We start from the raw sequence: 56,681 nt of genomic DNA on the forward strand, positions 1-56,681 counted from the left end.
ACTAGGAGCCGGTCGTCTTCACGCCTTTCCCTCGATGATCAGTCGAGAACTTTACCTTCTGTGAAGACAAAGTCGAGATACAAGGAGCCGGCTTGCTGGCGAAGGCGGCGTGTCAGGCGACATCTCTTTTTCTGGCCTACCGTGTTCGCCAGCAAGCCGGCTCCTACAAGACCGTCTGAGAGTCCGCCGATGCATCCAGCCATCCAGCAAACCTTCAACCCACTGGCGCCTCTGGTAGACTTCGGCGCCTTGAAACTCAGGGGCTTCCCATGACCGACCCGATTCGTCTTACCCAATACAGCCATGGCGCCGGCTGCGGCTGCAAGATCTCGCCCAAGGTGCTTGAAACCATTCTCGCCGGCAGCGGCGCGCAGAACCTCGACCCGCGCCTGTGGGTCGGCAATGCCTCGCGCGATGACGCGGCTGTCTATGCCATCGACGACGAAAAGGGCGTCGTGTCCACCACCGACTTCTTCATGCCCATCGTCGATGACCCGTTCGACTTCGGCCGCATCGCCGCGACCAACGCCATCAGCGACATTTACGCCATGGGCGGCGATCCACTGATGGCCATCGCCATTCTCGGCTGGCCGGTCAACGTGCTGGCCCCGGAAATCGCCCGGGAAGTCATCCGTGGCGGGCGTGCCGTGTGCGACGCGGCGGGTATTCCGCTGGCGGGCGGTCACTCCATCGACGCGCCCGAGCCGATCTTCGGTCTGGCCGTCACGGGGCTGGTAGAGAAGCGCTTCATGAAGCGCAACGACACCGCCACCGTGGGCTGCAAACTGTTCCTGACCAAGCCCCTGGGCATCGGCATCCTCACCACGGCCGAGAAGAAAGGCCTGCTGCGCGAAGAAGACATTGGCCTGGCCCGTGACGTGATGTGCACGCTGAACAAGCCCGGCAGCCGTTTCTCCCGATTGGCCGGCGTTACTGCAATGACCGACGTAACCGGCTTCGGCTTGCTCGGGCACCTGGTTGAAATGGCCGACGGCAGTGGCGTGACTGCACGCCTGAACGCGGCCGCCGTGCCGCGTCTGGGCAGCGTCGATTTTTACATCGAGCAGGATTGCATCCCCGGAGGCACCCACCGCAATTACGACAGCTATGGCGAGCGCATTGGCGCGTTGACCGATGCCCAAAAACTGCTGCTGTGCGATCCGCAAACCAGCGGCGGCCTGTTGGTTGCCGTGGAGCCCGCTGAAGAAGTGGCGTTCCTGGCCATGGCCGACGAACTGGGCCTGAGCCTTGCGCCGATCGGCGAACTGATCGAGCGACAGCCACTCGCGGTCGAGGTGTTCTGATGCGCGACAACAGCGCCGACCTGCGCGAGATTTTCCTCAACGACGTGCCAATGATGGACGTGCGCGCGCCAGTGGAATTCACCAAGGGCGCGTTCCCCGGCGTGATCAATCTGCCGCTGATGAATGACGTCGAGCGGCAAAAGGTCGGCACCAGCTACAAGCAGGACGGTCAACAGGCCGCCATCGAACTGGGCCACACCCTGGTGGCGGGCGACTTGAAACAGGCGCGGATCGACGCGTGGGCTAATTTTGCGCGCAACCATCCCGAGGGCTTTCTGTATTGCTTTCGCGGCGGGCTGCGTTCGCAGATCACCCAGCAATGGCTCAAGAGCGAGGCGGGCATCGAGTACCCCCGGGTTATCGGTGGTTACAAGGCGATGCGCAGCTTTTTGATCGAGGTGACCGAGCAGGCCGTGGCCGAGTGCGATTTCGTGCTGATCGGTGGCCTGACCGGCAGCGGCAAGACCGAGGTGCTGCAGCAGCTCGACAATGGGCTCGATCTGGAAGGGCATGCCAACCATCGCGGTTCGAGCTTTGGCAAACACGCAACGCCGCAGCCGGGGCAGATCGATTTCGAGAACGTCCTCGCTGTCGACATTCTCAAGAAGCGCGCCCGGGACGTGAATCAGTTCGTGGTCGAGGATGAGGGGCGGATCGTCGGCAGTCGTGCGGTGCCCCTTGAGTTGTACCGGATCATGCAGGACGCGCCGCTGGTGTGGCTGGAGGACAGTTTCGACAGCCGGGTCGAGCGGATTCTGAAGGATTATGTGACTGATCTGTGTGCGGAGTTCATCGCCGTGCAGGGCGTTGAAACGGGTTTTGTGGCGTACGCCGAGCGGCTGAAGCACAGTCTGGCCAGTATCGTTCGACGGTTGGGCGGTGAGCGTTATCAGCGGCTGGCGGCGATCATGGACAGTGCCTTGGCCGAGCAGGCGCGCAGTGGGGCGGTGGATGAGCATCGGGGCTGGATCAGCGGGATGTTGAGCGAGTATTACGATCCGATGTATGCATTTCAGCGGGACAGCAAGAACCCCCGGATCGAGTTTGCAGGGGATCAGCGGGCTGTTGTGGAGTATTTAAAACAGCGGAGCAGATCAAGAGCCTCGGCCTAACGGCCTCGCGTTTCGCCTTCGGCGAGTTACTTGATAAAGCCCCAAGTAACCAAGGGCTTGTGCTCCTGGTTGGGCCCCTCGTTCCTCGGGGTCCCTTCACTCCGGCCCCGCTCCGTGGGCCCGCGCCGAACGGACATCCATGTCCTGACGGCGCTTTCGCCGCATCCATGCGGCTCGGCCCACTGCGCGAGACCTGCGTTCAGCCTGCACCCAAGTCGCGATTGGCGGTGTCTGGGCATTTTGCGCATGAAGATCAAAAGAAGATCAAAAGCTTCCCGGCTGAAGCCGGTCCCACAGGGTGTGCGCGGTGCTTTTAGTGGGACCGGCTTTAGCCGGGAAGAGGGCAGTACGGGCGCCGCGAATTGATCGTTCCCACGCTCCGCGTGGAAATGCATCCCGTGACGCTCCGCGTCACTTTCCCCATCCTGGAATGCGCCTCGTCTGCGGGACGCGGTACTTTCAGTGGGACCGGCTTTAGCCGGGAATGGACGCGGAGCGTCCTGGGAAGCATGGCCACGCAGCGCGAGGGCATGTTCATAAGCGTATTCGCTTAACAACCGTCGCGACGTAAATGCGCCCCATGGCCCAGCGTTTTGTTTGATCAGGTTTCGCTGGCCGCCTGTTCCGCCAGCGCTGGCATCAAAACCGCCGTTGTTCCGGTGAAAATCGCCGAGAAGCTCGGAATAGAGCCATCCTGTAGAAAAAGAATGTATTTATTTTCAGACACAAATCGCAACACCTGATCGCCCAGTCCTTCTACGCCTTAGGCGATACAACCGGGCACATTGTCGCACCCGGATTGAAATCCTGCGGTTGAGCTTAATCGTTTCATCTGTCATAAAAGGCTGGCTACGGGCTCGAAAATCTAGAAAAAACATAGATTAATGGGTCGACGATAGCTGCTGTCACGTCCGACCACCGCGCGCTACCCATCAAGCCAGTTTTGCTCGCTGCCCGAAGCGTAAATCTGTGCAACATCAACTGCCTTTCAACCTCATCGAGGCCATTCATTCGGCGCGACCAAACGCCGTGCATCAAAAAGGACCGGAAAATTGAGCGATCAATCCACTCCGAACACTCCACTCTCACGATTCTGCGAAAAAGTCGGCATTCCCTATCCCATGTTCTGGGGGTTTGTCGGCCTGTTGATCTTCATGATCGGCGATGGCGTAGAACTCGGATACCTCTCGCCCTTCCTCAGTGATCGCGGCATGCCCGGCGACGAAATCGCCATGATCTTCACCCTCTACGGCGTCACGGTCGGGATTTCATCGTGGCTCGCCGGCGCGCTTTCCAATATCTGGGGCCCGAAACGGGTGATGTTCCTGGGCTTGATCATCTGGAGCGTGTTTGAAGTGCTCTTCCTGATCTACGGTCTGCAGGAATTGAGCTACTCGATGATTCTGCTGACCTACGGCCTGCGCGGTTTCGGTTATCCGCTGTTCGCCTACGGCTTTCTGGTCTGGATTGCCGCTTCCACGCCTTCCCGCAAAATGGGCATGGCTGTGGGCTGGTTCTGGGTGGCTTACGCCGCGGGCCTGCCGATGCTGGGTTCCCTGGTGGCGAGCGCCGCGATCCCGCTGATTGGCGCACTGCAAACCTTCTGGCTGTCCTTTGCTCTGGTGGTCATAGGCGGTGTGATTGGTTTGGTCGGCATGCGTGAAGCCCACGGCATGCGTCGGCTCGCCCCCGAAGGCGAGCGGCCGATGGTGTCGATGGCCAAGAACATCACCATCATGTGGACCCGTCCGAAAGTCTCGCTGGCCGCTCTCGTCCGGGTGATCAACACCTCGTCGATGTTCGGTTTTCTGGTGGTCATGCCCGGGTTCTTCATGCACACCGTCGGCTTCACGCTGGAAGAGTGGTTACGCCTGCTGACCATCGTCTTCGTGTTCAACATCATCGGTAATCTGAGCTCTAGCGTGATCAGCACCAAGATTGGTTATCGCAATACGATCCTGTGGTTTGGCGCGGTGGGCAGCACGATCAGCACGCCGTTGTTCTTCTTTATGCCGCAAGCGTTCCCCCACGACTTCCTGATCGCTTCGATCTTCGGTGCGTTCTACGGCCTGACGTTGGCGTGCTTTGTGCCGCTGTCGGCGCTCGCACCGGCGTTGGCGCCCAACAACAAAGCTGCGGCGCTGTCGGTGCTGAGCCTGGGTGCTGGCGCGTCGACATGGGTGGGCCCGGCCGTGGTGGCAATCTTTAATGAAAGCTACGGCATTGAAGGCGTGGTCTGGGCATTCTGCGGCCTTTACGCACTGAGCGCTGTGCTGACCGCATTCCTGAAAGACCCGGAGCCGGTGCATGACCCGATCCTGATCAAGATCAAGCGCCGAATCAAAGTGTTCGCGCCGCGTCTGGATTATCGCTGGGCCCATGCCGAAGACCCGAACAAAGAGGTGAGCTGATTCCGGTGGTCGAGCGGCGTGTCAGTCATGAAGTCGACTGTCACGCCGCGCACCCATCCACCCGGACATGGGTGATTAAGCGATCAATCAGCCACGGCCGGCGGCTGCTCTTTAGTCAGCCCGTCATTGATCAACACCATGCTCTGCGGTGCAGACAGCGCGATGCCCATTTCACGCAGGCGCCCGAGCACGGTGAACAACAGATCGCTTCGGGCATTGCCCACCGAGCGCGGGCTGTTCACGTAACCGCTGGCGCTGATGATCAGGCCCGTGTTGGTCAGGTCTTTGAAAGTGACCGAGGGCGCGGGCGTATCGAGCACGGCTTCGTGCTCGGTAAACGCCTGCAACAGCAGTTCGCGAATCTGCAAGACATCCGTTTCCAGCGGCAGCGTCAGGGAAATCCCGACCACGCCCAGCGCGTTGCCCATGGTCACGTTGCGCACGTTCTGGGTAATGAACTGTGAGTTCGGCACGATCACCGTGGAGCGGTCGGACATCTGGATTTCGGTGGCACGCACGTTGATCCGGCGAATATCGCCCTCGACCCCCGCCAGGCTCACCCAGTCTCCGACTTTGACCGGCCGTTCGGTCAACAGAATCAGACCGGAGATGAAGTTCTGCACGATCGCTTGCAGACCAAACCCGATCCCCACCGACAGGGCGCTCACTACCCAGGTGAGGTTGGTCAGGCTGATGTGCAGCGTCGACATCACCACCGCAATCACCAGCACAAACCCGATGTAGCCGATCAGGGTCACCAGAGACGCCTGCATGCCGGCGTCCATGTTGGTTTCCGGCAGCAGGCGTTCGCCGAACCATTCCTTGAGCACGCGCACGCCCAGCATGCCGAGTACCAGGCAACCCAGTGCCATCAGGATGTCGCTTGGAACGATGTTCAGGGCGCCCAGGGATTTGTCGGTGACTTCCATCCGGGTGAAGCTTTCGAGCAACTCGCCCGGGCTTGAACCAGACGGCAGGAAGGCCAGCAGCACGGCGGCCAGCAGCAGCAAACTGCGGCCAACGCCCGCCAGAATGGTGCTCGCCTGGGCCTGATGGCGCGGGGACAGGCCGAGTGCCGACCCCAGTGCCATGCCGCCTGGTTGCTTGGGCGACAGGAGGGTTTCGCAGACGTCGCCGAAGAAAGCCACCAGCAGGTAGGCGGTCGAGGCCACCACGCTCATCCACAGCAGCTTGACCGCGAGAAAGTAGGCGAGGGTCAGGTAGCCGCTCAGCAAGGCGAGCAAACTCAGGCCGACCCAGACGGCGACGACGAACGGAATCAGCCCGGCAAGGCCGCCCGGACGCTCGATTGCAAAGCGGCGGCGGGTGCGGCGATAACGCACCAGACCGAAGAAAAACACCAGCGAAACCGCCAGCGCCGTCAGGCCGTTGACCGCGACGGTCAGCGCCAGGCTGCTGGCGATCACGCTGTTGATCCGCTCCTGGGTGCCGATGATCATCAGCGCCAGGGCCAGCACAGGCGGAAAGCGGCCCATGGCCGTGGCGATTTCGTCCGGAATACCAGGCAGGCGCCACGAGGGGTGCGGCAGCATCAACAGCGCGCGACCCAGGCCGACGATGAAGGCGCAGAAGGTGATCAGCGTCTGCAGTTGGTCGAGGAGATTGACTACGTCGTTGCTCAGCACTGCATGGCTGGTGATGCCCCAGCGCAGCAGGGAGGTGGCAGTGGTGATGGTGAGCACCGTCGCAAGTCCGACGGCCAATGCCAGGGCGCTGCGGCGCAGACGACCTTCGGGCAACCAGCGGACCATCAGGCGGATCAGCAGGCTCTCCAGCAGGCGACGCACCACCACCCAGATCAGCAGCGCGCCGATCACCACGCTGGCAAACAGCATGCGGTTGCCGGGGGCGAGGGCGCTGGTGAACACGCTTTGTACGTCGCCCAGCAGGCCATTCATGCGCCTGAGGTCGTCATCGGTCGGGCGAATCAGGGTCGACCAGAAGGCCGAACTGAGGGGGCTGGCGGTGCGGGTGCTGATCTGGGAATCGAAAAGGCTGCGGCGCAGGCTGAAGATCTGCGTGGCGAGATCCCGTGCCGACTGACTCAAGGTATTGGTCTGGCGCTCGTCGCTGACCAGCGCGTTTTTCTGGGCGGTCAATGCCTTTCGCTGGCTGGTCAGGGTGGGGGCTTCGTCCGGTTGCACCGGGCCAAGGATGTTCAGTTGATCGTTCAGGTGCTCGATATCGACCGCCTGTTTGGCAATCAGATCATCGGCTTGTTTCTGCACCTGCAACGCGGCCTGGCGCAGGCTTGAGAGCAGGTCGTCGTTGGCGCTCACGGTGACTTTCTGCCGGATCTGGTCGAGCTGTTCGCTCAGGTCATCCAGGCTTGGCGCCTCGACTTCCGGCGTTGCGTCACTCTGGCTCGCGGCCTGCGGTGCGGTTTGTGGCGCGACCTGCGCCGCCGCGGCCTGTGCGAAAGCGGGCAGGGTGACGCACAGTAACAGCGCGAGCAGCCCAGCGTAGAAACGGTTCAACGTAGCGTGTTGCATTCGGGTTCCTTTGGGGCGTCAACCGGTTGTGCGATCTGATCGTCTGGCGCAGGTATCGAACGGGAGGCGGGGACTCTCGACCATTCGTGCGCGCGGGGGCGGATCATAGCAAGTATTGGGTCAGAAACGACTCTCAAGCGATTTAGCGGCCCACTGGATATCCGCGATCAGCAGGACCGGCTTCAGCCGGGAAGAGGTCCGTATGAGCATCATCGGATTTGCGGCGTGGCACCCGACGCCTTCCCGGCTAAAGCCAGTCCCACAATGAGGTTTCAGCGCCAATCCCACCGAGTGCACACACTGCTTTTAGTGGGACCGGCTTCAGCCGGGAAGTGGCCCTTTCGAGCACCACAGCTAACCGATACCCACTGTCCCGTCAGGTCATGTGATATTCACACGTTGCGGCACATGATCACGTTTGGTTGAAACGCCACGGCCCGCGCTCGACGGGTCTCCCCACGTCAATGAGGTAGCTCGATGTCGACACACAACGCTCCGGTGGATCTCGCCCACCGCCCCCGTCTCGCCGATCTTCAGCCCATCATCGCCGATCCGTCAGCTCATGCCACCGCGCTGCGATCAACCCCCCAGGGACGGGTCACACCGGCGTCGCAACTGGAAGGTCGGTCAGGCTACAGCGGCGATTTCCTCGGGGATTTCGTCGTGCCATGGCCGACGACATCAACGCCGGATGACGTGTTTCCCGTGGGCACTCCGGGCCATCGTCTGGACTACACCCACTTCTCCATCAGCATGTCCCGCAGTCGACGCATCGCGCGGTACGTCGGGGTGAACATCGAGGGTGGCAGCAGCGTCGAGATCGTGCGGACTCAGGACACCTGGGCCTACGACGGTCGCCTGCCGGTCGAGGCGCAGATCGGCGACGATCTGTACCGTGACAACCTGCTGGATCGCGGCCATCTGGTTCGCCGGCAGGACCCCAACTGGGGCGCCGAGGCGCAGACCGCCAATCTGGACACCTTCCATTTCACCAACTGCTCGCCGCAGATGTCCGCCTTCAACCAGAAAACCTGGCTGGAGCTCGAAGACTTCATCCTGGAAAACACCCGCCGCTGGAAAGAGCGCGCCACGGTTTTTACCGGACCGGTCCTGCGCAGTGACGACCCGCTGTACCGGGGCGTGCAGATACCCCGAGCCTTCTGGAAAGTCGTCGCATTCCTTGGCGATGACGGCAAGCCTTCGGCCAGCGCGTACGTGATCGACCAGACCCGCGAGCTGGGCAAGCTGGAGCTGGTGTTTGGCGCACTGAGGACGTATCGACGCAGCGTCACTCAGATTGAGGCGCTCACCGGCATCAGCTTCGGTGAGCTGGCGCGGTATGACGGGTTTTCCAATGAAGAGCAGATCACCGGCACCCGGATCGAGGCGCTGATTCAGCGGCCGGAGGATATTCGGCTGTAGCATTGTCCTGCGATACCGCTGCCAAGGGGCCTCTTTTTCTACGACTAGGCCCTTCCGTGCAACTTCTCCAGAAAGCGGCCCGGCTTCAGGTGCCTCGCGTCAGCTGGGTGCCGGGCATGTCCATTTGCACATACGCAATCACACTCACCATGACGATGCAGAACAGCCACTGCAGACGGCTGAGCCCGGCGATCCGGTAGATCGCCTGCAGCGGCTTGCGCCAGCGATATTGGCGATCCACTGGCACTGCACTTTTGGGTTGCAGTCTGCCGATCAGGCCAGTGATGACGTAGGTGGCCACCCCCAGAAGTCCCAGCCATTTCCAGAGCACAAAGGCCAGGGCCAGCACCGGTACGCCGTTGCGGATCACCAGATAACGCCGATTCCGCGTCAGTGTGTGGCGTGCGCACCATGCGCTGAAGCGTTGATCCTCTTCGTAGAAGTACTCCGTGAATCTGACCCAGTGCTCATACAGCTTCTTGCCCATGTACGTGAGTAGCAGCCCTGTCACCAAGATGAGCGGCGACATGACCGCCAAGAGCAGGAGAGGGGCGGGGACGTCGAGTATGCCATTCAGTGCGAGAGTTATAGTCAGAACAATGCCCGCCCGCTGCGTGACGTGGGGCGGACTTTCCGGACCCACCAGTGCTTTCCAGAACCACGGATTGTGGTCCGGGAACCTTCGTGCCCAGTCGGGAAACCGCTTCGTGAAATCCTCGGATAATTGTTCGCAAGCCTGCCAGTCTGCCTCGGTGAAGGTCGCGACGCGTGCCTGAAGGCGTTCCGCAGCCGAACCCGTCAGGAACAGCGCAGCGGCATTGGCCCGAGGGTTGGGATGCTCCTCGCCCTCGCCCTCGCGCACCCGTGCACGCAGTTCATCCACCCATTTCTTCTCTTCGCAGCGCGCGAGTAGCGCGTGCCATTGCTCATCGACGATGGGAACAACCGCTGACTCAGTGTCCCAGGCGAACAGCTGGCGGATCCTCTGAAACAACGCGGGGGACCAGTGCTTGTGTTCGAGAAAAAGATCGAGCACCTGCACGTGCAGCGTCTGGCGACGCGCCAAATCGCCCAGCCACCCTTGTCGACTGTGGTGCTCAAGGCATCCGATGAAGCGTGTTTCTTCGCCGGCGGTCATGTATTGCTCCAGCCGGCGGTACAACCCTATGGAGAGCAGATGGCCAAGGCGCTCCTGATCGGCTTCCCGCGGGCGAATCTGCTGCCATGGTGTCAACCACTGGCGGGTTTCAAGGCCCCAATGCAACAGGTGCGGGTGCGCCTCCGGCGCCTGTACGCACCGCATGAACAGCAGGGTCTCGACGGTCGATTCAATGCCCAGCGCGATCGCCTCATTCCAGCATTGATCAACGGCGTCGTCGTCAAACGTCTCGAGCAGCTCGGCGGCCTGTTCCTGAGCGGAAGGCACCACTGGCTGCGTGACCGGCGCAGGCCTTTGCACCAGAGGCGCTGCCGAAGTCTGTACAAACGAAGCGTCACCGCCAACGCCATCGTCGCCGTCGCGCGCCAGTCGCAATGCGCGCTCGTAGGCCTCACGCAATCGTTGAAATGCCACCGGGTCTTCGTCCGGGCGGGTAACCTTCAGCAGCTTGGCGTATTGGCGTTTAACACTGCGCTCGTCGGAGCGGGCAGGGAGGTCGAGAATCTTCCAGCAATCGACAGTCGCGTCCATGGGTCAGTGCCAGCCCCCGCGTTCCAGCTGGCCAAGTCGCTCGTTCAGCTCTGTGCGCGTTTGCCGGATGATGCGCTCGTCCTGACTGTCGAGGGCGCGCTGAAACTGGCCTGCCCAATCACCGATCAGTTCGCGGCGTTCTCCCAGGCTCTCCTGATACAAATGCTCCAGCCTCGCCATCAGCAGCGTGTTGACCTGCTGGTCGCGGGGATGGACCTTGAGCGCGGCGAGTGCTTGCAGACGCTCGGCAATTTCCTTGGGACTGAGCACGCCGGGGTTGTTTTCGATGACCAGCGCGAACTGCTCGGCGGTTTTGGGAATAGTGACCTGACACTCGAGAATGCCGTTGTTGTCGTAGGTGAAGCGGACGTCGAGATCGACGTTGCCCTTGTTGTGCGGCGGAAGGGGAATCTCCAGTTCACCCAACGGAATGTTATCGCGCACCAGACGGCTTTCACCCTGGAAGATACACACCTTCACAGCGGCCTGGCCTTCCTCGGCGGAGCAAACGGTCTTCACCCGGCTGACCGGTACGGTGGTGTTGCGCTCGATGATCGGCAGATAGTGTCCACTCTCACGGTGCTGGCCGTGCTGTTGTGAGACCTCAATACCCAGGGTGTAGGAGCAGACGTCCGTCAGCACCACTTCCTCCAGCGCCGCGTCCCGGGACTTCAAGGCTGCCTGAATCGCTGCTCCGTGGGCCACGGCTTCGTCGGGGTTAAGCTGAATGGAAGGGAAGCGCCCGAACATGCCCGCCGCCAGTTTGCGCACCAGCGGCATACGCGTGGTGCCGCCCACCATCAGGATTTCGTCGAGATCGCCGATCTGCAGCCTGGCATCGCGCATGGCCCGTTCGACCGGGTTGCGGAGCCGTTCGAGCAACGGCGCATACAGCGCGGCCATGTCCTCCTGGGTGAAGGTTTGCTGCCACTGCTGGCCGTCCACCCGCAGCACGAACTCGTCGCTGCGGACCTGGCCCAGGGCGATGCGCAGGCGTTGGGCCTCGCGGTGCAGCGCGTGAGCGATGGATTCGGGGGCGGGGAAGCCTGGCTGCCCGGCCTGGGTGCGAACGAAGGCCTCGGCCAGCAGCCGGTCGAAATCTTCGCCACCCAGGAAGTTGTCCCCCGCACTGGCGCGGACCTCCATCACGCCCTCGAACAGCTCAAGGATCGACACGTCAAACGTGCCGCCCCCCAGGTCAAACACCAGAAACGAACATTCCTTGCCGTGTTGCGGCAAGCCGAACGCCAGCGCGGCGGCAGTGGGCTCGTTGATCAGCTTGTCGACCTTGAGGCCGGCCAGTTCCCCCGCGATGCGCGTGGCTTTTCGCTGGGCGTCGCTGAAGTAGGCCGGGACGCTGATGACGGCTTCAACGACGGTTTCGCCATAGGCACGCTCGACGTCTTCCTTGAGACTTCTGAGTACCAGCGCAGAAAGTTCTTCAGGACGGAATACGTGGTTGCCGAGGGCCGTCTGGTGAGCGCTGCCCATGTGGCGTTTGAACAACGCGGTGGTCAGAGAAGGGTGGGTGTGCAGGCGTTCGCGAGCCGCTTGACCGACCAGAATCCGGCCCTCGTCGTCCAGTCCGACTACGGACGGCGTGAGTAACTGGCCCAGCGCGTTCGGCACCAGCATGCTGGCATCGTCTTTCCAGACCGCGACCAGGCTGTTGGTCGTGCCAAGGTCAATCCCGACAATCATGGGCGAGTTCCTGTGTGCGTCCTGGTTTTCATTGACGTTGTCTTCCCTGAGGCCGGAGGTTGTGTGCGCGAGTTTGAGGATAACCGGCGCGCAGGGTTCAAGTGCTCATTCGGACCCGTTGCGCCAACTGCGTAACATTTCGCAAAAATACAAAATAATGGGATCCAAAGGGAATTTAATTCTCCGCAAGCTATCTAGCATGACGGTTAAAGCGGGTTTCATCTGCGTCAGCGTTGCTCATCCGGCACGCGATACGCCCGGGTTTTGCGCCTGGATCGAAGTGGAAACCCCAGCACCTGAAGCACACCGTCTGCGCCACCGCTTTATTCACTCACTGGAGATCCTCCGACAATGACCGTCTCATTCAGCCGCCACTGGCTACTCGCCCTCGCACTGCCGCTGCTACTGACCGCCTGTGGCAGCAGCGAGCCTGACCAGCGCGCCGCGTTCAAGCAGTTCCTGCAGACCCGCATCATCGACAAGCCGGGCGTCCACGTGCCCAAGCTGACACCTGAAGAATCGAAGTCTTTCGGCGATTACACCCAGCACTACGCCGTGATCACCGACTTCAACAGCGGGATGGACGCCAGCGTCAAACCCCTGAACGGTTTCGTGCAGAAAGGCGCGTTCCATTCATTGAGCGACGTGATCGAGCGCCGCGATGATCTCAAGACGGTGCAAACCGGCGTCAATGACTTGATCGCGCAGCTCAAGCAAGAGTTGGCAAAAGCCGACGCAGCCCATGCCCAGCTCAAACAGCCTGACGATCTGAAAACGGTGTACGACAGCGCCTATGATCGCACCGTCACGGTACCGGCCAACACGTTTCTGACCGTGATGCCGCAGGTCAACGGCACCTTCGAATCGGGCCTCAAAGTGGCCGACTACGTCGACGCTCACAAGGCGCAGATCCAGATCAATGGCTCGGTGATTCAAGTGACCGACCCCAAGGTGCAGGCTGAATTGAACACGCTGCTGCAGGAGCTGAATGCAAAAGCCAAGGCGGTTCAGGAAGCACAGACACGCATGCAGGCCGTCATGTTGGGCCGCTGAATCCCGACCTGATACAGGCACCGGGGATTTCTCAGCCCTCGATGTCATAAATCACGCAAAGGTCGTCTGGCCTTTGCTCAAGGATGTATGCGCGCGCCAGGGATGGCACTCGGCGGCGCAGTGAAGAGAGCCGCCACATGAACGTGAAAAAGCTGAAACTGATCGCTGTACTGGTCTTATTCCCGCTGGCGCTGAATCTGGTCGGTGTCTGGCAGCTGCAACGCAGCACCGACGACCGCGCCGAGTACGTCGCCTATCAAGCCGACCTCGCTGAATTTCGCCCGGAACTGCAAGCCATCGCCGACAAGAGCGGTTCACGACCGGTGATGGTCGACGTCGGCGACGGCGAGAAAATGGAAGTGAAGATGGCGTTGTCCCGCGTCACTGAGATGCAGGACGAGCTGGACACCTTGCTGCCGCTGACCAACGTCATGGTCTGGCTGGCAAGAGGCACCATCATCCTCGGTTTGCTGGCTGCCCTGGTCGGCGGGCTCGGCTTGCTTGCCCTCACCTGGGCAGGCCGGCGGGCCATGCAATCACGGGAGCAACTGCTGCACAGCTTCACCCGCGTGACCCGGCTGCTGCCCTTCGTTCTGGTCGGCCACGTGGTGGTCATGGGGGCAGCGATTGCCGCCATCGTCGCGTTCGAAGCGTTGGGCGCCTGGCATGTCGGGCGGCTGTCGGCAGGCGAAATGAAGTTCATGTTCTTTGCCATGGTCCTGGTCGCCGGTTGCCTGTACTCGATCTGGCAGATGGGCACGCAATTGCGCGTCATGCTCAACATGTTCCAGCCCACGCCGATGGACGTGATGGGGGAGGCGGTCAGCGCCGAACAGGCGCCGGTGCTCTGGGCGTACGTCAATGATCTGGCCCGGAAACTGGGCGCGTTGCCGCCCGATCACATCGTGCTGGGCATGGCCGCCGGCTTTTACGTCACCTCCGGGGACATCACCCTCGCGCCGGCCAACACCACTTTGACGGGGCGCACCCTGCATGTGCCGCTGGTGTACCTGGGCATCCTCGATGAAGCCGAGACCACCGCAGTCATCGGCCACGAGCTGGGGCATTTCGCGGGCGCGGATACCGAGTTCAGCATGCGCTTCGTGCCGATTTACCACGGCATCGAGCGCAGCCTGGTGGTGATCGGCCAGACCCTGGTCGACAGCGAATGGCTGCAGCGAGCGACCCTCCACCCGGCGTTCATGCTGGGTGCCTGGTTCATGGAAAGCTTCGACCACGCAGTGATGCACTGGAGCCGTGTGCGCGAGCTGGAAGCCGATGCCGCCGGTGCGCAGCTGGCGGGCAACCTGGCGGCCGCGTCGGCGCTGGTGCGCATTTCCGCCATTGACCCGATGCTTCAGGATCGCCTGGCCACCCATATCGCCCAAGCCACCCATCTGACGCCGGAGCAGAGCGCCGTCCAGGATCTGCCCACGTCACTTCTGCATGAGATGGCTGCGTTGCCGCTGACCCTGCCGGAAGATGAAATGGCCACGCAGCTGCCGCATCCGTCAGACACGCATCCTTCGAACGGCGAGCGGGTAGCGTCCCTCAAGGTGTCGATCGACGACGCCGTGCGCACGGGCACGCGGGCGCTGGATGCCGCAGTGGCCTGCGCTGCCATGGACCGCTATTTCGCTCAGCCCGAGGTGTTGCGCAGTCGCCTGACCCAGGACTACCTGACCCATCATGTTCAGCAGGACGCTGCCATCGTGGAGGCGTTGCGCACTCACGCCGGCAACGTAACCGGCGACGTGGCACTGCACGAAGGGGCGCGCTTGCGGGGACAGATCCTGCTCGGGTTCAGTGGCCTGTCGGCGCTGGCGGGGCTGGCTCTGCTGCTTGCCCCACTGCTGTTTTCGGGGTTTGCAGGGCATGATCCGCAGCCGTTCTTTGTCGGTGGCGGCGTCGCTCTGCTCATCACGCTGTGCACGTTGCCCTTTGGATTGCGCTTCTTCAGACGCGCCCACAAAACTGCGCTGCTGCTGACGCCGGATCACTTTGTGTTCGCCAACCTCAAAGCGCCTCTGCCGATTCGCGACATCGCCGATTTCAGCCTTCACGTCGGCAATGTGCTCATGCTGACTGTTCTGCTTGAACACGACGCGCCGCTGCCCGAGCTGACCCCACGTTCGTTTTTCTCGCCTGATGCGGTGCTCAACAAGAAGAAACGCTGGTTGATGTTGCCCCTCTCCCAGTTCTGCCGCGATGACAAAAAGCTCAAGCTCCCCGAGCTTGCCGAACTGATCGGGAGCTACGTCAACGCGGGTGCAGCGCGGCATTTGCTGCAGCAGCGGTTTGAGCAGGGTGGGGAGGTCAGTGCCGGATAAATCGGAGGGTGAGTGGTGTGACCGAAACCACCTGTAGGAGCGTGGCTTGTCCCGCGATCTGGCGCGCAGCGGCAGTTAATCAGGCGACTGTGTTGTGTCAGTCCACATGCGATCGTCAGTTTGTACGGCTGGTTCGCAGCCGATCGCGGGGCAAGCCGCCCTTCTGCAACGGCAGGCGTACGTCAACCCACGCTGCCATTGCCCCGAGTTCATTTGCCCTCCGCTCGTCACATGGGCCGTCTGATGGCCCACCTTTCACACAGCGTGCCCATACTGCCCCCCGTCTCTTCATTCAAAACGGAGCATGTGATGACACTGCAATTCAATGTCCGGGATTTCGGCGCGGTCGGTGATGGACATACGTCTGACACCGCAGCCATTCAGGCCGCCATCGATGCGGCGGCCAAAGCCGGCGGCGGCGACGTTTACATTCCTGCCGGCACCTGGACCCTGACCCCGGGCGACAAGCCTGCCGATGGCGCGCTGATGCTCAAAAGCAATGTGTTCATCAAAGGCGAGGGCATGGGCACCACGGTGCTCAAGCTGGCAGACGGCACCGACCAGGCGGTCACTGGCATCATCCGCTCCGCCAGCGGCGAGGCGACCCACGATTTCGGCGTGAGCAATCTTACCCTCGACGGCAATCGAGACAACACCAGCGGCAAGGTGGATGGCTGGTACAACGGCTTCCTGCCAGGGCAGCCGGGTCAGGACAGCAATGTCACGCTCTCCGGGGTCGAGATCCGTGATTGCTCGGGCTACGGCTTCGACCCCCACGAACGCACGGCGAACATGCTCATTGAAAACAGCGTGTCCCATGGCAACGGGCTGGACGGCTTCGTTGCCGACTACCTGATCGACAGCACGTTTCGCAACAACCTGGCCTACGACAATGACCGCCACGGTTTCAATATCGTCACGACCACCCACGACCTGGCGCTGCTGAACAATGTCTCCCACGACAATGGCGGCGGCGGCATCGTCGTCCAGCGCGGCAGCGAAAACATTCCTTCGCCGTACCACATCACCATTGAAGGTGGCGAGGTGTACGGCAATGCGGCTGAAGGCGTGTTGGTGAAGCTGTCCAATGGCGTTGATATCAGCGGCGTGGACATTCACCACAACGGCACGTCCGGCGTGCGTGTCTATGGCAGCACGGACGTTGAGGTTCGCGGCAATCTGATTCACGAAAACGCGCAGAAAGCCGGCATCCCGGAAGTCCTGATCCAGCCGTTCGACGATCGCGGCGGCGTCTCCGGGAAACTTCATCCGGCTGACCACAACACCTTCGCGGACAACATCATCACGGGCGGCGACAAGAGCACCTTCGGGGTGGCAGAGGAGAGCGGGCAGTCCGGCAGCAACTCGGTGTACGGCAACACCTTCGCGCACCTGCAGGACACCGTATCGCTGGAGGGTGCGGGTGACCACGTCGGGACCAACCCCTTACTGAATGCCATCGACGGCGGCAATGGCAGCGATGCCATGGTCGGAACGGCCAAGGCTGACTCGATCAATGGCAAGGACGGGGCAGACACCCTGAACGGCGGATCGGGGGCGGACCTGCTCTGGGGCGGCGCCGGCCATGATCGACTGCTGGGCGGCAGCGGCAACGACACCCTGATCGGCGGCGCCGATGCCGACGTGCTGTTCGGCGGCGCAGGGTCGGATCTGTTCCGGTTTGCTTCGGTGTCCGACAGCTACCGAACATCGACTGCCAGCCATGCAGACCGCATCGGCGATTTCGATGCCGCCCACGACACCCTCGACGTCTCGGGCCTCGGCTATACCGGGTTTGGCGACGGCCATGACGGCACGTTGAAGTTCACCAGCAACGCCGAGCACACCCGGGTCTACCTGAAAGACCTCGACGCCGACGTGCAAGGGCATCGCTTCGAACTGGTGCTGGACGGTGATTTCAATGCCGCTCTCCCTTCAAAATCCATGGTATTTGCCGACGCCCCGACGTCGCTGGCCAGCTCATCAGCCGCAGCGGATGCCGTGTCAGTGGAGCTGATAGGCGTGGCTCAGGATCATCCGGAGGTTGGACTCGTTTGACGTAACGGCAGGCCCGTCCTTGCCCGTGCGCGAGCCCGGAACAGTGGACCGAGGGATGCACGCGCCGTGGGGCAACACTCACGGCGTGATCCCATGTAATTCCCGCCCCCATTCCCGCACCGACTTTTGCATCCTTGCGACCTTCCCGCTAAAGTCGACCTCCGGGCGTCTGCTGCGCCTGCGGTCCGCGCGAAGGGGTTTCCCAAGGCAAGCGTTTTCCCGATCATTCATTCCAGCTCCCGGCTTGTCGGCGGACCGAGCCCTGTAAGGAGTTGGCATGCCTGCCACAAATGCATCCCGTCAACACGGTCTGCTCGATGTACCTGCGTTGCGCAAGCACGCAAAACGTCTTCTCAAAGCCCTCAAAGATAACGAAGCGGAAGACACCCGGGCGCAACTGCGCGCGATGTGCCTGCCGGGCCCCGACTATCGGCTCGCCGACACCCAATGGCTGGTGGCGCGCGAGGCGGGGTTCGCCAGTTGGCCCAAGCTAATCGCCCATGCCGACGCCGTGGCATTTGCCGCTCGCCATCCGGATTTCGCGGCGACGGGTGAAGCAAAGGTTCAGCACTGGCGCTGTGGCAACGACATCGAGCGCAGCCTGCGGGTTGCCGGCTTCTCGGGTTCTTTTCATATGTTCGACGACCCCATGGTCATGGGCCCGATACCGGCGCTGCCCGACGACGACTATTGGGCGGTTCGCTCCGCGTTTGCCCAACAGGCCTTTGGCTTGTCAGCCCGTGATGCCGAGCAGCGCCAGGCGGTTCAGCGTGACGCATTGGCCCGTCTGAATGCCGACAGTGAACTGGTGCTCTGGTGCGAGGGCGATGCCTACGATCAACTGTTTCTGGTTCGCTTGCTGGCGAGTCTACCCAGCGTGCCGCGCAGGCTGGAGCTGATCGAGATCAATCGCGTGCCCGGCGTCGAGCGATTCATCGGCATCGGGCAACTGGCCCCGGACGTGCTCGCCTGGCTCTGGCCCCAGCGGCGCGCTATCGGTGAGGATGCCCTGGCACTGGCCCGGCAGGTATGGGCCGCCTACACCGCGCCCGAGCCAAGTCGTTGGGCCGGGCTCGCGGCGCAACACCATCCTGCGCTGCCGCTGCTCGGCCCCGCGTTGGCGAGGCAGCTGCAAGAACTGCCCGGTGCCGAGGATGGTTTGGGCCTGACCCAGCGACTGACCCTGCGCATTCTCGCGGAGAAGGGTGAAATGGCTGCGGGCAAGGTGTTCGGTCATTTGATGGTGAATTATGAGCCGCTTCCGTATCTGGGCGACATGATGTTTCACGCGCTGCTGAGGCCTCTCGTCGATGCGCCGCAACCGTTGCTGTACGAACAACCGGGCAGCGAATGGCCCAAACGGCTTGTCCGGCTGACGGCCCTGGGCGAGCGCGTCGTGCGCGGGGAGTTGAACGCGCTCGACCTCGGGCCCGCGGAGCGTTGGGTAGGCGGCGTGCAGATTGTTGCGGACAGTTCGCCTTGGGTGGTCAACGAAAAAGGACAGGTGTGGCGCCGCTGACTATGCCGGAAACGTCAACGACTTCTCCATGATGATTGTCCGCTCTTCGCCGTGGTATTCATCGCGAATGACAGAGTAGCCAAGCAACCTGTAAAAGCCCTCGGCCGTGATGGAAGAGGGCACACGCAACTGACTGACGCCGTGGATGGCTGCGGCTGACTCAACCGCCGCCATCAACGCGCGCCCGGCGCCTTGGCCCTGGTGTGCCGGCGCGACGAATACGCTGCGGATCGTGGCCTGATCGAGGCTCGCCGTGGCAATGATATCTTCGCCGTGGGTCGCCACGTACACCTGCCGCTGCGCCAGCAAGCGCAGGATCGCCGCCGGGGAAAAGCTCAGCTCGACCTGGGCGATGATGACGGCGGAATAGTCCTGGCGATTGGACTCGCGCAGGGCGGCCACGATGACGCGGCTGATCGCGGTGGCGTCGTCGTCTGTTGCCTTGCGGATCAGGTAGTTCATAGGGCTGTGCTCCTTGCGTCCGGGCGCGGCTATCTGAATACCGGGTGAGCAGCGCCCACCGATATTCCCCTTTCATTTACTGGGCGCTTTCATCTTGCGGCCGTTGCTGCGCCTGCTGACCAAGCAGCATATGTGTGACCTGCTCAATGTAGTCGAACACCTCGGGCTGGACCGAATATTGGTACTGCTTGCGACGGTTATTGGAAACTTTCCCATTGTTCGTCAGGCACATCATCACGAGTTTGGCCAAATCGCTGCCGCGCACGTCATAGACCTCATTTACCGTCCGCACGACCTTGTCATAGTTTTCAAGAAAGATTGTCTCTTCCCGAAGTTCCACTTCTAACGCACGCTTCGCCATTTCCAGGGTGAACCGTACCGCTGAAGTGGCATCCCAGAAGCGATAGATCGAGGGATCACCCGTGAATTCGAACGAGTACTGACCCTGATCGATCCACCGTACATCCCAGAACTCACGCGCCGGGCGAGAGAAGGACTGCAGCGTCTCCAGATACAGGCGTTCCTCGCGTTTCATGGCGACAGATACCGGCAGCAGCAAACCATTTTCCAGCGCGCCGGCGCGGCACAGGGTGTGGTGGATCAAAAAACGGGAGAGGCGACCATTGCCGTCCATGAACGGATGAAGAAAGACGAAACCGAACGAGATGATTCCAGCCGCGATGAGGGGGTCGATCCGCGCGGGCGCGTCGTTGCCCAAGGCCATCAGCTCCTCCATTAACTCACGACAGAGATCTGGCCCTGGCGGAACATAGGTGACCCCTGCGGCGCCCTGTAGCCCATTCGCCAGATGGTTCTGCTCATGCCGAAACGCGCCCGCCATGTCAAAAGGGTTAGAGATCGTTGCGTTCTGGAGATGAACCAGATACTCCTCGTCCAGTGGAATACCCTCGTGGGCCTGCCGGAGCAGCTGGATAAATTTGCGCGCCTTTTCCTCGCTAGGCGACTCTTTCTCAATCGCAAATGAATCCTGCGTTTCGTGAAGGTAAGCCCAGTTGATCGCTCGATCCATCATTCCGGTCGGGAGGCTCTGCATGAAGTGCTGAGCGCGTGCCAGGATGTCATAGTCCAGAAGTGCGACGATCTCCGGCGTACGCTCAACAGTCGCGCAGTAGGCGATTGTCCCAATACCGTTAAACTCTACCCGCCAGCGAGAATTGCGCTCTCCAGGCATCGTTACGTACAGAGCCGGATCGAACAGTGGTACAAAAGCACCTCGCACTGGAGAGTGCTGGATCAGTTCCTCTCCGGTGAAGGCTTCGCGTAGAAAACAGGCTTTGCGCAGGTAGATGCCGTTGGGCGCTTTTTCCAACTCCGCTTCCATGCTCGATGCCGGGATCTGCGGCAGTGCCTGGGCCAGGATGGTGAGATTGATGCCTTCGTGCTTGAGCGCGAACAGCAAATGCCCCAGCAGGTCATCTGGCTCAGGCGCACTACTTAACGGTACCGCCAGTATTTCGCCAATGCGCTTGATCCTTGTGACTGGCTGAATCCTGGCGGGGCGAGTCAAAGGGAAAGCGCTAAGCCTTAGCGACTCCTGCAATAGGGCATATCCAACTAAATTCATCGCGCAATTCCTTGATTCTCGGCCAATGCCATGCAGATTTTCTTCAGTGCGCCAGGAAAATCTTGAGTTCGACCGATTATCCCGATTTTTTCTTAACTTGATAGATCCCGTTTTTGACTCGCGACGGCCTCGCCGCACCCGTATCCCTGAGGATCCTGCCAGCATCCCGAGCCGGGGAGAAGCCGAACCTCCGGGCTTATCACGACTCAATTGCATGGCGCTGTCCGGCGCCGCAAAACGTCTGTGCAAAACATCCATAGGATAAGATGCCGACCCACTCGTCCCGGCTTGGTATGACCCATGAATCCCAGCATTCTCCACGCTCTGGCCGCCGCTTCGTTGTTCGGTGCCAGCACGCCGCTTGCCAAACTTCTCGGGCTCGACGTGCCCCCTGTGTTGCTCGCAGGCTTGCTCTACCTGGGAAGTGGTCCGGGTCTGACCCTTGTCCGATAGGTGCGTGACCGTGGCTGGAAAAACGCCGGTCCTGATGGGTGTTGGCGTGTGGCTTCACCTCACCGAACGTCACGGACATGAGCATCAGCACGTGCCAATGACCCACGCACACCGGCATGTTCACGATGAGCACCACCAGCACGACCATGCTTTCGAGTGGAGCGGGACCGGCGCACACAGCCATGTTCACGACCATGTGCAGGTGCGCCACAGTCACCCTCACTTTCCGGATATCCATCACCGGCATACCCATTAACGGCGTCGGATGAAGGGAGGGCGCACTTGGCCCCTGCGGTCACGCCGCCGACAGATGCTCATACAGAATCGTCGCGCCAACCAGCATCAGCACGATGCCGCCGATGATTTCAGCGCGTTTGCCCACCACGGTCCCCAGCACGCGGCCCAGCATCACGCCGATGGTGACCATCACCGTTGTCGCGACACCAATGGCCGCGGCAGCCACCAGGATATTCACGTTGACGAAGGCCAGGCCAACCCCCACCGCCAGCGCATCGATGCTGGTGGCGAAGGCGGTCACGGCCAATATCAGGAAGGAGTGCTGGTTGGGCTTTTCTTCTTCGGCCTCTTCGTGCTTGAGGCCGTTGTAAATCATGTGCACGCCGAGGATCAGAAGGAGCGTGAAGGCGATCCAGTGATCCCAGTTCTGGACGTAGGACGTGGCGGCCTGGCCGATCAGCCAGCCGATCAGGGGCGTGATGCCTTCGATGACGCCAAAGATAAGACCGGTGCGCAGCGCTTCTATCAGACGAGGCTTGTGGAGGCTCGCGCCTTTACCGATGGCCGCTGCGAAAGCGTCCGTGGACATGGCCAAAGCGAGAAGAATGAGGGAAATCGGGTTCACGGTTATGTTCCAGTCGGGCTGTGAGTCAACGACGCAACCACACGCCCGACTTTAGGCATGGATGCATCGTTGGTCTCGCCAACCCGAAGGTGTTCGTGCCACGGCAGGCCGCCGAGAATGTTGACACGAACGCTCTGTGACACGGGGTCCAGAGCAGGCTACTCCCCAACAAGGGCCGCCACTATAACGCGTGAATGTAAAAAAAATGTCGGCGCATCGTGTGTTGTTCAGCGAATCAGCTTTCGGATTAGCCCGCTTCCGACGTCGCAATACAGCCCAGGATTCTCAAGTACAGGCTCACTGTCGTACCCGACCCGGGTGCCGTTTCGATGCGCGCGTCACCGCCCGATTTGATCGCGAAATCCTTGACCTGAGCCAGCCCCAGCCCTGTGCCTTCGCCTGTCGCTTTGGTGGTGAAGAACGGCTCGAACACCTGGCGCGCGATCTCGGCCGTCATGCCAGGGCCGTTGTCATTGACGCTGACCACAAGGTAGTCGCCCTGTTGCAGCGACAGATCATCCTCCACATGCACCCAGCGGGTGGACACACGAACCTGGCCGGAACCCTTCAGCGCATCACGGGCATTGCTGAGCAGGTTCATCACGACCGCGTGGAGTTGGGCTTCGACACAGAGGACGCCCCAGCCCCATTCCGCCAGATCGAAGTCAAGATCGATGCCTTCGCTCATCGAATGGCGCATCAGCGGCTGCGCGGCGTGAAGGCGTGCCGTCACATCGATGCAGATCAGTTCAGGCCCGTCACCGCGCACGCTGGACATCAAATAACTGATGAGCTGCCGGCCTTGCTCAACGGCTTGCAGGCCGGTCTCGGCGAAACGCTCGACATCCACTGGCCGCCGGGAACGCAGGCGGGTCAACTGAAACGCGGCGCTGACGCTTTGCAGCAAATTGTTGAAGTCATGGGCAATGCTGGCGGTGAGCATGCCCAGCGACGAAATGCAGCGTGCGTTCTGCAACAGGGGCGCGACTTCACCCGGGTTTTGCTCGGCTTGTTTGAATTGTTCCTGAAAGCGCGCCAGTTGCTGGGCACGTTGCTTGCTGAGCAACCGGGCTTCCAGCAGCGCTGCGGCCTGCCGGGCCAACGCCTGCAAGGCAAGTGACTGGCGTTCGCTCAATTGCCGGGATTGAGTATCGATCACGCAGACGGTGCCCAAGGCGACGCCGCTGTCCGTGACAATCGGCGCGCCTGCGTAGAAACGAATGTAGGGCGGGCCGAGCACCAGGGGGCTGTAGGCAAAGCGAGGGTCGAGGGCCGCGTCTTCGATGACGAGCACCTGCGCGGGATCGAGAATCGCATGGCCGCAGAAGGCCAGGTCCCGGTGGGTTTCCTGCACCCCGAGGCCCACACAGGCCTTGAACCACTGGCGATCCCGATCAACCAGCGACACCAGCGCAATGGGCGCATCGCACAGCGTCGTGGCCAGCAGAACAATGTCGTCGAATGCCTTCTCGCTGGCTGAGTCCAGCACATCCAAGTGTTCGAGCGACAGGGCGCGCTCTTCCTCGTTGAAAGGAAATGGGGCGGGATGGTGGGCCATCGATAAACCGGTGCTAGAGAAAGTGGTTCGGCATCATGCGCTGTGCCCCGTCCCATCGCAAGGGCAGAGGCCTGTAGAATCCGCGGCGCGTCATTGACCCGGCACGTCCACAGAACTCCATGTTTTGGCGGCGCGGCCGTTATGGTCAGGCAGTCATGGTGACTGCACCGGTTTTAAAACTCATGGATCAAGGAGAGACTGTGTTGAACAAAGGGATCAAGGCTGTAACGCTGGGGATGTTGGTCACCGCACTGGTGCTGCCGCTGGTGGCGTGTGACAAAAAGAACACGACGCAACGCAAGCCCGAACCACAGGCCGCCGCCAGGGTTGTTGAAGAGGACCCTGACGCGCAACTGAGCACCAAATTGGGCGCCTATGTGGATTGCTTCAATGCCGCTGATGGTTCGGTACGCGAGAGTGCCGACCGATATGTCAGCTGGATTGACGATCTGGACGCCGGACCGACAGGCAAGGAGCTCAAGGTCAAGCGGCTGACCCAAGTGTCTCCCGCCGACCTGGACACCTGCACCAAGGCCGTCACACAAGCATCAACAGCGAAGCCGGCGCTGCCAGCGCTGGATGCTGCGGCCACCCAGTACCTTGCTGACCTGACCACTCTGTCGCCCCTCGTGGCGCAAGCCTACGTCTATTACGACCATGAGGATTACAAGGACGATCGCTTCGCCAAGGCCAAGAAAATGCACCAGCCACTCATGATGGCTTTCGGTCGATTCATTCTCTCCAGTGACACATTCGGCGCCGAACTGAGCAAGGAAAACGACGCGCTGTCTGCCGCGCAAATCGTCGAAATCGAAAAAAACGAAGGGCGCCACAGCGCGTTCTACCATTTGGCGTTGATCAGGCAGGCCAAGATGTTGACCGGTCAGCTCAGTCTTGAATCCTTCGACGTCGTTGAGGTCTCGAAGGCGATCGACGCTTACAGTGCGCTGCTGGATGAGTCAGTCAAGGCGACCGCCGGCGAGCCCGACTTGTCCATCAACTGGTCGAGCTTCCAGAGCCAGGCCGAAACATTTTTGAAGGAGTGCAAGGATCGCATGCGCCGGGTGCGTGATCGCGTGCCTTACAGCGAGATCGACCAGATGAGGTTGAACGGAAGCTGGCCCTCAGGTGTTGAGGGTTCACCGATGCGGCTCGTCAAGTCATACAACGATCTGGTCGACCAGGGAAACAGACTCAGGTAAGCCTTAAAACGGAGGGAATGCGCTTTAGCCGTTCCCCACGTCCACAGCATTCACATTGCTTAAATATTGCTGTGACAAAGTTTCATGTCGCTTGATCAAGCATCCAGCAGAAACAGACAGCTGACCCAGGGATTTCGGGCGGTTGGCCGGTTCTGTCAAAGGACTCATGAAATGAATGTCACCGTCTTAAGCGCAGAATACCCACGACTCACCCACGCTAACCCCCGCCAGGCGGTAGCCCGATGACTGTGCTGGTCACAGGGGTTGCGGGGTTCATCGGCTTTCACATGGCCAGAACGTTGTGCCGCCAGGGCGTTCAAGTGGTGGGCATCGACAACCTGAACGATTACTACAGCGTCGACCTCAAGCGTGCCCGACTGGCGCAGCTGGAAAATTACCCCTCCTTTCAGTTTCAGCAAATCGACATCGTCGACCCGGGCCTACTGCTTGGCCTGTTCAGTGCGTCTGGTTTCAGCGAGGTCATTCACCTGGCGGCGCAGGCCGGTGTCCGGTATTCCATCGACAACCCGCGCGTCTACGCCGACGCCAATCTGGTCGGGTTTCTCAACGTGCTTGAAGCCTGCCGCGCGTATCCCGTGAAGCACCTCATTTATGCGTCGAGCAGTTCGGTGTACGGCGCCAATACCAAGATGCCGTTCGCGGTGGAAGACGCCGTCGAGCAACCCGTTTCTCTGTATGCCGCGACCAAGCGCGCCAACGAACTCATGGCCTACAGCTATTCCCATCTGTACCGGATTCCGGCGACGGGCCTGCGGTTTTTTACCGTCTACGGCCCTTGGGGACGGCCGGACATGGCGCTGTTCAAATTCACTCAAGCCATCCTCAAAGGCGAGCCCATCGATATCTACAACGACGGCGAGATGGCGCGGGACTTCACCTACATCGACGACATCGTCGAGTCGATGAGCCGGCTGTTGCCCAGACCGCCGCCGCTCATGGACGGAGTCGCGCCGTGTCAGCTTTTCAACATCGGGCGAGGGGCGCCGGTGAAGCTTCTCGACTTCGTGCAGTGCCTGGAGTCGGCGTTGGGGATCCAGGCCAAGCGCAACTATCTACCGCTCCAGCCGGGCGACGTGCTGCAGACCTGGGCCGATGTGTCCGGGCTGGCGAAATGGATCGACTTCAGCCCGCAGGTTGGGCTGGAGCAGGGCGTGGCTGAATTCGTGCGCTGGTATCGCGATTTCTACCCCTGCGAACAGGGCCAGCAGGCCAGACAGGCAAAACAGGCAAAACAGGCCAGACAATCAAAACAAGAGATGCGGTGGGCGTGATGAGTGAATCGGTGTTCGTGTCGGTATTGATCCCGGCAAAAAACGAAGCGCAAAACCTGCCTTCGTTGCTCAATGAAGTACGCACCGCGCTGGCCGGTGAGCGCTATGAGGTGTTGGTGGTCGACGACGGCAGCACCGACGACACGCTGCGTGTGCTGCAGCAGATCAAGGCTTCAGGGTTTGAGCCTCTGCGAATCCTGCACCACGGGGTTTCCCTCGGGCAGAGTACGTCGATTTGGCATGCGGCCCAGGCCGCGCGCGGTGAGTGGCTGGCCACGCTGGACGGCGATGGCCAGAACGACCCCGCCGACTTGCCCGGCATGCTGGCGCTGGTCCGCAACGCAGGGCAGCAACAGGGGCAGGGCGAGCAGGTGACCTTGGTGGCGGGGCACCGCGTCAACCGCCGGGACACCGCGAGCAAGCGCTGGGCGTCCCGCTTCGCCAATGCCTTGCGCAGCCGCCTGCTCAAGGACGCGACGCCTGATACTGGCTGCGGACTCAAGCTGATCCAGCGAGCGGCGTTTCTGCAACTGCCTTACTTCGATCACATGCACCGCTTCATTCCCGCGTTGATCCAGCGCCATCACGGCCGAATGATCGTTCATCCGGTTCACCACCGTCATCGCCAGGCCGGCGTTTCCAACTACGGCAACCTCGACCGCGCGCTGGTCGGCATCCTTGACCTGTTCGGGGTCTGGTGGCTGGTGCGCCGCACGCGACTCAATACGCAGCCCGAGGAGATCAACGGATGAACTTCACGCGCGAAGCGCTTTGGCTAACGGTGGGATTTCTCGGTCAGGCGGTTTTCACCGGCCGTTTCGTCTTGCAGTGGCTGTACAGCGAAATCAAAAAACGCAGCGTGATTCCGGTGGGTTTCTGGTACCTGAGCATGGTTGGCAGCGCGTTGCTGCTGGCCTACGCGATCTACCGCGAGGACCCGGTGTTCATCATTGGCCAGTCATTTGGCTTCGTGGTTTACCTGCGCAACCTGCAGCTGATTGCCAAACACAAAGACCTGAAGGAATAGCCCGTGGGACGTGTTCAATCTCCCGCGTTGCAATGCCTGGCGCTGGTGGCGCTTGCGCTGATTCTGGTCGGCGCCGGCTTTGGCATCAGGCAGCCGCTCAATGTGGACGAAGAAAGGTTCTTGGGCGTCGCACTGGAGATGCTGCACAGCGGCAGTTGGCTGATCCCCCACCGGGCCGGTGAAATCTACGGCGACAAACCGCCGTTGTTCATGTGGACGGTGGCGTTTTTCACCTGGCTGACCGGTTCGCCGTCCCTGGCACTCTTCATCCCGGGCCTGCTGTCGGCGGCCACCGCCACCGCGGTGTTGTACGACCTGGGCCGACGCCTTTGGTGCCGCAGAGTGGGCCGCATTGCCGCGCTGCTGTTTCTCGCCACTTACCAGACCTACAGCATCCTGCGCACCGGCCAGATCGACAGCTTCCTGTGCCTGTGGGTCGCGCTCGGTTTCTACGGCATGGTCCGGCATCTTCTGCTGGGCCCGGCATGGGGCTGGTTCTACGTCGCGTGTCTGGCCATGGGCCTGGGCATCATCAGTAAAGGGGTCGGTTTTCTGCCGGCGTTGATGCTGGTGCCCTACGGTTATGCCGTGCGAAAGGGCTGGCCGGGTGTGGCCGTCATGCCGGGGCAGGGGCTTCGCTGGGCGACCGGGTTTCTGGTGGTGCTGGCGGGTTGTGCGGTCTGGCTGGTGCCGCTGCTTTTCACGGTTTGGCTCAAGGGTGGCCCTGACGAAGTGGCGTACCTGAAGGAAATCCTCTTTCACCAGACGGGTGGCCGCTACGCGTCGGCCTGGGATCACCGCGAACCGTTCTGGTATTTCCTCACCGTCATCCCGCAGTACTGGCTGCCGCTGGTGCTGGCGTTGCCGTGGCTGGTACCCGCCTGGCGTCGCCAACTGCGAAAGCACGACGCGCGGATTTTGCTGTTGCTGGGCTGGGTGGTCCTGGTGGTGCTGTTTTTCTGCCTGAGCACCGGCAAGCGCAAGATCTACATCTTCCCTGCGCTACCCGGCCTGGTGCTGGCCGCCGCGCCGCTGATTCCGTGGCTGCTCCGACGCTGGTTCGGCAATCGCCCGAAGGCCCGCGCCGTGTTTGGTGTCGCGGTGGTGGCGTGGTTTTGCCTGTGGTTCGGCCGTGGTTTCGTCGAGCCGTTCACCGACGGCCCCAACCCCCACAAGGTGCTGATGGGTGAAGCGGCTCGCCTGACGGACGGCGCCGAACTGGTGCTGGTCGGCTGGCGGGAAGGGCACTGGCTGTTCGCGCGCCAGCCGGTGGTGCATTTCGGGTTCGCCGATCAGTCGGCCGTCGAGCACGCGGCGCTCTGGCTGCGCACCCACCCGGCGGCATTCGCCTTGGTACCTGCCGCTGAACTCGAGCACTGTTTCACGGCAGACAAGGCTCGTCGGTTGGGGTCAACGTCGAGGGCCGAGTGGTGGATCGTCGGGGCCGACGCGGACAATGGTCGCTGCCAGCCGCCGGCGTCCGTGCGCGCTTATCGCTTCTCATGGGGTTCTGACGCGTTGTAGGCCCGATTCGCGCACGGGCCCATCCCTTGAGGAACGTTAGCGCAGAGGCTCCATGAATCATTCATGACTGCTGAAAACACCCGTTGAGATCCTCGATCAGCCCCGGCCCGGTCGGCACCCAGCCCAATCGCGCCCGGGTTTTACTGCTGTTGCTCGACATATCACGGCCCACAACACTCGACAGCCAACCGAACTTCGCCATCGCCTCGTCCGCCGGCACCGACACAACGGGCAGGCCAAGGCCTTCGCCCAGGGCTTGGGCGATGAGGCGGAACGGGATGTGGCTTTCGGCCGTTGCATGATAGCGAGCGCCTGGCTGTTGATTTTCCAGCGCGAGTCGGTACAGCTGAGCAGTGTCCGAAATGTGTGCAGCCGACCAGAGATTGAGGCCGTCGTCGACATAAGCACAGACGCCTGTCTCCCGCGCATGCTTGATGAGTTCGGTGACCAGGCCCTGTTTGACCGTGTCGTGGATTTGCGACAGGCGCATCACCACCACGTTGAGGCCGCGTTGCAACAGCGCTTCTGCGGCCAGTTCCGAGGCGGCGCGGGGATTGGGGTGCTCGGGATTGAAATGATCCTCATCGGCAGGCTCGCCCGGTGCCGGCGAACCCATCGGCGTGCCGGACGTGATCAACAGCGGGCGCTGCGAACCCCTCAGCGCCTCGCCCAGCGCGGCGATGGCCCGGGCGTCTTTCTGGCAGTTGTCGACGAAGTGGGCGAAGTCGTGATCGAACGCGGTGTGAATGACCGCGTCGCACTGCTCGGCGCCGCGTCTGAGGCTGCCAAGGTCTTCAAGGGTGCCGTGATGAGGCTCGGCACCGATGGCCCTCAAAGCGTTGGCGCCCGCTTGGGACCGCGTCATGCCCAGCACGTGATGACCTGCGGCGAGTAATTCCCGGGCAACCCGGGAGCCGATAAAACCTGTGGAACCGGTAAGAAATACGCGCATTGCTGAAAACTCCTTTTGCTGAAGCCGGCAGGATGCGCGTAACGTTTATTCGCTTAAAAGACGTGACGTTATCAGGGTATAAAAACCAACAGGATCATCATGGCCAACCCGTCTGTTCATTTGCTGGGGACGTATCTGAAGGATTGCCGGGCGCGCCTGGACCCGGCGAGTTTCGGCTTTTCCGGCACGCGGAGACGCACACCGGGTCTGCGCCGGGAAGAAGTCGCGCAGCGCGCCAATATCAGCGCGACCTGGTACACGTGGCTGGAGCAGGGGCGCGGCGGGGCACCCTCGGCGCAGGTGCTGAACCGGATTGCCGACAGTCTGCTGATGACCGCACCCGAGCGCGAGCACCTGTTCATGCTCGCCTTCGGCCATCCGCCGGAAGTGGTCTACAGCGCGCCCGACGAGGTGACGCCGCGCCTGCAACGCGTGCTCGACACCCTCGTGTTCAGCCCCGCGTTTATCAAGACGGCGACGTGGGACGTGCTGGCCTGGAACACGGCAGCGGCGGCGGTCTTCACCGATTACAGCCTGCTGCCGGTAGGGCAACGCAATATATTGCGCCTGATGTTCTGCAACCCGCGCGCCCAGGCCCGGCGGGCTGACTGGAACGCGGTGGCGCGTTTCATCGTTGCGGCGTTTCGAGCCGATGCGACCCGTGCCGGTGCGGCGTCTGAGGTGAGCCAGCTCGCCGAAGAGCTGTGCACCCTGAGCCCCGAGTTTGCGGCGCTGTGGCGCGACAATGACGTGCGGCATCAGGGCGAAGGCACCAAGCGTCTGCGCCACGATCCCCACGGCGTCATCGAGCTGGAATACTCCAACTTCGCGGTGGACGGGCGACTGGACCTGTCGATGATCGTCTATAACCCGGTCACCGCCGCCGATGCCGATCGTGTCCGGGCGGTGATCGAAGACCATTCCCGGCTGAAACCAGCGCTTTCTGTGGGACCGGCTTTAGCCGGGAAGGCGCCGGCAGTCGCACCGCACAATTGATGGCGTACGCACTGGCCTCTTCCCGGCTGAAGCCGGTCCCACTGACACCGCGCGGGTCCTGTGGGACCGGCTTTAGCCGGGAAGGCGCCGGTAATCACACTGCAAAATTGAGGGCATTCACACGGGCTCGGACGGGCTGACCGCTTCAGGCGTTGAGTCGGTCGTGGCTTGCGCATCGGCCTCAGCCGCCAGCTTCAACCGGTCGGCCTTGCTGACGTAGGTATCCTTGTTCTTCGGTGCCAGTTTGGCACTCGCCTTCTTTGCGTTGGCTCTGAGTATCTGGTTAAGTTTCTTGCGACGGTTCATGCCTGTTTACCCGGTGTGCAGATGCTGGACGGTGAAAAGGCAGGCAGTGAATCAGATCGCCGGTCAATCTGCCACACGTGTCTGGCACTATTGGCTCGAACGGACACGAAGCATTACGGCATGCTTCACCTGTCCAGCCACGAAGACATAGCAGAGAGCCCACGATGGAAGTTGAACACAGCTCATACCTGACAACCGTGCAGGCCCTGGAAGCGATCTATGGCCCGATCGCGCCGCCGTCGCTGGTCAAAGAAACCGACCATATCCACCCGGTTTACCGGCCCTTCATCGAAGCAGCCTCTTTTGTGATCCTCGCCTCGTCGGGCACAGGTGGCCTGGACGCTTCGCCGCGGGGCGATCTGCCAGGCTTCGTGCACATCGAAGACAGTAAGACGCTGTATCTGCCGGACCGGCGTGGCAATAACCGCATCGACACCCTGCGCAACATCATCGAAGACCCGCGCGTCGCGTTGTTGTTTCTCGTCCCGGGCGTCGGCGAAACCCTGCGCGTCAACGGCACCGCGCAAATCTCCATCGCGCCTGACCTGCTGGCGCGTTTTGCCGTAGACGGGAAACCGCCGAAATCGGTGCTGAAAATCACCGTCACCAGCGTGTATTTTCAGTGCAGCCGGGCGGTGATCAGGGCAGGGCTGTGGGATGCCTCAAAGCAGGTGCCGCGCAGCGCACTGCCGACGGCGGGGCAGATTCTCAAAGAGGTGTCCCAAGCGGCCATCGACGGCGAGGCGTACGACAAGGCGCTGCCGGGCCGGATCGCCGACACGCTGTATTAAACAATCCAATTCAATCCAATCCACGCCAGCGACGCGCCATGAGACTCGCCCGGGGATGGCTCGCCGACGCATTGCGCCTTACCATTGATGCCCGTCTTCGATCAAAGCGACGAATTGCCGTGAACATCAACTTCGACCTCAATGACCTTCAGGCTTTTCGTGCGGTGGTTGAAAAGCAGGGCTTTCGCCGGGCGGCCGAGTCCATCCGCATCACCCAGTCGGCGCTGAGCCGTCGCATCGAGAAGCTTGAGTCCGCGCTGGGGGTCAAACTGTTTGAGCGGACCACGCGAAAGGTCGCGTTGACCAACGTCGGGCGGGCGTTTTTGCCCCAGGTCGAACGGCTTCTGGATGACCTGGATCTGGCGCTGCTCAGCATAGGGGATGGCGGCGCCAACCGCAGGGGCACGTTGACCGTGGCTTGCGTACCGTCTGCGGCCTACTACTTCTTGCCCCACGCGATCCGCAGCTTTCACGCGCAATACCCGCTGATCAACATCCGACTGATCGACGTGTCGGCCAATGAAGTCAGTGCGGCAGTGGCGTCCGGCGAAGCGGATTTCGGGGTGAGTTTCACTGGCAACCTGGCGCCAGAAATCGAATTCAGCCCGCTGCTCGAAGAGCACTACGTGATTGCCTGCCGCCGCGACCATCCGCTGGCCATCCTGGACACCGTCACCTGGGCTCAGGCGTGCGAACACGACTGCATCACGCTGGATAAGTCTTCGGGCAATCGCCTGGTGCTGGATCGTGCGCTTTCGGGCCTGCAGCCAGGCAAGAACAGCGTCTGCGAAGCACGGCACGTCACCACGGTGCTGGGGCTGGTCGAGGCGGGGCTGGGCATTGCGGTGGTGCCGTCCATTGCCATGCCGATCTCCGCCCACCCGATTCTGGCGAAAGTGCGGCTGGTGGAGCCGGAGGTGGTCAGGCAGATGGGGGTGCTCAAACGCCGCGGACGCACATTGACGCCCGCGGCACTGGAGCTGGAACAGCGGATTCGCGCGCTGCCCGGGACGTTACCGCGGGACTGAGTCCAGGCCGGTCTCGCGAATGCTGGCCTGGGCGTCGGGGGACGACAGGAACTTGAGCAGTGCCTTCGCTTCCACGGGGTGATCGGCATTTTTCGGAATACCGGCGGCGTAGCGGGTCACCGACTGCACGTCTTCCGGAATCTTGCCGACGAAGGTCACGCCCGGGATCGGCAGCAATTCGGCGACCTGCTGGAAGCCGAGCTGGTAGTCACCCTTGGCCACAACGGAAGCCACCGGAATGCGCTCGATCATCTTGCCTTTGGGTGCCAGCTGCGGCTGAACGCCGAGTTTCTTGAACAGCTCTTTCTCGATGTAGACGCCGCTTGCGCTGTCTGAATAGGCCACTGACTTGGCCGCCAGCAGGGTTTGTTTCAGCTCGGCATCCGTGCCAATGGCAGGTTTGTCGGCGCCGGCCTTCACCACCATGCCGATACGCGAGTCCGCCAGTTCCACACGCGAGCCGGCGTCGACCTTGCCCTGTTTGATCAAGTCATCCAGGGCGTAGCCCACCATGATCACCACGTCGGCGTGCTCGCCGCGACTCAACCGGTTTGGGATGGCTTCCGCCGCTTTGCCCATGGACGGGCCGAGTACGGTTTTCAGCGTGTTGCCGCTGTGCTCGGCGTACTCCGGCCCGAGGTGTTGATAGGCCGCAGTGAAGCCGCCCGAGGTCATGACGGTCAGCTCTTCGGCGTGCGCAAGATTGTCGTAGGCACAGCAGGTCAGCGCCACGACACAGAGAGGTTTTAGTAAAGCGTTCATGACAGGGTCCTTCAAGCAGTGGCAAGTGACTGAGTGGCGAGACGGCGGTACAGCACCAGCGTCGCGGTAAAAGCGCACAGGGCGGCGAAAATCATCCAGTAGGCCGGCGCGGCCTTGTCCCCGGTCAGGTGAATGAGCCAGGTGGAAACAGCCGGCGTGAAGCCGCCAAAGATCGCCGTCGCCAGGCTGTAGGCGAGGGAGAAACCGGCTACGCGTACCTCGACGGGCATCATTTCGGTGAGCGCGGGAATCATTGCGCCGTTGTAAATGCCGTAGAGAAACGAGAACCACAGCAGCACTTCGAGCATGTGGGCAAAGGTTGGCGCCTGGGCCAGAAACGACAGCGCGGGGTACGCCGTCAGTAGCGTCAGCAATGACATCGCCAGCAGCAGCGGCTTGCGCCCCAGTCGGTCGCTCAGCGCGCCGCCAATGGGCAGCCAGACGAAGTTCGACACGCCCACCAGCAGCGTCACGATCAGCGCATCACTGGTACTGAGTTGCAGAACCGAGCGGCCGAAGGTCGGGGCGTAAACGGTGATCATGTAAAAGGCGGTGGTGGTCATCGCCACCATCAGCATGCCGAGGATGACCACGCTGGCGTTGCCGAGCAGGGTCGCGAACACTTCTTTCATCGTCGGGCGGTGTTTGCGCGTGGTGAATTCTGCGGTTTCTTCGAGGCTGCGGCGCAGCAGGAAAATGAACGGGATGATCAGGCACCCGACGGCAAACGGAATGCGCCAGCCCCACGCCGACAGTTCGGTCGGGGCAAGCCATTGATTGAGCCCGTAACCCAGGGCCGCGGCGACAACGATAGCCACTTGCTGACTGGCCGATTGCCAACTGGCGTAGAAGCCTTTGCGGCCCGGCGTTGCCATTTCGGCGAGGTAGACGGACACGCCGCCCATCTCTGCGCCGGCGGAGAAGCCCTGCAACAGCCGTCCGAGCAAGACCAGCGCCGGGGCCCACAGGCCGATCGTGGCATAACCCGGCACCAGGACAATCAGCAACGTGCCACTGGCCATGATCGCCAGCGTCACGATCAGACCGCGACGGCGACCGACATCATCGATGTACGCGCCCAAGAGCACCGCGCCCAGCGGCCGCATCAGGAAGCCTGCACCGAAGACAGCGAAGGTCATCATCAACGAGGCGAACTCGTTGCTGGCGGGGAAGAAGGCGGAGGCGATCTGGGTGGCGTAGAAGCCGAAGAGGAAGAAGTCGAACTGTTCAAGAAAGTTTCCGGAGGTGACCCGGAAGACCATTCCTGCCCTGGACTTCCCGGAGGAGGTCTGGCTTGGCGGTTGATGCATGTTGTTCTCCAGCGTTTTTTAGAGTTTGTAAGCGCTTGTAACTGGAGATTCTGTGGCAATTTTCAGGCGACGATAATCGTTATTTTTTCATCCTTTGATGCATGGACCGGATCAATCGCGGGTGCGTGGCCCTTGCTCACCGGCCGCAGAAACGTCGGCAGCCGTGATCCACGGCCGCCGACAAAAACCGCTAGCTGGCTTGGGTGCCCTTCAGCATCAGGGCCTCAACATCCGGCTGAACCTGATTCACCGCGCCCAGGTATTCAATCAGCTCGGCTGCCCGACTGCCGCGCAATCCCGCGGTGGTCAGGGACTTGTCGCGCACGTAGGTGTAGAGCCCGGAAACGGCGAACGCCTTGAGTTGGGCAATGTGCTGCGACTGCTCAGGCAAGCTGTTCTGGAACGCATCGCTCTGGAAAAAACGACGACGCGCCAGCGGGGAGGTGAACGCGATTTCCAGCATGGCCAATTCTGCGCGCGCCGGGTTGGCGAAGTGCGCGACGTTGGGCGCAGGTGGGTGCTGGCCATCGTTTTCGAAGGGCTCGCACAGGTGCAGACCAACCTTGACCACATCATCGGCCGCAGCCAGCAGCGGCCCCAGCGTCGACTTCAAGTGCGCGTGCAACTGCGCCAGTGATTCGCGGGGGCTGAAGTGCACGTGGATGCGGTCGAAGGTGTCGGTACCGTTGAAGTGCTCATCGGCCAGCGCGTTGGTCAGGGTCAGCGAGCCCTGGGGCAGGGCGTAGGCCAGGGTCTCGTCGAACATGTTCTGCTCGTCCGAGAACAGAATCGGGCTGGCCTCCTGAAACTGCTTCTGGTCCGCAGCGGATTCGAAACCGATCTCCACGCCGCCGTCCAGTTCGTAATCCTCAATCTCAATGATGCCTTCTGCCAGTGGCCAGAGATGGGCATCCTGCTGCCGGGAAAAATGGTGCTGGATGTACAAGCCAAGGCCCGGAAGCCGGGAGCACAGCGGGCCGTGGACGTCTCGCCAGTAATGAGCGAAGACGTCATGGGGCACGCGCTCACGTCGTTTGACGGTCGTGTAGCTGTTGATCTCGATCATGGGGCACCTGTCAGTCGGGAAATGTTCAGTCGTAGTGATCGGATGCAGGTGCCGCTGCAGGGTTCAACGCGTTTTTACCGGACGTCAGCGCTCGCCGCGTGGGTGACGCGAATGTCCGTCAGCCCAAGCTGGCCGGCTTGTTCGATGATTTCATCCGGTTCGGCATCGGCGTTGGGCATGATCAGGCTGTTTTCGCTGTCGCCGAAATGCAGCTCAAGCAGGTGCATCGTGGCGTCGGCCGCCGACAGCTCCGGCTGATTCAGGTCGAAGCGATGATTGCGCGGTTCGTCTTTGAAGCGATAGTCGATTGAGAAGACGGGCATGGAAGCCTCCTGGATGAAACTGGCTGATGGGTTTATTTACCGTTTTGTTTGTGCCTGACGTACATCACCGCCGTGCCGCTGGACGCCGGTCTGGCCTGCAGCTCGAACGCTTGGGGGTAGCCCTTGATCAGGTCACTGAGCTTTTTGTAGCCATGGGTGCGCGGGTCGAATTCCGGTCGCAGCTTGGTGATGTTGGTGCCCAGTGCGCCCAGCTGCACCCAGCCATCTTCGTCGGCGATGTCGTCGAGGATTTTTGCGATGAAACTGATAGGCGCTTTAGGCCGTTTCGGCGTCTCGGTCGCTGCGGGTTTGGCCACGTCTGACTGCGCGGGAGCATCGAGCGTCTGCTCCACGCTGACGGCGGCAATCACCTCTTCGCGGAGCAATTCGATGTAGATGAATTTGTCGCAAGCCGCCACGAACGGGCGGGGCGTTTTCTCTTCACCGAAACCGATCACGGTCAGGCCTTCTTCGCGCAGTCGCGAGGCCAGGCGGGTGAAGTCGCTGTCGCTGGAAACCAGGCAAAAGCCGTCGAAGCGCCGCGTGTACAAAAGGTCCATGGCGTCGATGATCAGCGAGCTGTCGGTGGCGTTCTTGCCTTTGGTGTAGGCGAATTGCTGGATGGGCTGGATCGAGTGATCGAGGAGGACCTTCTTCCAGCCGCCCAGCTGCGGCCCGGTCCAGTCGCCGTAGATGCGCTTGACGCTGGCGACCCCATATTTGGCGATTTCTTCGAACAAGCCTTCGACGATGGCGGCGGGGGCGTTGTCCGCATCAATCAGAACGGCGAGGTGCTTTTGTGCGTGACTGGAGGGGTGCGTGGCCATGGATCTTCCTTGAGAAGGGAAAGCCACACCATACCTCCAAACCCTCGCTGCAAACAGGCAACGCATTTCGTCTTCTGCGGCTCGGTCGCTCGTTCGGCGCGTTGCTGGCGACGTCGGTTTATCCCGGCACGGGCGTGGGCAAGTCTGCGCCGCTGTGCCAGGCGTGGAGGTTGGCCATGACCAGATCGGACATCGCCTGCCGGGTGTCCCAGGTGGCGCTGGCCATGTGCGGAGTGAGCAAGACGTTGTCCAGATCCAGAAGCGCAGCGGCGGGGTGTGGCTCGTCTTCATAGACGTCCAGCGCCGCGCCGGCCAGACGACCCTCGGCGAGGGCCTGGGCGAGGGCGGTTTCATCGACCACGCTGCCACGGCCGACGTTGATCAGATAGCCCTTGGGGCCCAGCGCCTCCAGCACCTTCGCGCCCACCAGATGATGGGTGCCAGCGCCTCCGCCGACCGCGACCACGAGGAAATCCACCGCACCAGCGAGTTCGAGGGCTGACGCGTAATAGGTGAACCCGACGTCCTGGGGCCGGCGCCCGGTATAGGCGATCGTCATGTCAAAACCCTGGGCGCGGCGGGCGATGGCGGCGCCAATGCGGCCCAGACCAATGATGCCCAGCTTTGCCCGGCTGACCTTGCGACTGAAGGCGATGGGGCCATCTGCCCAGGCGCCCGAGCGGGTGAAACGGTCGGCGACGCGCAGGTTGCGGGCGATGCCCAGTATCAAGGCCATGGCAAAATCGGCCACGTCGTCAGTGAGCACATCGGGTGTGTAGGTGACGTGGATGCCACGCTCCCGCGCCGCCGCCACATCGACGCCGTCATAGCCCACGCCGAACACGACGATGACTTCCAGCGCAGGCAGGCTTTCGATCAACCGGCGGCTGACCGTGGATTCGCCGTTGGCGACCATGGCGCGGATGTCAGCGGTGGATTCGTCGACGCCGGTGCCGTCCTGGTTGGCTTCCACCACCTCGTAGGTCGCGTTAAGCGCGTCATCGAGCATGGCCGGCAAACGGGCGATTTTAAGGAGCCTTGGCTTCATCTAAACCTCTTGAGACTGGAGCAGCAGTGGGGGCAGTTGCGCGGGCGGTGACAGGTGCGGCACGGGGCGCGCGGGCCAGGAACAGTCCCAACACGCCGCCGGCGAGCAAGGCTGCGGAGACCAGCAGCAGGGCGTAGTCGTAGCTTTGCGTGGCGTCCTTGATCCAGCCCATGACAGGCGGCAGGCCAAGGCCGGCGATGTTGGCGATGGAGTTGATCAGTGCGATGGACGCCGCGGCGGCAGCGCCCGACAGGTATTCGGTGGTGGTCGCCCAGAACACCGGCGTCGCCGCCCAGTTCAGACCGACCGCCACCACCAGCAAGGCGTAAGCCAGCCACGGGTTGCTGGTCCACACCGCCAGCGCCAGCAGCACACCGGCCGCCATCAGCGGCAGCGCCAAGTGCCAGCCGCGTTCGCCTTTGCGGTCGGAATGGGTGCCGTTGAAATACATGAACACGCAGGCGAACAGGAAGGGCAGCGCCGACATGACGCTGACGGTGAACGACTCCTGGCCCGACACCGACTTGACGATCAGCGGCAGGAACAGCGTGATGCCGATGGTGCCGAACGCCTGAAGCAGCCAGAACAGGCTCAACAGCCAGACCTGACGGCTGCGAAACGCGGTCTGCCAGGCGGCATGGTGGGAAATCGGCGAGTTCGCTTGTTCAGCCGCGATGGTGCGGCTCAGCCAGTCTTTCTGATCGGCGTGCAGCCAGTGGGTCGTCTGCGGCGAGTCCGGCAGATAGCGCAACACCACGATCCCGAGGATGACCGCCGGCAGGCCTTCCAGCAGGAACAGCCAGCGCCAGCCGCTGACGCCGAAATACCCGTCCAGGTGCAGAAAGGCCCCCGACAGCGGCAGGCCGATCACCGACGCCAGCGCGGCGCCGATGTAGAAGAACGACATGGCCCTGGCCCGATCGGTCTTCGGGTACCACTGCGACAGGTAGTAAATGATCCCCGGCGTAAAACCGGCCTCGGCGGCGCCCAGCAACAGGCGCATGCCGTACAGCTGATTGGCGCTCTGCACGAACGCCATGCCTGCCGCGACGATGCCCCAGGTGATCATGATCCGCGCGATCCAGCGCCGCGCGCCGACCCGCGTGAGGATGACGCTGCTGGGGACTTCGAGAAGGATGTACGTCAGAAAGAACAGCCCCACGCCGATGCCATACATGCGGGCAGTCAGGCCCAGTTCGGCATTCATCTGCAACGCGGCGACGGAAATGTTCGACTTGTCGATGTACGCGACCATGTACAGCAGCATCAGGAAGGGGATCAACTTGAGGTTGAGGCGCTTCATGGTGCTGGCGTGCAGGCCCGAATCCAGAAATGGTTGGGGCATGGGGCTTCCTGTTATTTTTTTATGGGGAGCTAGGGTGTGCTACGAAGACTCACCATAGACGACATGTCCTGATACCTCAATATGTGATTGGTCGTCCCACATATAGGGATTTATATGGCCCGACGGGGACGTTGCAGCCGATCCCGCCCCTGGCGCAGACTCCGGGCACATTTCAGGAGCGCTTCCCATGACGACCGCCAAATCCGACTTCACTACCCAGCTGCTCATCGACGCCGGAATCGGTGCGGGGATGCGCGTGCTGGACGTCGGCTGTGGATCAGGGGACGTGGCGTTTCTGCTGAACGGGCTGGTAGGCGAAACAGGTGAAGTCGTGGGGATCGATCACGATGACGCGGCGCTTGCCACGGCGCGCGGCCGGGCCATTGAAGGTCAACTGGCGTTGCCGACATTTGTTCAGAGCGGTTTGCTGGACGTGCCGGCATCGCTGGGGACGTTCGACGCGATTGTCGGGCGTCGCGTGCTGATGTATCAGCCCGACACCGTGGCGGCAGTAACCGCGTTGGTTCGGCTGCTTCGGCCCGGCGGCGTCATGGTCTTTCAGGAGCACGACACCACGATGGTCCCGGCCAGTCTCGACGGTTTCGCTCTGCACCGCAAAGCCCAGGGCTGGATCCGCGAGATGATCGCCCGCGAAGGCGCCGACCTGCACATCGGTTTTCACCTGCACGGTATTCTGGGCAATGCCGGCCTCGCCGTTGAATCCGTGCGCGCCGAATGCATCGTCCAGACCCCCGACAAGGCCTACGCCCTGGGTTACATCGTGCGGGCGTGCCTGCCGCGCATCATCACGCTGGGCGTGGCGACCGCCGACGAGGTCGACATCGACACCCTCCAGCAGCGACTTGATGAAGAGCGCATGCAGTCCGACGGTGTCTATATCGGCGACGTGATGTTTGGCGCGTGGGCGCGCAAGCCGGGTTCCTGAACCGCACGCGCTCGTCCAGTGCCTGCTGCTCCAGGTCGCTACTTAAGTGCGTTCTTGCTCAAGAAGCGAGCGGGATGATCCGCAGCGGGCAAGTGACAGGCGTCATAACGACCAAAAAGCTGGTAGCGGTTCAGCGCGATTTTGTCGTAGAGCCAGTCACGCAACACCCTCGGGAAAACCCGAGCGATGAGCAGCCAGTGCCATCGGGCGGGCAGGTGGGCCAGGATCTTGAACATCGCGTCCGAACGCACATAGAAACGGTCGTTCTCCACCAGCACGATGGTGTTGAACCGATCCTGGGGCAGTCCGGCCCATTTCAGCAGCGCCTGACCCTCGGGCGACTGCACGGCCGCCAGCGTCAGACGGTGCTCGCGGTCCTGGCTGATGATGAAGGTCGCCCAGCCATTGCACAGCTTGCAGGTGCCGTCGAACAACACGACGGCCCGGCCCGTGGCAAGCCCGGAAGCGCCGTTGGGCTTCACGCGAAGCCCGTGACAGCGTGGGGAACGTAGGGCGCTTCAAGGCGTTTCATTTCGTCGTCGCTGAGCACCAGTTCCAGCGCCGCAATCGCATCGTCCAGATGGTGCGGCTTGGAGGCCCCGACAATCGGCGCCGACACGCCACGCTGGGCCAACACCCACGCCAGCGCGACTTGCGCCATGGGCACACCGCGTTCACCGGCAATCTTTTCCACCACATCGATGACGCGACCATCCTCGGCTTCCGTTGCCTCGTAGAATGACTGGCCAGAGATGTCGGTCTTGGTGCGTTCGGTCTGCTGACCGTGGGGCCGGGTCAGCCTGCCACGGGCCATCGGGCTCCACGGCATCAGGCCGACGCCCTGATCCAGGCACAGCGGAATCATCTCGCGCTGTTCTTCGCGGTACACCAGATTTAGGTAGTTCTGCATGGACACAAAGCGGCTCCAGCCATGGGCCACCGCGACCTGCTGAGCCTTGGCGAACTGCCAGGCGAACATCGACGACGCACCGATGTAGCGCGCTTTGCCGGCCCGCACCACGTCGTGCAGCGCCTCCATGGTTTCTTCGATGGGGGTGTGATAATCCCAGCGATGAATCTGGTACAGGTCTACGTAGTCGGTGCCCAGCCGGGTCAGGCTGGCGTCGATGTTGGCCATGATGGCTTTCCTCGACAGGCCCTGTTCGTTGGGGCGCGTCGAGCCTTCCCACATGTTGGCCGGAAAAAACACCTTGGTCGCGATCACGGTTTCTTCGCGACGGGTGAATTCCTTCAGCAGCTTGCCGACGATGACTTCCGAGGTGCCTGCCGAGTAGCTGTTGGCCGTGTCGAAGAAGTTGATGCCTTGCTCGACCGCGTGCCTGATGATCGGCCGGCTGGCGTTTTCATCCAGCGTCCACGGGTGCGTACCGGCGTCCGGGTCGCCAAACGTCATGCACCCCAGGCACAGCTTCGACACGTCCAGCCCTGTGGAACCCAGCTTCACGAACTTCATGCATTCACCTCCGAAATCGGTTGATGCCCAAACAAGCGGCTCAGTGGTGCGATTCCGCTGGTGCCATTAAGTTCTGAATTGCATCACCAGACCGTTCAGGCCCACCGCCAGTTGCGACAGCTCGTTGCTCGCCGCCGAGGTCTGATGGGCGCCGGCAGAGGTCTGCAGCGACAGGTCGCGGATGCTGGTCAGGTTGCGATCGACTTCCCGCGCGACCTGGGCCTGTTGTTCCGTGGCCGTGGCGATGCTGACGTTACGCTCGTTGATCAGCACGATGGCGGTTTTGATGTCGGCAAGGGCGCGACCGGCGGCACCGGCAACGTCCAGACTGACCCGCGCGCGTTCGCTGCTCTGGCCCATGGCCGTGACCGCCTTGTGGGTGCCACCCTGAATCGAGTCGATCATCTTTTCGATCTCGGCGGTGGACTGCTGGGTACGGTGCGCCAGGGCGCGGACTTCGTCTGCCACCACCGCAAAACCGCGTCCGGCTTCGCCTGCGCGGGCGGCTTCGATGGCCGCGTTGAGGGCGAGGAGGTTGGTCTGATCGGCGATGCCGCGGATCACGTCCAGCACGCCGCTGATGTTCTGCACCTGGCCGGCCAGGCCGTTGATCTCATCAGCGGTAGTGCCCACCGAATCGTGCAGCTCGTTGATCGCCGAAATGGTTTCGTTGACCCGCAGGCGGCCCTGTTCCGCCGAGTCGCTGGAATCCCGCGCTGCCGTCGAGGCCAGAGACGCGTTGTGGGCGACTTCTTCCACCGCTGCGCTCATTTGATTGATGGCCGTGGCGGCCTGATTGATTTCGTCGTTCTGGCGCTGGATCCCGCGCAGGGATTCTTCGGTCACCGCGGTCATTTCTTCCGAGGTCGAGGCCAGTTGATTGGACGAGTGGCCCAGCTCCGAGAGGGTGTGGCGCAGGTTCTGCTGCATCACCGACAGCGCTTGCAGCAGGCGACCCGGCTCATCGGAACCGTCCACTTGAATCGGCTTGCTCAAATCGTTGGCTGCGATGTTTTCTGCAATGGCCAGGGCTTTGGCGATCGGCGCGACCAGGCTGCGGGTGAACAGCGCGGCCAGGGCCAGGGTAGCGGCCAGCGCAATCACGATCGCGGCGATGATGACATTGCGGGACTGAGCGTAACTTTCATCGGCAGCCACATCCGAATCCTGCATTTTCTGATTGCCCAGGTCGGCGATGGTCGCGATGTCCTTGGCGAGCGCGTCTGCCGCGCGGGTTTGTTCGCCGGACGGTTCGGTCAACGAAACGATAATGTCATCCCGTTTCTGCGCCACAGCGTCGAGAAAGCGCGCGTGCACCGCGAGGTAGGCCTGCATGTCGCGCTCCATCTTGCGGTAGGCGTTCAGGCCACGCTCGGTGATCAACAGTGATTTCAGGCGCTTTGTATCGCTCTCGAGATTGGCGCGGCCCTGGCTGACGCGCTTCAGGGCCGAGTCGGTGCCGGCGGCGCTCTGCGCAGCGCGCAGGCTGGTGTTGCCGAGGCGGATGGTCAGCAGGTCATTTTTGATGTCGGCGATGGTGAGGAGGGTGGGGAGTACGTTGTCCTGCAGGGCGTCCCGGGCGTCTCTGAGCTTGGACGATTGCATCAGTGAGAACAGTCCGACGGCGGAGATCAGTACGGCGAAAAAGCCGAAGCAGATCAGGGAGCGGGGGGCAATATTGAGGCGTCTGAGGTTCATGTCGGGGCTGTCCATAGAAAGAGGGATCACCCTGTTATCGACATGAATCGGTTCAGCTTGATGACGGATTGTCCGCCTTTTGGCAGAAATGCAGTGTCGGGACCATTGTTTTGGATGGACAGCGGTTGCCATCGCTGCTTCGGACGGCAACCGGGTTACGTCAGCCGTGCGGCGCGCCCGCGGCCACCATGGCTTGCCAGGTCTGGATGCTCGGCCGCTCGTTCATACGCGCGTGCCAGGCCAGCAGCGCCTCACAGTCTGCCGGCACCGCGAGATCCACCAGCGAAGCGAAGATCATTCCGCCGAAGACCGCGATATCGGCCATCGAAAACGATTCCCCGGCCACGAAGGGCTGCGTCTTCAGCACGCTGTCGAAGTAGCGCATGCCCCGGACCGCCTTGTCGCGCATGCGGTTGCCCCATTCGGCGTTCTGGTACAGCTCGACGTCAGGCCCGAGGCCTGGCGTGCCGTGGTGGAAATACGTGCTGACCGCGTCGAGAAACTCGATCTCCGCGCGCTTGGTCATCATGTGAATGCGGCCTTTCTCCAGCGGTGTTGCGCCGGTGAGGTCGGGGCTGCCGACCAGGGCGTCCAGGTACTGGGTGATGGCGGTGCATTCGGCGATCAGCGTGCCATCCTGCAGTTCGAGCACGGGGAGGGTGCCGGAGTAATTGATGGCGAGAAATTCGGGTTTCTTGTGCTCGCCTTTCCACAGGTTCACCGACACGAATTCGATTCGCGGCAGCAGGTTTTTCTCTGCCAGGGCGATGCGAACCCGGGCCGGGTAAGGGCCATTGAACCAGTCGTGGATTTTCATCAGGGGAAGCGCGGAAGTATCGGAGTGCGGTATGGATGAGGTCATAATGTGTCTGCCTGTCAGTTGGTAGGCAAACTTTGAGCGCGTTACGGAGACTTGTCAACCCCTACCTGTCAATTGGCAGGTTGAGAGGTTTAGGCGTAACATGCGGCCGATCAATTGACCCTTCGAGGAATTCAGCGTGAGCGAAAATGCGCGCGAGGCCATTCTGGCCGCTGCGAAAACGGCGGCGCAGTTGCACGGGTACAGCGGCATCAATTTCCGCAGCATCGGCGAAACGGTGGGCATCAAGAACGCCAGCATCTACTACCACTTCCCCAGCAAGGCCGAGCTGGGCGCCGCCGTTGCGCGGCGTTACTGGCAGGACACCGCCAAGGCGCTTGAAGCGATCCGCGAAGCCAACCCTGATCCGCTGCGCTGCCTGGAGTTGTATCCGTCGATCTTTCGCCACTCGCTGGCAGAGGGCAACCGGCTGTGTCTGTCCAGCTTCATGGCCGCCGAGCATGAAGACCTGCCGGAAGAAATCCGCCGCGAGGTCAAAGCCTACGCCGATGCCAGCGTGGCCTGGCTGGCGGACAGGCTGATGGAGGCGGGCCTGGGCAGCGCCGAGCTGTGTGAACGCCGCGCGCTGGCGATCTACACCGCTGTGGCCGGAGCGCAGTTGATTGCCCGCACGCGTTCCGACATCGAACTGTTTGATGCGCTGATTCAGGACTACCGCGAGGCCGGGCTGATCCCGACGGTCTCGCGCCGGTAACGTCCCGGCGATTGGCCGTGCACGCGGCGGAAGGCCACACCAAACGCCGCATCGGACAAATAGCCCAGCGACGCAGCCACCGTCGCGACACTGTCCACGCCGTCGAGCAAGCGTGCGGCCGCGACCTGCATGCGCCAGCGCGTGGCGTATTCCACCGGTGCCTGGCCCACCACGGTTTTGAACAGGGCCGCGAAGCTGGAGCGTGAAAGGCAGGCCAGGCTCGCCAGTTCAGCCAGGGTCCAGGACTTCTCCGGCGCGCGGTGAATGGCCCGCAGCACGGGGGCGATTGACGGGTGGCGCAGCCCGCCCAACCATTTCAGGTCAATGGCATCGGCTGTCGAGATGTGGTGACGCAGCGCATGGATGAAGATCAGCCGAAGCAGGTCGTTGCACATGGCCTGGGCACCGACCATCCCTGATTGCCATTCCCGGTCCAGCTCGTCCAGCAGCCAGCCAAACGAGGTCGCGGCGCCATTTTCGGCGTGAATGATCAACGCGGCCGGCAGCAGGTCAAGCAACTCGACGGCGCCGGGGCTGACCAGCGAGACACTGCCTCCGAGCAGCTCCACTTCATCGCCGACACCGAACCGCGCCGCTTCGCCCGACGCCGAAAACACCTCGGCGGCGTCCAGTGCTTTCACTTCCGGCCCGCTCGCCAGAATGAAAGGTGTGCGCGACACCACGAAGCAGTCGCCGGTGCGCAGCCGTCGGGGCGGCGCGCCGTCCATGCGCAGCCAGCATTCGCCCCGGCGCACGACGTTGAACTTCAGCTCGATGGGCTTGAAGCGCAGTGCCCAGGCGCCGCCCGCCTGCAACCGAACGGAGCACGCAGCACGCAAACCGGCCAGGGCCAGGACGTCGGAAAGAGGATCAGATTCGGGGTTTTGGATGATCACGACAGAAAACCGGATTCAGATGACTGGTTCGTCCTGCGAGCTTAGACAACAATCCGCTTTCGCGATACTCATCCGGGAGAGCAGCATGTCCACGCCTCAGCAACCCATCGCCACACCCTTCAATGCCGCCAGCACCGCCGACGAAGTCATGGCGGGCATCGACCTCAAGGGTCAGCTCGCCATCGTCACCGGCGGTCACTCCGGTCTTGGCCTCGTCACCACCCAACGTCTGCTCGCCGTAGGCGCTCGGGTCATCGTTCCGGCCAGAGACCTGCAGCGCGCCCGTGCCGCGATGGCTGGCATTGCCGGCGCCGACCGGGTCGACGTTCGCGAAATGGACCTGATTCACCCCGACTCGGTGAGCACCTTCTGCTCCCGCGTCACCGGGGAAGGTCAGCCGGTCGCGCTGTTGATCAACTGCGCCGGCGTGATGGCATCCCCTCTGTCCCGGGACGTCGACGGCCACGAAAGCCAGTTCGCGACCAATCACCTCGGGCACTACCGGTTGACCTGCGGGCTGTGGCCAGTACTGGTGGCGGCCGGCGGCGCGCGGGTGATTTCGGTGTCGTCACGGGGGCATCAGATTGCCGGAATCGATTTCGACGACATCGACTTTCAGCACCGTCCCTATGACAAATGGATGGCCTACGGTCAGTCCAAAACCGCCAACGCGCTGTTCGCCATTGCCCTTGATGCGCGGGGAAAGGCTCACGGCGTGCGCGGGTTTTCGCTGCATCCGGGGCAGATACTTACCGACTTGGGCCGGCACCTCAGCACCGAGGAAATCGCGGCGTTCGGCGTGCTGGACGAGCACGGCAATCAACGGCTGGATCCCCACGCAGGCCTGAAAACCCTGGAGCAGGGCGCCGCGACGGGATTGTGGTGCGCGACCAGTCCCGCGCTGGATGGCAAGGGCGGCGTGTACTGCGAAGACTGCAACATCGCCGCCCCGCATGACGCGCAAGCGGGCCGCGCCGGCGTGGCCAGCTGGGCGACCGACGCCGGACTCGCTGAACGCCTGTGGGCGGTGTCTGAACAATGGACGGGGCTGACCGTGCCGGTGTGATGCGTGTGCCAAGGAAACGATGGTGCGTGGACGGCTCTCCGCCTTTAGTGGGACTGGCTTTAGCCGGGAAGGCGTAGGACGTCACGCCGCGAATTGAGGGGGCACACGCTGGCCTATTCCCGGCTGAAGCCGGTCCCACTAAGCAGCAGCGCGTGTATGCTTTCGGCCGCGCCCTGATCGAGTACGTCCCATGCTGCACAAAAACCTCATCCGCCGACTCGACCTGATTACCCTCAAACTCTTCGTGGCGGTGTACGAAGAAGGCACCCTGACCCGGGCGGCGGCGCGGGAGGCGATTGCGGTGTCGGCTGCGAGCAAGCGGCTGATGGAGCTGGAGGAAGTGCTTGGCATCGGCCTGTTCCTGCGCAATGCCAAGGGCATGCTGTTGACCGCAGCAGGCGAGACGATGCTGCACCATGCCCGGCGGATACTCTCCGATCTGGAAAAAATGGGCCTTGAACTCGACGAGCACCTGCAGGGCATGCGCGGTTATGTGCGCATGCTGGCCAACCTCTCGGCCATCATTCAGTTCTTGCCGGAAGACCTGCACGCCTTCGTGGCCACTCATGAGTTGGTCAAAGTCGATCTCGAAGAGCGTCCCAGCAAGGGCGTGGTGCAGGGCCTGGTCGACGGTGTCGCGGACATCGGCATCTGCTCTGAAGACACCGACACTCAGGGCCTTCACAGCGCTCCGTATCGCCGTGACGAACTGGTCGTCGTGATGCGTGACGATCACCCGCTGGCCGGGGAGCAACAGGTGGCGTTCGAGGACACCCTCGGCAGTGACTACATCGGCCTGCACGCCGCCAGCTCCATCAACATGCGCACACAGAACGCCGCTCGCGCCCATGGCAGACCGTTGCGGGTGCGCATCCACGTGCCGGGTTTCGATGCCATGTGCCGGATGGTCCAGGCCGACATGGGCATCGGCGTGCTGCCCCGCAAGGCGTTCGATCTGCTCGGTCCATCGCTTGGCCTCAGGGCCGTGGGCTTGAGCGATGGGTGGGCCCGGCGCACGCTGATTCTGGTGGTGCGCGACACCGCGGCACTGTCGCCGGTCAGCCAGTTGCTGTTCGAGCACCTGCAGAGCCACGGAGGCTGAGCCTTCGCGTTTCGCGAACGGTCGTTGCCAACTGACGGTTGGATTTGCCGAACCCCGTTCCTCTAGTCTTGGCGACAAATTCCAAGAAAGACTCGAGGTAACCGCTATGACAGGCCCCCTTCAAGGCGTGCGCGTCATTGAAATCGGCACGTTGATCGCTGCACCCTTTGCCGCCCGCCTGCTGGGCGAGTTCGGTGCCGAGGTGATCAAAATCGAATCCATGGGGCAGGGCGATCCGCTTCGTAAATGGCGAAAGCTGCACGAAGGCACCTCGCTGTGGTGGTACCTGCAGTCGCGCAACAAAAAGTCCCTCTCCCTGAACCTCAAATCCCCCGAAGGCATCGACATCGTCAAGCGGCTGGCTGAAAGCGCGGACGTGCTGATCGAAAACCTGCGGCCCGGAGCCCTGGAAAAGCTGGGTCTTGGCTGGGAGGTGCTCCACGCCCTGAACCCCAAACTCACCCTCGTGCGCATTTCCGGCTACGGTCAGTCCGGCCCGTACCGCGACCGCCCCGGCTTCGGCGCCATTGGCGAGGCCATGGGTGGCATCCGCTACACCACCGGCACGCCGGGCTCGCCTCCGGCGCGGGTCGGGGTCAGCCTGGGGGATTCGCTGGCGTCAATGCACGCGGTGATGGGCGCGCTGATGTCGCTGTTGCGGGTCAAGACTGGCCAGGGCGATGGTCAGGTGGTCGATGTGTCCCTGGCCGAAAGCGTGTTCAACGTCATGGAAAGCCTGGTGCCGGAATACGACATGCTCGGCCACGTCCGTGAGCGCAGTGGCGGCGCACTGCCGGGCATTGCGCCGTCCAACACTTACCCGACCGCTGACGGTGCCTACGTGGTTATCGCCGGCAACAGCGACCCGATCTTCAAGCGCCTGATGCAGACCATTGGCCGCGCCGATCTGGCCCAGGCCCCCGAATTCGCCCACAACGATGGCCGCGCCGCCCAGAGCGACATGCTCGACGGGGCGATCAGCGCGTGGTCGTCGGCCTTGCCCATTGACGACGTGCTCAAGGCGCTTGAAGCGGCCGAGGTGCCGGCGGGACGGATCTACAACGTCGCGGACATCGTCGCCGATCCTCACTACCAGGCGCGGGGGATGATTCTCGATGCGGATCTGCCGGGCGGGGCCACGGTGAAGATGCCGGGCATCGTGCCGAAACTCTCGGAAACCCCAGGCTCGGTGAACTGGCAAGGCCCTGCGCTGGGGCAGCACACCGACACCGTGCTCGGCGAACTGGGCATGAGCGCCGACGACATTGCGCAGCTCAAGCACAGTGGGGTGGTGCAATGATCACCGACTTCTCCCAGCGCCTGATCGTGCAGGAAGTGTCCCCGCGCGACGGCTTGCAGATCGAGCCGACCTGGGTGGACACCGCTGACAAGATCGCCTTGATCGACCAGCTTTCTCTCGCCGGTTTCAGCCGCATCGAAGCCGGTTCTTTTGTTTCCCCCAAAGCCATTCCGGCCTTGCGTGACGGGGATGAGGTGTTTCGCGGCATCCGGCGCCAGCCCGGTGTGACCTACGTCGCCCTGATTCCCAACCTGCGCGGTGCCCAGCGGGCTATCGAGGCGGGTGCCGATGAGCTGAATCTGGTGATGTCCGCCAGCCAGACCCACAACCGGGCGAACATGCGCATGAGTTGCGAGCAGTCCCTGGCGGGCTTCGCCGAGGTGGTCTCGCTGGCCTCGGGCACTGGGCTTAGCCTGAACGGCTCCATTGCCACCACGTTTGGTTGCCCGTTCGAGGGCCGCATCGATGAAGACCGTGTGCTGCGGATCGTCGATGACTATCTGGCGTTGGGCATGCACGGCATTTCCCTGGCCGACACCACTGGCATGGCCAACCCCCGTCAGGTGTTTTCGCTGGTGCAGCGCGTGCTGACCCGTGTCCCGGCATCGGCGCTGACGCTGCATTTTCACAACACCCGCGGCCTGGGGCTGAGCAATGTGCTCGCTGCTTACGAAGCGGGGGCGCGGCGCTTTGATGCCTCGCTGGGCGGGCTCGGTGGCTGCCCATTTGCGCCGGGTGCATCGGGCAATATCTGCACCGAGGACCTGGTGAATCTGTGCGATGAGATGGGTATCGAGACGGGCATTGACCTGGCGCATCTGCTCGTCCTGTCGCGCGGTTTACCGGAGCTGCTGGGCCATGAAATGCCGGGGCAGGTGGCCAAGGCAGGACGCAACCGTGATCTTCATCCGGCGCCTGACAATTTGACCGGCTGACGCGCCGCCCGTCCCGGTTTTCTCCCCAAAACGCGCACACTCCGCTGGGTGCGCGTCCAGACAACAAAAACAATAGGGCTCTCTCAGAGGGTCCATCTGGAGTATCGCAATGACTGTCTCTGTTCTGACCCCGAACAGCAGCCTCGCCGAGGTTGTGAGCGCCGAAAAGGCACTGATCCGCAAGGTCGCGTGGCGCTTGATGCCGTTGATCATGGTCTGCTACCTGTTCGCGTTTTTTGATCGTATCAACATCAGCTTCGCCAAGTTTCAGCTGCAGACGGATCTGAGCCTGAGCGACACCGCGTACGGGCTGGGGGCTAGCCTGTTCGTCATCGGCTACGTGCTGTTCGAAGTACCGAGCAACATCATGCTGTACAAGGTGGGGGCGCGGCGCTGGATTGCCCGCATCATGATGTCGTGGGGCGTCGCCACTGCGCTCATGGTCTTCGTCACTGCCGAATGGCAGTTCTATGTGCTGCGTTTCATCATCGGCGCCATGGAAGCGGGTTTCGCACCGGGCGTGCTGTTTTACCTGACGCTCTGGTTCCCGCAGACCTACCGCGGTCGCATCACCTCGATTCTGTTCCTGGCGTCGGCCTTCGCCGGGCTGCTGGGTGCACCGGTCTCGGGGCTGGTGCTCGGCCATATGGATGGCGTGATGCAGCTGCGTGGCTGGCACTGGCTGTTCCTGCTCGGCGGCCTGCCATGCATTGCCCTCGGTTTCGCGGTGCTGAAGCTGCTCAAGGACCGCGTCGCGGACGCGCACTGGCTGACCGACGCCGAGAAGACCTACCTCTCCAGCCGCATCGCCCGGCATGAGCCGAACAAGCATGGCGGCTCGCTGCTGACCGCGCTGAAAATGCCAGGCTTCCTGATGCTCGGGCTGATTTATTTCCTGATTCAGGTGGCGTCCTACGGCCTTAACTTCTGGGCACCGCAGCTGATTCGCAGCGCGGGCGTCGAAAGCCCGGTGATCATCGGGCTGCTCACGGCCATTCCGTATATCTTCGGCGCCATCAGCATGATCGTTGTCGGACGCCTCTCTGACGCCAGCGGCGAACGTCGCAAATTCGTCTGCGGGCTGATGGTGCTTGGGGCCATCGGCTTCTTCAGCGCCGGATTTTTTGCCCAGCACACCAGCCTGCTGATCGTCTCCCTGGCCATGCTCGGTGGCGGGATCGTCGCCGCCATTCCGGCATTCTGGACCCTCCCGCCCAAGCTGTTGGCGGGCGCAGGTGCCGGCGCTGCGGGCGGTATCGCGCTGATCAACACCCTGGGGCAGTTTGGCGGCATCGTCAGCCCGGTGATGGTCGGTGGGATCAAAGACCTCACCGGCACCACCACGCCTGCGCTTTACGTCATCGGCGTCAGCAGCCTGGTCGCGGCGGGCCTGTTAATGTGGGCATTGCCGCAGAAGCTGAGAACGCTGGACAAGAACGAACACTGAGGACCGTCAGAACTGCCTGACGGTCGACCTCATTAGCCCACGGAGCGTACGCAAATGATTGATCACCTCGACCATCTGGTCCTGACCACTGTGGACGTGGAGGCCTGCAAGGATTTCTACGTGCGCGTGATGGGCATGCGTCTGGAAACCTTCGGCAGCGGGCGGCTGGCCTTTAGGTTTGGCAACCAGAAGATCAACGTTCACGAGCGCGGTCAGGAGTTCGAACCCAAGGCTCACCTGCCAGTGCCGGGCGCGCTGGACCTGTGCTTCATTGCGAGCCAGCGCCTCGACGCGGTGATCGCGCATTTGCAGGCAGAGGCGTGGCCGATCGTGGAAGGGCCGGTTGGGCGCACCGGCGCGACGGGGCCGATTCGGTCGGTTTACCTGCGTGATCCCGATTTAAATCTGATCGAGATTTCAGAGCTGCGGTGACAGTATTCCTGCCGCTGAAGACATGCGGATGGACCGGAGTCTTCGCGAGCAAGTTCGCTCCCACAATTACCTCGTTCGCCTGTAACAGCTGCAGTGCCGGCATGTTTGATGAGTGACCGGGGTAGCGCTTCACCTTGCACACGGAAAGGACGTCAGATTTCCCGCTGCTGATCGACGTGCAAAGATTTGTAGCGCGCCATCGCATCGGTAAGCCGGCGATTCAAATAGTCATTGGTAGGCCCGAGCGCCGCCAGAATCTGCGCAGATTCCTCGTAATAAGACGCGCGCTTTTCCAGGGACCACGTCGATGGTGCGGACTGGAGGTTGGTGATCCGGTCACACAACTTGATCGCCGCCGCTTCCCGGGAATGCGCCGCGATCGCCTGCAAATAGCCCTCGTCCGAGAAGGGCACGATCAGGTTCTTGCTCAGGCAGGCGACGGTCGAGGCGACAGCGGCGCCGAACACCTCAGCCAGTGCCTCTTCCGAGGTCCCCGTATCCTCGATTACGTCGTGCAGAAGCGCGGCGGGCATCGCGATGGTCAGGTCACCAATGTCACTTTCCCGATCCGCGAAAATCAATTCGTTCGCCACCATCGCGACATGGGTCGTGTACGGCAGATCTGCCCCCTTCATCGTCTGCCCGACGTGGGCGTGGGAGGCGAACAGCCAGGCTTTGTTGTAAAGGCGCTGCAGATCGGTTGAAGTCAAGCGTTTCGCTCCTGAAGTGGGTGTTTGCTAATTAGGGATGCATCGCTTTTGTATCAGTTCTGCCAGTCCAGACACAATAAACCCCGAACCACCCCCTCCAAACCCTCATGCCCCTGCACAATCAATTCCCTGACCAATCCCTCAAATTCCGCCTCAGTCCCGGCTTCCCGCACTTCGAACCCAGCACTCCAGCGCACCACGCAACGATCGACCAACCCTGCAACCTCATCCACCCGAACCTGCGCCCGATACCCATCCACCGGCAACGGCGACTCCTCAAACACATAAGCCAACGCCCTGAGCCCATCGTCAAACTCAGTCAAACGCTCACGCAACACGGCACCGTCCGCGAGCGCCAGCCGCCGGACCGCACCCACCTGCAAAATCTCGGCTTCACCCTCGATGCCGCTCTTCACAATCGCCGGATGCCAGTCCGCGATTCCGCCAAACCCCCGCAGCACCTTCCACGCCTCATCCGCACTGCACGGCAAACCTGCGCTGTATTCAACTAAAACCATCACGTCTCACTCCACAAATAAACGCCGTTACGACTCAAAAAACGCTCAATACCCAACCGCTAGAACCCGGCACGCAAGCCCCGAGATCTAAACCCCGAGGCCTACGTCCAAAAGAATCGCTGTAAAACCTACCCCTCAAACTGGTGATAAACCTTGGCAATCACCTTCCAGTCGCCATTGATCTTGATCAACGTCAGATAATCGTTGTAATCCGCCCCAATGGCGTCCTTCTCCATGTCCACCCGCACCACGGCCGTGGTCGGCGTAATCGCCAGCACATCCAGCCGGGTCGTGATGTCCGCTGCTTTACCGTTGCTTTCAACAAAGTCATACAAGTTGCTGATGGGCCCGCCCAGCAATTGGCCGTTGGTGAAACCGTACATCACCGCCTCTTCATGAAAGGCCTGCTTGATCGTCGCAACACTGCCTTCGCGCAGCCCTTCAACGTAGCGGCTGGCGGTGTCGATCACGGCGTTGTAGTCGTGGGTGGCAACGGCTTTGATGTTCTTGCTCATGTTTATGACTCCAGGGTTTGAGTTAGATAGGCGATGGCTTCAATGACCAACAGCCGCGCAATCACCAGTCCTGTCGGGTGGGTGAAATGATCAGGTCGTTGACGGTGACGTTGGCCGGCTGATTCAGCGCGTAGATCACGGCGCGGCTGATGTCTTCCGGCGCGATGGCGATTTCGTTGAGCGCTTGTGCGGCTTTGCGCCCGGCAGGATCGGTGACTTTGTCCGCCCAGCCGGTGTTGATCACGCCCGGGCTGACGGTGTTGACGCGGATGCCGTGTTGCACGGCCAGCTCCTTGCGCATGGATTCGGTCATGGCCTGCACGAAGAATTTGGTCGCGCTGTAGACGCCGGCGCCGGGGCCGACTTGATGGCCGGCCACCGAATCCATGTTGAGGATCTGCCCGGATTTCTGTTCGAGCATGAAGGGCAGGGTGGCGGCGATGGTGTTCAGGTAGCCCTTGATGTTGACGTCGATCATGGCGTTCCAGTCCTGGGTCACGAGGTCAACCCAGTGGGAGAACAGCATCAGGCCGGCGTTGTTGACGAGGATGTCGACCGAGCCGTAGGTGTCCTTGGCGAACTGCGCCAAGGCGCGGGTCTGTTCAGCGTCGGTGACGTCGGTGACAAAGCTGGACGCCTCAAAGCCCAACCCGCGGAGTTCGCCGACAAGGGCGGCGAGGGCTTTCTCATCCAGCGCGGCAGCCACGACATTCACCCCTTGTGCGGCCAATGCTCTGGCCGTCGCGGCGCCGATGCCTGATGACGCGCCGGTCACGATGGCGGTTTTCTTGTCCAAACAGTTCGTGTTCATGATCATGTTTCCTCAAATTCCAGGCGTGCGGGCAGCGTCGGCTTTCCTGGGAAAGCCTTGCCGTTCAGCCGTATTTGTTAGCGATGCGTTGTAGCGGTGCGGTTTACCAGCGCTGCTTAGTAATTACCCACCGGCCAGTCGGTGTAGCCCTTGGCGCCGCCGCCGTAATAGCTTTCACGGGGGGCGATGGTCAGTTCGGCGCCGTGGCGCAGCCTCGCGACCAGGTCCGGGTTGGAGATGAACAGGCGGCCGAACGCGACGGCGTCGATCTTGCCCTGGGCGCGGCGTTCGACGGCCATGTCCAGGTCGTAGTTGTTGTTGCCAATGAACGGCCCGTTGAACTGGGCACTCAGCGCATCCATGTCAACGCCTTCCGGCACTTCACGGGAAGTGGCGGTCGCGCCTTCGACAAAGTGCAGGTACGCCAGGTTGAAGCGGTTCAACTGCTGAATCAGGTAACCGTGCAACGCCATGACGTTGCTGTCCGGCGGCGTGTTGCCTGCATCCGGCGTGACCGGCGACAAGCGAATCCCGACGCGGTCGTTGCCCCAGATATCAACGATCGCCTGGGTGACTTCCAGCGTCAGTCGCGCGCGGTTTTCAATCGAGCCGCCGTATCTGTCGGTGCGCTGATTGGTGGAATCGCGCAGGAACTGGTCGAGCAAATAGCTGTTCGCCGAGTGGACCTCGACGCCGTCGAACCCTGCGCGCTTGGCGTTCTCGGCAGCGTGTTTGTACTGCTCGATGATGCCGGGGATCTCGTCGGTTTCCAGCGCGCGGGGCATCGACACCGGCACGAAGCCGTCGACCGTGTAGGTGTTGCCCTCGGCCTGAATGGCGGACGGCGCGACCGGGGCTTCGCCGTTGGGCTGCAGGTCCACGCTGGAGAACCGGCCCACGTGCCAGAGCTGGCTGACGATCTTGCCGCCGGCCGCGTGCACGGCGTCGGTGACTTTGCGCCAACCGGCAACCTGCGCTTCGCTCCAGATCCCGGGCGTCGCTGCATAGCCGCGTCCCTGGGCCGAGATGTTGGTCGCTTCGGCCACGATCATCCCGGCGGTGGCGCGCTGGGCGTAATAGGTGGCGTGCAGTTCACCGGGCACGCCGTCTTCTTCATAGCGGCTGCGGGTGACGGGTGCCATGACGATGCGGTTGGCCATTTCGATGGCGCCCATTTGCACGGGGGAAAACAAGTCGGTGCTGTTACTGATATCAATCATTGAGAATTACTCGCATATTTGACCGGTCGTCTACCAATCTTTGAAAAAAAAGCGCCTGCTACCGCAGCAGGCGTTGGGTCAGGCGCATGGCCGTATCGAAGGATGCGGTGGACTTGTTGACCTTCACCAGAAGGGAAGCACCCAGCCACAGTTGATACAGGGTTTCGGCGAAGGCTTCGCTGCCTTCTTCGATGTGCAGGCTGCC

The 56,681-nt window shown here is 62.0% G+C and carries 53 protein-coding genes and 1 pseudogene (1 of these 54 running past the window's edge); 26 read left to right on the plus strand and 28 right to left on the minus strand.

The features are described from left to right. Nucleotides 1-269 precede the first annotated feature (269 nt). Together selD and mnmH are read left to right on the plus strand one after the other, a co-directional pair. Nucleotides 270-1,304, plus strand: coding sequence for a selenide, water dikinase SelD (gene selD, locus ACQKEN_RS11595; protein ID WP_427685569.1), 1,035 nt, complete (start codon nt 270-272; stop codon nt 1,302-1,304). After that, a complete protein-coding gene (mnmH, locus tag ACQKEN_RS11600) occupies nt 1,304-2,416 on the plus strand; it encodes a tRNA 2-selenouridine(34) synthase MnmH (RefSeq protein ID WP_427685570.1) in 1,113 nt (370 codons plus the stop codon). Before selD ends, mnmH begins: the two co-directional genes overlap by 1 nt. 601 nt (nt 2,417-3,017) lie before the next feature. Here mnmH and ACQKEN_RS11605 read toward each other — a convergent pair. Further along, the gene (locus ACQKEN_RS11605; RefSeq protein ID WP_427685571.1) at nt 3,018-3,143 is read right to left on the minus strand and encodes a hypothetical protein; all 126 of its coding nucleotides are present in this window, start codon (nt 3,141-3,143) and stop codon (nt 3,018-3,020) included. Nucleotides 3,144-3,468: 325 nt separating this feature from the next. Between ACQKEN_RS11605 and ACQKEN_RS11610 the strand changes: the two genes are divergently transcribed. Beyond that, nucleotides 3,469-4,827 carry an MFS transporter gene (locus tag ACQKEN_RS11610; protein ID WP_427685572.1) on the plus strand — a complete coding sequence of 453 codons (1,359 nt, stop codon included), beginning with the start codon at nt 3,469-3,471 and terminating at the stop codon, nt 4,825-4,827. A gap of 83 nt (nt 4,828-4,910) precedes the next feature. Here the strand turns inward: ACQKEN_RS11610 and ACQKEN_RS11615 are convergent, their stop codons facing one another. Continuing rightward, a complete protein-coding gene (locus tag ACQKEN_RS11615; RefSeq protein ID WP_427685573.1) occupies nt 4,911-7,340 on the minus strand; it encodes a DUF3772 domain-containing protein in 2,430 nt (809 codons plus the stop codon). A gap of 477 nt (nt 7,341-7,817) precedes the next feature. Between ACQKEN_RS11615 and ACQKEN_RS11620 the strand changes: the two genes are divergently transcribed. Next, nucleotides 7,818-8,762 carry a DNA/RNA non-specific endonuclease gene (locus ACQKEN_RS11620; RefSeq protein WP_427685574.1) on the plus strand — a complete coding sequence of 315 codons (945 nt, stop codon included), beginning with the start codon at nt 7,818-7,820 and terminating at the stop codon, nt 8,760-8,762. A gap of 85 nt (nt 8,763-8,847) precedes the next feature. Here ACQKEN_RS11620 and ACQKEN_RS11625 read toward each other — a convergent pair whose 3' ends face one another. Both ACQKEN_RS11625 and ACQKEN_RS11630 read right to left on the minus strand, forming a co-directional pair. Next, entirely contained in the window at nt 8,848-10,452 is a 1,605-nt protein-coding gene (locus ACQKEN_RS11625) for a J domain-containing protein (RefSeq protein ID WP_427685575.1), read from the minus strand. A 3-nt stretch (nt 10,453-10,455) separates the two neighbouring features. Next, nucleotides 10,456-12,153, minus strand: a complete 1,698-nt coding sequence (locus ACQKEN_RS11630; protein ID WP_427685576.1) for an Hsp70 family protein — start codon at nt 12,151-12,153, stop codon at nt 10,456-10,458. A 351-nt stretch (nt 12,154-12,504) separates the two neighbouring features. Here ACQKEN_RS11630 and ACQKEN_RS11635 point away from each other — a divergent pair, with 351 nt between their 5' ends. The 4 genes from ACQKEN_RS11635 (at nt 12,505) to ACQKEN_RS11650 (ending at nt 19,113) form a co-directional block, all read left to right on the plus strand. Further along, entirely contained in the window at nt 12,505-13,206 is a 702-nt protein-coding gene (locus ACQKEN_RS11635; RefSeq protein ID WP_427685577.1) for a DUF3053 domain-containing protein, read from the plus strand. A 143-nt stretch (nt 13,207-13,349) separates the two neighbouring features. Further along, nucleotides 13,350-15,536 carry a M48 family metallopeptidase gene (locus ACQKEN_RS11640; RefSeq protein ID WP_427685771.1) on the plus strand — a complete coding sequence of 729 codons (2,187 nt, stop codon included), beginning with the start codon at nt 13,350-13,352 and terminating at the stop codon, nt 15,534-15,536. A 309-nt stretch (nt 15,537-15,845) separates the two neighbouring features. Then, entirely contained in the window at nt 15,846-17,594 is a 1,749-nt protein-coding gene (locus tag ACQKEN_RS11645; protein ID WP_427685578.1) for a right-handed parallel beta-helix repeat-containing protein, read from the plus strand. A 277-nt stretch (nt 17,595-17,871) separates the two neighbouring features. After that, the gene (locus tag ACQKEN_RS11650) at nt 17,872-19,113 is read left to right on the plus strand and encodes a DUF1835 domain-containing protein (RefSeq protein ID WP_427685579.1); all 1,242 of its coding nucleotides are present in this window, start codon (nt 17,872-17,874) and stop codon (nt 19,111-19,113) included. Here ACQKEN_RS11650 and ACQKEN_RS11655 read toward each other — a convergent pair whose 3' ends face one another. Together ACQKEN_RS11655 and ACQKEN_RS11660 are read right to left on the minus strand one after the other, a co-directional pair. Continuing rightward, a complete protein-coding gene (locus ACQKEN_RS11655) occupies nt 19,114-19,575 on the minus strand; it encodes a GNAT family N-acetyltransferase (protein ID WP_427685580.1) in 462 nt (153 codons plus the stop codon). Nucleotides 19,576-19,651: 76 nt separating this feature from the next. Further along, nucleotides 19,652-21,160, minus strand: a complete 1,509-nt coding sequence (locus tag ACQKEN_RS11660) for a Fic family protein (protein WP_427685581.1) — start codon at nt 21,158-21,160, stop codon at nt 19,652-19,654. A 300-nt stretch (nt 21,161-21,460) separates the two neighbouring features. Here ACQKEN_RS11660 and ACQKEN_RS11665 point away from each other — a divergent pair, with 300 nt between their 5' ends. Further along, complete coding sequence (locus tag ACQKEN_RS11665; protein ID WP_427685582.1) at nt 21,461-21,613, plus strand: hypothetical protein; 153 nt, start codon at nt 21,461-21,463, stop codon at nt 21,611-21,613. 31 nt (nt 21,614-21,644) lie between these two features. Beyond that, nucleotides 21,645-21,869, plus strand: a pseudogene (locus ACQKEN_RS11670) (EamA/RhaT family transporter); the annotation flags it as partial. A 39-nt stretch (nt 21,870-21,908) separates the two neighbouring features. On the opposite strand, the gene mntP reads toward ACQKEN_RS11670, so the two are convergent. After that, entirely contained in the window at nt 21,909-22,475 is a 567-nt protein-coding gene (gene mntP / locus ACQKEN_RS11675; protein WP_427685583.1) for a manganese efflux pump MntP, read from the minus strand. Nucleotides 22,476-22,722: 247 nt separating this feature from the next. Beyond that, a complete protein-coding gene (locus ACQKEN_RS11680; protein ID WP_427685584.1) occupies nt 22,723-24,033 on the minus strand; it encodes an ATP-binding protein in 1,311 nt (436 codons plus the stop codon). 203 nt (nt 24,034-24,236) lie between these two features. On the opposite strand from ACQKEN_RS11680, the gene ACQKEN_RS11685 reads away from it, so the two are divergent. The 5 genes from ACQKEN_RS11685 (at nt 24,237) to ACQKEN_RS11705 (ending at nt 29,078) form a co-directional block, all read left to right on the plus strand. Next, entirely contained in the window at nt 24,237-25,235 is a 999-nt protein-coding gene (locus ACQKEN_RS11685; protein ID WP_427685585.1) for a YiiG family protein, read from the plus strand. Between the two features lie 242 nt (nt 25,236-25,477). After that, complete coding sequence (locus ACQKEN_RS11690) at nt 25,478-26,527, plus strand: NAD-dependent epimerase (RefSeq protein WP_427685586.1); 1,050 nt, start codon at nt 25,478-25,480, stop codon at nt 26,525-26,527. Further along, nucleotides 26,527-27,279: a glycosyltransferase family 2 protein gene (locus tag ACQKEN_RS11695; protein ID WP_427685587.1), complete on the plus strand. Its 753-nt coding sequence runs from the start codon at nt 26,527-26,529 to the stop codon at nt 27,277-27,279. The genes ACQKEN_RS11690 and ACQKEN_RS11695 overlap by 1 nt, the downstream gene beginning before the upstream one ends. Beyond that, on the plus strand, nt 27,276-27,554 hold the full coding sequence (locus tag ACQKEN_RS11700) for a lipid-A-disaccharide synthase N-terminal domain-containing protein (protein ID WP_122534684.1): 279 nt from the start codon (nt 27,276-27,278) through the stop codon (nt 27,552-27,554). The genes ACQKEN_RS11695 and ACQKEN_RS11700 overlap by 4 nt, the downstream gene beginning before the upstream one ends. A 3-nt stretch (nt 27,555-27,557) precedes the next feature. Beyond that, nucleotides 27,558-29,078, plus strand: coding sequence for an ArnT family glycosyltransferase (locus tag ACQKEN_RS11705; protein ID WP_427685588.1), 1,521 nt, complete (start codon nt 27,558-27,560; stop codon nt 29,076-29,078). 61 nt (nt 29,079-29,139) lie between these two features. Here ACQKEN_RS11705 and ACQKEN_RS11710 read toward each other — a convergent pair whose 3' ends face one another. Then, nucleotides 29,140-30,030, minus strand: coding sequence for an SDR family oxidoreductase (locus ACQKEN_RS11710; RefSeq protein ID WP_427685589.1), 891 nt, complete (start codon nt 30,028-30,030; stop codon nt 29,140-29,142). Nucleotides 30,031-30,129: 99 nt separating this feature from the next. Between ACQKEN_RS11710 and ACQKEN_RS11715 the strand changes: the two genes are divergently transcribed. Next, on the plus strand, nt 30,130-31,026 hold the full coding sequence (locus tag ACQKEN_RS11715; RefSeq protein ID WP_427685590.1) for a helix-turn-helix transcriptional regulator: 897 nt from the start codon (nt 30,130-30,132) through the stop codon (nt 31,024-31,026). A gap of 117 nt (nt 31,027-31,143) precedes the next feature. Here ACQKEN_RS11715 and ACQKEN_RS11720 read toward each other — a convergent pair whose 3' ends face one another. Next, nucleotides 31,144-31,332 carry a DUF2986 domain-containing protein gene (locus ACQKEN_RS11720; RefSeq protein WP_427685591.1) on the minus strand — a complete coding sequence of 63 codons (189 nt, stop codon included), beginning with the start codon at nt 31,330-31,332 and terminating at the stop codon, nt 31,144-31,146. A gap of 164 nt (nt 31,333-31,496) precedes the next feature. Between ACQKEN_RS11720 and ACQKEN_RS11725 the strand changes: the two genes are divergently transcribed. Both ACQKEN_RS11725 and ACQKEN_RS11730 read left to right on the plus strand, forming a co-directional pair. Further along, entirely contained in the window at nt 31,497-32,123 is a 627-nt protein-coding gene (locus ACQKEN_RS11725; RefSeq protein WP_427685592.1) for a pyridoxamine 5'-phosphate oxidase family protein, read from the plus strand. A 119-nt stretch (nt 32,124-32,242) separates the two neighbouring features. Next, the gene (locus ACQKEN_RS11730) at nt 32,243-33,151 is read left to right on the plus strand and encodes a LysR family transcriptional regulator (protein ID WP_427685593.1); all 909 of its coding nucleotides are present in this window, start codon (nt 32,243-32,245) and stop codon (nt 33,149-33,151) included. Here ACQKEN_RS11730 and ACQKEN_RS11735 read toward each other — a convergent pair. From ACQKEN_RS11735 to ACQKEN_RS11765, 7 genes are all read right to left on the minus strand, one after another. After that, a complete protein-coding gene (locus ACQKEN_RS11735) occupies nt 33,137-33,913 on the minus strand; it encodes a substrate-binding domain-containing protein (RefSeq protein ID WP_427685594.1) in 777 nt (258 codons plus the stop codon). The two genes, ACQKEN_RS11730 and ACQKEN_RS11735, sit on opposite strands and share 15 nt — an antisense overlap. 11 nt (nt 33,914-33,924) lie before the next feature. Then, on the minus strand, nt 33,925-35,223 hold the full coding sequence (locus ACQKEN_RS11740) for an MFS transporter (protein ID WP_427685595.1): 1,299 nt from the start codon (nt 35,221-35,223) through the stop codon (nt 33,925-33,927). Between the two features lie 190 nt (nt 35,224-35,413). Next, the gene (locus ACQKEN_RS11745; protein ID WP_427685596.1) at nt 35,414-36,289 is read right to left on the minus strand and encodes an EthD domain-containing protein; all 876 of its coding nucleotides are present in this window, start codon (nt 36,287-36,289) and stop codon (nt 35,414-35,416) included. Nucleotides 36,290-36,363: 74 nt separating this feature from the next. Next, entirely contained in the window at nt 36,364-36,612 is a 249-nt protein-coding gene (locus ACQKEN_RS11750) for a hypothetical protein (protein ID WP_427685597.1), read from the minus strand. A gap of 32 nt (nt 36,613-36,644) precedes the next feature. Then, on the minus strand, nt 36,645-37,439 hold the full coding sequence (locus ACQKEN_RS11755; protein ID WP_427685598.1) for an NYN domain-containing protein: 795 nt from the start codon (nt 37,437-37,439) through the stop codon (nt 36,645-36,647). Between the two features lie 118 nt (nt 37,440-37,557). Then, nucleotides 37,558-38,487 carry a 2-hydroxyacid dehydrogenase gene (locus ACQKEN_RS11760; RefSeq protein ID WP_427685599.1) on the minus strand — a complete coding sequence of 310 codons (930 nt, stop codon included), beginning with the start codon at nt 38,485-38,487 and terminating at the stop codon, nt 37,558-37,560. Next, complete coding sequence (locus ACQKEN_RS11765; protein ID WP_427685600.1) at nt 38,468-39,832, minus strand: MFS transporter; 1,365 nt, start codon at nt 39,830-39,832, stop codon at nt 38,468-38,470. Before ACQKEN_RS11765 ends, ACQKEN_RS11760 begins: the two co-directional genes overlap by 20 nt. 187 nt (nt 39,833-40,019) lie before the next feature. Here ACQKEN_RS11765 and ACQKEN_RS11770 point away from each other — a divergent pair, with 187 nt between their 5' ends. Beyond that, nucleotides 40,020-40,778: a methyltransferase domain-containing protein gene (locus tag ACQKEN_RS11770; protein WP_427685601.1), complete on the plus strand. Its 759-nt coding sequence runs from the start codon at nt 40,020-40,022 to the stop codon at nt 40,776-40,778. A 38-nt stretch (nt 40,779-40,816) separates the two neighbouring features. On the opposite strand, the gene ACQKEN_RS11775 is transcribed toward ACQKEN_RS11770, so the two are convergent. From ACQKEN_RS11775 to ACQKEN_RS11790, 4 genes are all read right to left on the minus strand, one after another. Further along, the gene (locus ACQKEN_RS11775; RefSeq protein WP_427685602.1) at nt 40,817-41,260 is read right to left on the minus strand and encodes a thiol-disulfide oxidoreductase DCC family protein; all 444 of its coding nucleotides are present in this window, start codon (nt 41,258-41,260) and stop codon (nt 40,817-40,819) included. After that, nucleotides 41,257-42,252 (minus strand): aldo/keto reductase, encoded by a 996-nt coding sequence (locus tag ACQKEN_RS11780; protein WP_427685603.1) that lies wholly within the window; start codon nt 42,250-42,252, stop codon nt 41,257-41,259. The genes ACQKEN_RS11775 and ACQKEN_RS11780 overlap by 4 nt, the downstream gene beginning before the upstream one ends. A gap of 66 nt (nt 42,253-42,318) precedes the next feature. Further along, nucleotides 42,319-44,082, minus strand: coding sequence for a methyl-accepting chemotaxis protein (locus tag ACQKEN_RS11785; protein ID WP_427685604.1), 1,764 nt, complete (start codon nt 44,080-44,082; stop codon nt 42,319-42,321). Nucleotides 44,083-44,110: 28 nt separating this feature from the next. Beyond that, entirely contained in the window at nt 44,111-44,812 is a 702-nt protein-coding gene (locus ACQKEN_RS11790) for a glutathione S-transferase (protein ID WP_427685605.1), read from the minus strand. A 136-nt stretch (nt 44,813-44,948) separates the two neighbouring features. On the opposite strand from ACQKEN_RS11790, the gene ACQKEN_RS11795 reads away from it, so the two are divergent. Beyond that, complete coding sequence (locus ACQKEN_RS11795) at nt 44,949-45,524, plus strand: TetR/AcrR family transcriptional regulator (RefSeq protein ID WP_427685606.1); 576 nt, start codon at nt 44,949-44,951, stop codon at nt 45,522-45,524. Here ACQKEN_RS11795 and ACQKEN_RS11800 read toward each other — a convergent pair. Continuing rightward, nucleotides 45,482-46,420, minus strand: coding sequence for an AraC family transcriptional regulator (locus ACQKEN_RS11800; RefSeq protein ID WP_427685607.1), 939 nt, complete (start codon nt 46,418-46,420; stop codon nt 45,482-45,484). The genes ACQKEN_RS11795 and ACQKEN_RS11800 overlap by 43 nt on opposite strands. An 85-nt stretch (nt 46,421-46,505) precedes the next feature. Between ACQKEN_RS11800 and ACQKEN_RS11805 the strand changes: the two genes are divergently transcribed. The 6 genes from ACQKEN_RS11805 to ACQKEN_RS11830 all read left to right on the plus strand — a co-directional run bounded on the left by ACQKEN_RS11805 (nt 46,506) and on the right by ACQKEN_RS11830 (nt 52,702). Continuing rightward, a complete protein-coding gene (locus ACQKEN_RS11805; RefSeq protein ID WP_427685608.1) occupies nt 46,506-47,486 on the plus strand; it encodes an oxidoreductase in 981 nt (326 codons plus the stop codon). Between the two features lie 190 nt (nt 47,487-47,676). After that, nucleotides 47,677-48,588: a LysR family transcriptional regulator gene (locus ACQKEN_RS11810; RefSeq protein WP_427685609.1), complete on the plus strand. Its 912-nt coding sequence runs from the start codon at nt 47,677-47,679 to the stop codon at nt 48,586-48,588. Between the two features lie 106 nt (nt 48,589-48,694). After that, nucleotides 48,695-49,888 carry a CaiB/BaiF CoA transferase family protein gene (locus ACQKEN_RS11815; protein WP_427685610.1) on the plus strand — a complete coding sequence of 398 codons (1,194 nt, stop codon included), beginning with the start codon at nt 48,695-48,697 and terminating at the stop codon, nt 49,886-49,888. After that, a complete protein-coding gene (locus tag ACQKEN_RS11820; RefSeq protein ID WP_427685611.1) occupies nt 49,885-50,823 on the plus strand; it encodes a hydroxymethylglutaryl-CoA lyase in 939 nt (312 codons plus the stop codon). Before ACQKEN_RS11815 ends, ACQKEN_RS11820 begins: the two co-directional genes overlap by 4 nt. Before the next feature lie 109 nt (nt 50,824-50,932). Next, entirely contained in the window at nt 50,933-52,270 is a 1,338-nt protein-coding gene (locus ACQKEN_RS11825) for an MFS transporter (RefSeq protein ID WP_427685612.1), read from the plus strand. Between the two features lie 54 nt (nt 52,271-52,324). After that, complete coding sequence (locus ACQKEN_RS11830) at nt 52,325-52,702, plus strand: VOC family protein (protein ID WP_427685613.1); 378 nt, start codon at nt 52,325-52,327, stop codon at nt 52,700-52,702. 152 nt (nt 52,703-52,854) lie between these two features. On the opposite strand, the gene ACQKEN_RS11835 is transcribed toward ACQKEN_RS11830, so the two are convergent. The 6 genes from ACQKEN_RS11835 to ACQKEN_RS11860 form a co-directional block, all read right to left on the minus strand. Then, complete coding sequence (locus ACQKEN_RS11835) at nt 52,855-53,412, minus strand: HD domain-containing protein (protein WP_122534706.1); 558 nt, start codon at nt 53,410-53,412, stop codon at nt 52,855-52,857. 53 nt (nt 53,413-53,465) lie between these two features. Then, the gene (locus ACQKEN_RS11840) at nt 53,466-53,930 is read right to left on the minus strand and encodes an SRPBCC family protein (RefSeq protein ID WP_427685773.1); all 465 of its coding nucleotides are present in this window, start codon (nt 53,928-53,930) and stop codon (nt 53,466-53,468) included. Nucleotides 53,931-54,058: 128 nt separating this feature from the next. After that, nucleotides 54,059-54,445: a nuclear transport factor 2 family protein gene (locus ACQKEN_RS11845; RefSeq protein WP_272628943.1), complete on the minus strand. Its 387-nt coding sequence runs from the start codon at nt 54,443-54,445 to the stop codon at nt 54,059-54,061. A gap of 61 nt (nt 54,446-54,506) precedes the next feature. After that, nucleotides 54,507-55,256, minus strand: coding sequence for an SDR family oxidoreductase (locus ACQKEN_RS11850; protein WP_427685615.1), 750 nt, complete (start codon nt 55,254-55,256; stop codon nt 54,507-54,509). A gap of 116 nt (nt 55,257-55,372) precedes the next feature. Then, nucleotides 55,373-56,476 (minus strand): alkene reductase, encoded by a 1,104-nt coding sequence (locus ACQKEN_RS11855; RefSeq protein ID WP_427685617.1) that lies wholly within the window; start codon nt 56,474-56,476, stop codon nt 55,373-55,375. Nucleotides 56,477-56,534: 58 nt separating this feature from the next. Next, a protein-coding gene (locus ACQKEN_RS11860) for a TetR/AcrR family transcriptional regulator (RefSeq protein WP_427685619.1) crosses the window boundary here: on the minus strand, nt 56,535-56,681 show its end. The gene runs 435 nt beyond the window's last position; only the last 147 of its 582 coding nucleotides appear in the window; its start codon lies off the right edge, out of view — the gene reads right to left on this strand; its stop codon occupies nt 56,535-56,537.

The sequence above is a fragment of the Pseudomonas sp. NPDC078416 genome, assembly GCF_050268485.1.
Classification (GTDB): Bacteria; Pseudomonadota; Gammaproteobacteria; order Pseudomonadales; family Pseudomonadaceae; genus Aquipseudomonas.

Coding starts and splice junctions, on each gene's coding strand:
- ACQKEN_RS11615 (WP_427685573.1), bottom strand. CDS start 7,340: ATGCAACACGCTACGTTGAACCGTTTCTACGCTGGGCTGCTCGCGCTG.
- ACQKEN_RS11650 (WP_427685579.1), top strand. CDS start 17,872: ATGCCTGCCACAAATGCATCCCGTCAACACGGTCTGCTCGATGTACCT.
- ACQKEN_RS11735 (WP_427685594.1), bottom strand. CDS start 33,913: ATGAACGCTTTACTAAAACCTCTCTGTGTCGTGGCGCTGACCTGCTGT.
- ACQKEN_RS11625 (WP_427685575.1), bottom strand. CDS start 10,452: ATGGACGCGACTGTCGATTGCTGGAAGATTCTCGACCTCCCTGCCCGC.
- ACQKEN_RS11645 (WP_427685578.1), top strand. CDS start 15,846: ATGACACTGCAATTCAATGTCCGGGATTTCGGCGCGGTCGGTGATGGA.
- ACQKEN_RS11745 (WP_427685596.1), bottom strand. CDS start 36,289: ATGATCGAGATCAACAGCTACACGACCGTCAAACGACGTGAGCGCGTG.
- ACQKEN_RS11810 (WP_427685609.1), top strand. CDS start 47,677: ATGCTGCACAAAAACCTCATCCGCCGACTCGACCTGATTACCCTCAAA.
- ACQKEN_RS11690 (WP_427685586.1), top strand. CDS start 25,478: ATGACTGTGCTGGTCACAGGGGTTGCGGGGTTCATCGGCTTTCACATG.
- ACQKEN_RS11790 (WP_427685605.1), bottom strand. CDS start 44,812: ATGACCTCATCCATACCGCACTCCGATACTTCCGCGCTTCCCCTGATG.
- ACQKEN_RS11660 (WP_427685581.1), bottom strand. CDS start 21,160: ATGAATTTAGTTGGATATGCCCTATTGCAGGAGTCGCTAAGGCTTAGC.
- ACQKEN_RS11850 (WP_427685615.1), bottom strand. CDS start 55,256: ATGAACACGAACTGTTTGGACAAGAAAACCGCCATCGTGACCGGCGCG.
- ACQKEN_RS11845 (WP_272628943.1), bottom strand. CDS start 54,445: ATGAGCAAGAACATCAAAGCCGTTGCCACCCACGACTACAACGCCGTG.
- ACQKEN_RS11655 (WP_427685580.1), bottom strand. CDS start 19,575: ATGAACTACCTGATCCGCAAGGCAACAGACGACGACGCCACCGCGATC.
- ACQKEN_RS11785 (WP_427685604.1), bottom strand. CDS start 44,082: ATGGCAACCGCTGTCCATCCAAAACAATGGTCCCGACACTGCATTTCT.
- ACQKEN_RS11755 (WP_427685598.1), bottom strand. CDS start 37,439: ATGGCCACGCACCCCTCCAGTCACGCACAAAAGCACCTCGCCGTTCTG.
- selD (WP_427685569.1), top strand. CDS start 270: ATGACCGACCCGATTCGTCTTACCCAATACAGCCATGGCGCCGGCTGC.
- ACQKEN_RS11720 (WP_427685591.1), bottom strand. CDS start 31,332: ATGAACCGTCGCAAGAAACTTAACCAGATACTCAGAGCCAACGCAAAG.
- ACQKEN_RS11765 (WP_427685600.1), bottom strand. CDS start 39,832: ATGCCCCAACCATTTCTGGATTCGGGCCTGCACGCCAGCACCATGAAG.
- ACQKEN_RS11750 (WP_427685597.1), bottom strand. CDS start 36,612: ATGCCCGTCTTCTCAATCGACTATCGCTTCAAAGACGAACCGCGCAAT.
- ACQKEN_RS11760 (WP_427685599.1), bottom strand. CDS start 38,487: ATGAAGCCAAGGCTCCTTAAAATCGCCCGTTTGCCGGCCATGCTCGAT.
- ACQKEN_RS11780 (WP_427685603.1), bottom strand. CDS start 42,252: ATGAAGTTCGTGAAGCTGGGTTCCACAGGGCTGGACGTGTCGAAGCTG.
- ACQKEN_RS11770 (WP_427685601.1), top strand. CDS start 40,020: ATGACGACCGCCAAATCCGACTTCACTACCCAGCTGCTCATCGACGCC.
- ACQKEN_RS11820 (WP_427685611.1), top strand. CDS start 49,885: ATGATCACCGACTTCTCCCAGCGCCTGATCGTGCAGGAAGTGTCCCCG.
- ACQKEN_RS11725 (WP_427685592.1), top strand. CDS start 31,497: ATGGAAGTTGAACACAGCTCATACCTGACAACCGTGCAGGCCCTGGAA.
- ACQKEN_RS11805 (WP_427685608.1), top strand. CDS start 46,506: ATGTCCACGCCTCAGCAACCCATCGCCACACCCTTCAATGCCGCCAGC.
- ACQKEN_RS11740 (WP_427685595.1), bottom strand. CDS start 35,223: ATGCATCAACCGCCAAGCCAGACCTCCTCCGGGAAGTCCAGGGCAGGA.
- ACQKEN_RS11680 (WP_427685584.1), bottom strand. CDS start 24,033: ATGGCCCACCATCCCGCCCCATTTCCTTTCAACGAGGAAGAGCGCGCC.
- ACQKEN_RS11635 (WP_427685577.1), top strand. CDS start 12,505: ATGACCGTCTCATTCAGCCGCCACTGGCTACTCGCCCTCGCACTGCCG.
- ACQKEN_RS11715 (WP_427685590.1), top strand. CDS start 30,130: ATGGCCAACCCGTCTGTTCATTTGCTGGGGACGTATCTGAAGGATTGC.
- ACQKEN_RS11710 (WP_427685589.1), bottom strand. CDS start 30,030: ATGCGCGTATTTCTTACCGGTTCCACAGGTTTTATCGGCTCCCGGGTT.
- ACQKEN_RS11855 (WP_427685617.1), bottom strand. CDS start 56,476: ATGATTGATATCAGTAACAGCACCGACTTGTTTTCCCCCGTGCAAATG.
- ACQKEN_RS11665 (WP_427685582.1), top strand. CDS start 21,461: ATGAATCCCAGCATTCTCCACGCTCTGGCCGCCGCTTCGTTGTTCGGT.
- ACQKEN_RS11815 (WP_427685610.1), top strand. CDS start 48,695: ATGACAGGCCCCCTTCAAGGCGTGCGCGTCATTGAAATCGGCACGTTG.
- ACQKEN_RS11700 (WP_122534684.1), top strand. CDS start 27,276: ATGAACTTCACGCGCGAAGCGCTTTGGCTAACGGTGGGATTTCTCGGT.
- ACQKEN_RS11695 (WP_427685587.1), top strand. CDS start 26,527: ATGAGTGAATCGGTGTTCGTGTCGGTATTGATCCCGGCAAAAAACGAA.
- ACQKEN_RS11825 (WP_427685612.1), top strand. CDS start 50,933: ATGACTGTCTCTGTTCTGACCCCGAACAGCAGCCTCGCCGAGGTTGTG.
- ACQKEN_RS11830 (WP_427685613.1), top strand. CDS start 52,325: ATGATTGATCACCTCGACCATCTGGTCCTGACCACTGTGGACGTGGAG.
- ACQKEN_RS11840 (WP_427685773.1), bottom strand. CDS start 53,930: ATGGTTTTAGTTGAATACAGCGCAGGTTTGCCGTGCAGTGCGGATGAG.
- ACQKEN_RS11630 (WP_427685576.1), bottom strand. CDS start 12,153: ATGATTGTCGGGATTGACCTTGGCACGACCAACAGCCTGGTCGCGGTC.
- ACQKEN_RS11620 (WP_427685574.1), top strand. CDS start 7,818: ATGTCGACACACAACGCTCCGGTGGATCTCGCCCACCGCCCCCGTCTC.
- mnmH (WP_427685570.1), top strand. CDS start 1,304: ATGCGCGACAACAGCGCCGACCTGCGCGAGATTTTCCTCAACGACGTG.